This window comes from Rhizobium sp. SL86, assembly GCF_026672545.1.
In the GTDB taxonomy this organism is placed as follows: domain Bacteria; phylum Pseudomonadota; class Alphaproteobacteria; order Rhizobiales; family Rhizobiaceae; genus Neorhizobium.
In genome coordinates this window covers 55,727-112,560 of sequence record NZ_JAPPRJ010000001.1, presented here as the reverse complement: position 1 = coordinate 112,560, position 56,834 = coordinate 55,727, and the positions used below count along the sequence as shown (strand labels likewise).

52 protein-coding genes, 1 tRNA gene, 2 pseudogenes and 1 other annotated feature (2 of these 56 running past the window's edge) are annotated in these 56,834 nt (G+C 62.2%); of the genes and pseudogenes, 29 read left to right on the top strand and 26 right to left on the bottom strand.

All coding sequences use genetic code 11. The annotated features are described in order from the left end of the window. The 4 genes from OU993_RS00570 to ppx all read left to right on the top strand — a co-directional run. Positions 1 to 589, top strand: partial view of an AI-2E family transporter gene (locus OU993_RS00570; RefSeq protein ID WP_268153977.1) — the 3' portion only. 563 nt of this gene lie to the left of the window's left edge; only the last 589 of its 1,152 coding nucleotides appear in the window; its start codon lies beyond the left edge, outside the window; it ends in the stop codon at positions 587 to 589. Further along, entirely contained in the window at positions 589 to 1,299 is a 711-nt protein-coding gene (gene hdaA / locus OU993_RS00565; RefSeq protein WP_268157428.1) for a DnaA regulatory inactivator HdaA, read from the top strand. The genes OU993_RS00570 and hdaA overlap by 1 nt, the downstream gene beginning before the upstream one ends. Before the next feature lie 88 nt (positions 1,300 to 1,387). Further along, on the top strand, positions 1,388 to 3,586 hold the full coding sequence (locus OU993_RS00560; protein ID WP_326493814.1) for an RNA degradosome polyphosphate kinase: 2,199 nt from the start codon (positions 1,388 to 1,390) through the stop codon (positions 3,584 to 3,586). Between the two features lie 6 nt (positions 3,587 to 3,592). Beyond that, the gene (gene ppx, locus OU993_RS00555) at positions 3,593 to 5,113 is read left to right on the top strand and encodes an exopolyphosphatase (protein WP_268153973.1); all 1,521 of its coding nucleotides are present in this window, start codon (positions 3,593 to 3,595) and stop codon (positions 5,111 to 5,113) included. A gap of 16 nt (positions 5,114 to 5,129) precedes the next feature. Here the strand turns inward: ppx and OU993_RS00550 are convergent, their stop codons facing one another. From OU993_RS00550 to OU993_RS00515, 8 genes are all read right to left on the bottom strand, one after another. Beyond that, on the bottom strand, positions 5,130 to 6,209 hold the full coding sequence (locus OU993_RS00550) for an adenylate/guanylate cyclase domain-containing protein (RefSeq protein WP_268153971.1): 1,080 nt from the start codon (positions 6,207 to 6,209) through the stop codon (positions 5,130 to 5,132). Positions 6,210 to 6,310: 101 nt separating this feature from the next. Beyond that, the gene (locus tag OU993_RS00545; RefSeq protein WP_268153969.1) at positions 6,311 to 7,312 is read right to left on the bottom strand and encodes a DUF2891 domain-containing protein; all 1,002 of its coding nucleotides are present in this window, start codon (positions 7,310 to 7,312) and stop codon (positions 6,311 to 6,313) included. Further along, a complete protein-coding gene (rnd, locus tag OU993_RS00540) occupies positions 7,309 to 8,454 on the bottom strand; it encodes a ribonuclease D (protein ID WP_268157425.1) in 1,146 nt (381 codons plus the stop codon). The genes OU993_RS00545 and rnd overlap by 4 nt, the downstream gene beginning before the upstream one ends. A gap of 82 nt (positions 8,455 to 8,536) precedes the next feature. Then, positions 8,537 to 9,460, bottom strand: coding sequence for an MBL fold metallo-hydrolase (locus OU993_RS00535; RefSeq protein WP_268157424.1), 924 nt, complete (start codon positions 9,458 to 9,460; stop codon positions 8,537 to 8,539). A gap of 40 nt (positions 9,461 to 9,500) precedes the next feature. After that, positions 9,501 to 10,904: a multicopper oxidase family protein gene (locus OU993_RS00530; protein ID WP_268153967.1), complete on the bottom strand. Its 1,404-nt coding sequence runs from the start codon at positions 10,902 to 10,904 to the stop codon at positions 9,501 to 9,503. A gap of 90 nt (positions 10,905 to 10,994) precedes the next feature. Beyond that, positions 10,995 to 12,269: an MFS transporter gene (locus OU993_RS00525; RefSeq protein ID WP_268153965.1), complete on the bottom strand. Its 1,275-nt coding sequence runs from the start codon at positions 12,267 to 12,269 to the stop codon at positions 10,995 to 10,997. Between the two features lie 141 nt (positions 12,270 to 12,410). Beyond that, positions 12,411 to 13,262, bottom strand: coding sequence for a hypothetical protein (locus OU993_RS00520; protein WP_268153963.1), 852 nt, complete (start codon positions 13,260 to 13,262; stop codon positions 12,411 to 12,413). Positions 13,263 to 13,266: 4 nt separating this feature from the next. Next, entirely contained in the window at positions 13,267 to 13,698 is a 432-nt protein-coding gene (locus tag OU993_RS00515) for an ABA4-like family protein (protein WP_268153961.1), read from the bottom strand. 101 nt (positions 13,699 to 13,799) lie between these two features. On the opposite strand from OU993_RS00515, the gene OU993_RS00510 reads away from it, so the two are divergent. The 4 genes from OU993_RS00510 (at position 13,800) to OU993_RS00495 (ending at position 19,582) form a co-directional block, all read left to right on the top strand. After that, on the top strand, positions 13,800 to 14,411 hold the full coding sequence (locus OU993_RS00510; protein WP_268153959.1) for a TetR/AcrR family transcriptional regulator: 612 nt from the start codon (positions 13,800 to 13,802) through the stop codon (positions 14,409 to 14,411). A 435-nt stretch (positions 14,412 to 14,846) separates the two neighbouring features. Then, positions 14,847 to 15,371 (top strand): isoprenylcysteine carboxyl methyltransferase family protein, encoded by a 525-nt coding sequence (locus OU993_RS00505; protein ID WP_268153957.1) that lies wholly within the window; start codon positions 14,847 to 14,849, stop codon positions 15,369 to 15,371. A 153-nt stretch (positions 15,372 to 15,524) separates the two neighbouring features. Beyond that, entirely contained in the window at positions 15,525 to 17,315 is a 1,791-nt protein-coding gene (aspS, locus tag OU993_RS00500; protein WP_268153955.1) for an aspartate--tRNA ligase, read from the top strand. 200 nt (positions 17,316 to 17,515) lie between these two features. Continuing rightward, a complete protein-coding gene (locus OU993_RS00495) occupies positions 17,516 to 19,582 on the top strand; it encodes a methyl-accepting chemotaxis protein (RefSeq protein ID WP_268153952.1) in 2,067 nt (688 codons plus the stop codon). A 91-nt stretch (positions 19,583 to 19,673) separates the two neighbouring features. Here the strand turns inward: OU993_RS00495 and OU993_RS00490 are convergent, their stop codons facing one another. Both OU993_RS00490 and OU993_RS00485 read right to left on the bottom strand, forming a co-directional pair. Continuing rightward, complete coding sequence (locus tag OU993_RS00490) at positions 19,674 to 20,669, bottom strand: lysophospholipid acyltransferase family protein (RefSeq protein ID WP_268153950.1); 996 nt, start codon at positions 20,667 to 20,669, stop codon at positions 19,674 to 19,676. Between the two features lie 4 nt (positions 20,670 to 20,673). Further along, the gene (locus tag OU993_RS00485) at positions 20,674 to 22,104 is read right to left on the bottom strand and encodes a cytochrome P450 (RefSeq protein WP_268153948.1); all 1,431 of its coding nucleotides are present in this window, start codon (positions 22,102 to 22,104) and stop codon (positions 20,674 to 20,676) included. 160 nt (positions 22,105 to 22,264) lie between these two features. Next, positions 22,265 to 22,322: a sequence feature (sul1 is cis-regulatory element that is thought to sense ions involved in sulfur or methionine metabolism; They are found in Alphaproteobacteria), on the top strand. 71 nt (positions 22,323 to 22,393) lie between these two features. Between OU993_RS00485 and OU993_RS00480 the strand changes: the two genes are divergently transcribed. Continuing rightward, complete coding sequence (locus OU993_RS00480) at positions 22,394 to 23,872, top strand: SulP family inorganic anion transporter (RefSeq protein WP_268153946.1); 1,479 nt, start codon at positions 22,394 to 22,396, stop codon at positions 23,870 to 23,872. 84 nt (positions 23,873 to 23,956) lie between these two features. Here the strand turns inward: OU993_RS00480 and OU993_RS00475 are convergent, their stop codons facing one another. Beyond that, positions 23,957 to 25,147, bottom strand: a complete 1,191-nt coding sequence (locus tag OU993_RS00475) for a hypothetical protein (RefSeq protein ID WP_268153944.1) — start codon at positions 25,145 to 25,147, stop codon at positions 23,957 to 23,959. 187 nt (positions 25,148 to 25,334) lie between these two features. Between OU993_RS00475 and parC the strand changes: the two genes are divergently transcribed. Beyond that, positions 25,335 to 27,593, top strand: coding sequence for a DNA topoisomerase IV subunit A (gene parC / locus OU993_RS00470; RefSeq protein ID WP_268153942.1), 2,259 nt, complete (start codon positions 25,335 to 25,337; stop codon positions 27,591 to 27,593). 22 nt (positions 27,594 to 27,615) lie between these two features. Here the strand turns inward: parC and OU993_RS00465 are convergent, their stop codons facing one another. The 5 genes from OU993_RS00465 to hemB all read right to left on the bottom strand — a co-directional run bounded on the left by OU993_RS00465 (position 27,616) and on the right by hemB (position 31,306). Then, complete coding sequence (locus tag OU993_RS00465; protein WP_268153940.1) at positions 27,616 to 28,014, bottom strand: type II toxin-antitoxin system death-on-curing family toxin; 399 nt, start codon at positions 28,012 to 28,014, stop codon at positions 27,616 to 27,618. Further along, entirely contained in the window at positions 28,011 to 28,232 is a 222-nt protein-coding gene (locus tag OU993_RS00460; protein WP_268153937.1) for an AbrB/MazE/SpoVT family DNA-binding domain-containing protein, read from the bottom strand. The genes OU993_RS00465 and OU993_RS00460 overlap by 4 nt, the downstream gene beginning before the upstream one ends. Before the next feature lie 58 nt (positions 28,233 to 28,290). Next, the gene (locus OU993_RS00455) at positions 28,291 to 29,055 is read right to left on the bottom strand and encodes an arginyltransferase (protein ID WP_268153935.1); all 765 of its coding nucleotides are present in this window, start codon (positions 29,053 to 29,055) and stop codon (positions 28,291 to 28,293) included. 127 nt (positions 29,056 to 29,182) lie between these two features. After that, positions 29,183 to 29,641, bottom strand: coding sequence for an RDD family protein (locus OU993_RS00450; protein ID WP_268153933.1), 459 nt, complete (start codon positions 29,639 to 29,641; stop codon positions 29,183 to 29,185). A 651-nt stretch (positions 29,642 to 30,292) separates the two neighbouring features. Beyond that, positions 30,293 to 31,306: a porphobilinogen synthase gene (gene hemB / locus OU993_RS00445; protein ID WP_268153931.1), complete on the bottom strand. Its 1,014-nt coding sequence runs from the start codon at positions 31,304 to 31,306 to the stop codon at positions 30,293 to 30,295. Between the two features lie 114 nt (positions 31,307 to 31,420). Here hemB and OU993_RS00440 point away from each other — a divergent pair, with 114 nt between their 5' ends. The 9 genes from OU993_RS00440 to OU993_RS00400 all read left to right on the top strand — a co-directional run bounded on the left by OU993_RS00440 (position 31,421) and on the right by OU993_RS00400 (position 41,422). After that, positions 31,421 to 31,861 (top strand): DUF6163 family protein, encoded by a 441-nt coding sequence (locus tag OU993_RS00440; protein ID WP_268153929.1) that lies wholly within the window; start codon positions 31,421 to 31,423, stop codon positions 31,859 to 31,861. A gap of 232 nt (positions 31,862 to 32,093) precedes the next feature. After that, positions 32,094 to 32,603, top strand: a complete 510-nt coding sequence (gene ldtR, locus OU993_RS00435; RefSeq protein WP_268157422.1) for a transcriptional regulator LdtR — start codon at positions 32,094 to 32,096, stop codon at positions 32,601 to 32,603. A gap of 368 nt (positions 32,604 to 32,971) precedes the next feature. Further along, entirely contained in the window at positions 32,972 to 34,306 is a 1,335-nt protein-coding gene (locus tag OU993_RS00430; protein ID WP_268153927.1) for a L,D-transpeptidase family protein, read from the top strand. Between the two features lie 117 nt (positions 34,307 to 34,423). Further along, on the top strand, positions 34,424 to 34,987 hold the full coding sequence (locus tag OU993_RS00425) for an NUDIX hydrolase (protein ID WP_268153925.1): 564 nt from the start codon (positions 34,424 to 34,426) through the stop codon (positions 34,985 to 34,987). 228 nt (positions 34,988 to 35,215) lie between these two features. Then, positions 35,216 to 37,615, top strand: coding sequence for a DUF3772 domain-containing protein (locus OU993_RS00420; RefSeq protein ID WP_268153923.1), 2,400 nt, complete (start codon positions 35,216 to 35,218; stop codon positions 37,613 to 37,615). Between the two features lie 117 nt (positions 37,616 to 37,732). Further along, on the top strand, positions 37,733 to 39,022 hold the full coding sequence (gene glyA, locus OU993_RS00415) for a serine hydroxymethyltransferase (protein ID WP_268153921.1): 1,290 nt from the start codon (positions 37,733 to 37,735) through the stop codon (positions 39,020 to 39,022). A gap of 15 nt (positions 39,023 to 39,037) precedes the next feature. Next, positions 39,038 to 39,517 carry a transcriptional regulator NrdR gene (nrdR, locus tag OU993_RS00410; RefSeq protein WP_165220525.1) on the top strand — a complete coding sequence of 160 codons (480 nt, stop codon included), beginning with the start codon at positions 39,038 to 39,040 and terminating at the stop codon, positions 39,515 to 39,517. 4 nt (positions 39,518 to 39,521) lie between these two features. Continuing rightward, the gene (gene ribD / locus OU993_RS00405; protein WP_268153918.1) at positions 39,522 to 40,826 is read left to right on the top strand and encodes a bifunctional diaminohydroxyphosphoribosylaminopyrimidine deaminase/5-amino-6-(5-phosphoribosylamino)uracil reductase RibD; all 1,305 of its coding nucleotides are present in this window, start codon (positions 39,522 to 39,524) and stop codon (positions 40,824 to 40,826) included. Next, positions 40,808 to 41,422 carry a riboflavin synthase gene (locus OU993_RS00400; protein ID WP_268153916.1) on the top strand — a complete coding sequence of 205 codons (615 nt, stop codon included), beginning with the start codon at positions 40,808 to 40,810 and terminating at the stop codon, positions 41,420 to 41,422. The genes ribD and OU993_RS00400 overlap by 19 nt, the downstream gene beginning before the upstream one ends. Positions 41,423 to 41,450: 28 nt before the next feature. On the opposite strand, the pseudogene OU993_RS00395 reads toward OU993_RS00400, so the two are convergent. Beyond that, positions 41,451 to 41,963: pseudogene (locus OU993_RS00395) on the bottom strand (GNAT family N-acetyltransferase); the annotation flags it as partial. A 162-nt stretch (positions 41,964 to 42,125) separates the two neighbouring features. Here OU993_RS00395 and ribH point away from each other — a divergent pair. From ribH to OU993_RS00375, 4 genes and pseudogenes are all read left to right on the top strand, one after another. Further along, the gene (gene ribH / locus OU993_RS00390; protein ID WP_268153914.1) at positions 42,126 to 42,581 is read left to right on the top strand and encodes a 6,7-dimethyl-8-ribityllumazine synthase; all 456 of its coding nucleotides are present in this window, start codon (positions 42,126 to 42,128) and stop codon (positions 42,579 to 42,581) included. 3 nt (positions 42,582 to 42,584) lie between these two features. After that, a complete protein-coding gene (gene nusB, locus OU993_RS00385) occupies positions 42,585 to 43,064 on the top strand; it encodes a transcription antitermination factor NusB (protein WP_268153912.1) in 480 nt (159 codons plus the stop codon). 11 nt (positions 43,065 to 43,075) lie between these two features. Continuing rightward, a pseudogene (locus tag OU993_RS00380) lies at positions 43,076 to 44,303 on the top strand (MFS transporter). 193 nt (positions 44,304 to 44,496) lie between these two features. After that, positions 44,497 to 46,635 carry a sodium-translocating pyrophosphatase gene (locus OU993_RS00375; protein WP_268153910.1) on the top strand — a complete coding sequence of 713 codons (2,139 nt, stop codon included), beginning with the start codon at positions 44,497 to 44,499 and terminating at the stop codon, positions 46,633 to 46,635. A 75-nt stretch (positions 46,636 to 46,710) separates the two neighbouring features. On the opposite strand, the gene OU993_RS00370 is transcribed toward OU993_RS00375, so the two are convergent. Further along, positions 46,711 to 47,202: an outer membrane protein assembly factor BamE gene (locus tag OU993_RS00370; protein WP_268157420.1), complete on the bottom strand. Its 492-nt coding sequence runs from the start codon at positions 47,200 to 47,202 to the stop codon at positions 46,711 to 46,713. 266 nt (positions 47,203 to 47,468) lie between these two features. Between OU993_RS00370 and OU993_RS00365 the strand changes: the two genes are divergently transcribed. The 6 genes from OU993_RS00365 to OU993_RS00340 all read left to right on the top strand — a co-directional run bounded on the left by OU993_RS00365 (position 47,469) and on the right by OU993_RS00340 (position 51,819). Continuing rightward, positions 47,469 to 48,005, top strand: coding sequence for a ubiquinol-cytochrome C chaperone family protein (locus OU993_RS00365; protein WP_268153908.1), 537 nt, complete (start codon positions 47,469 to 47,471; stop codon positions 48,003 to 48,005). A 4-nt stretch (positions 48,006 to 48,009) separates the two neighbouring features. Beyond that, positions 48,010 to 48,585 carry a YceD family protein gene (locus tag OU993_RS00360; protein ID WP_268153906.1) on the top strand — a complete coding sequence of 192 codons (576 nt, stop codon included), beginning with the start codon at positions 48,010 to 48,012 and terminating at the stop codon, positions 48,583 to 48,585. A gap of 94 nt (positions 48,586 to 48,679) precedes the next feature. Then, positions 48,680 to 49,729, top strand: coding sequence for a phosphate acyltransferase PlsX (plsX, locus tag OU993_RS00355; RefSeq protein ID WP_268153901.1), 1,050 nt, complete (start codon positions 48,680 to 48,682; stop codon positions 49,727 to 49,729). Between the two features lie 19 nt (positions 49,730 to 49,748). Continuing rightward, positions 49,749 to 50,720: a beta-ketoacyl-ACP synthase III gene (locus OU993_RS00350; protein WP_268153899.1), complete on the top strand. Its 972-nt coding sequence runs from the start codon at positions 49,749 to 49,751 to the stop codon at positions 50,718 to 50,720. Positions 50,721 to 50,809: 89 nt separating this feature from the next. Beyond that, positions 50,810 to 51,148: an integration host factor subunit alpha gene (locus OU993_RS00345; protein WP_165220489.1), complete on the top strand. Its 339-nt coding sequence runs from the start codon at positions 50,810 to 50,812 to the stop codon at positions 51,146 to 51,148. Positions 51,149 to 51,276: 128 nt separating this feature from the next. After that, positions 51,277 to 51,819 carry a MerR family transcriptional regulator gene (locus OU993_RS00340; protein WP_268153895.1) on the top strand — a complete coding sequence of 181 codons (543 nt, stop codon included), beginning with the start codon at positions 51,277 to 51,279 and terminating at the stop codon, positions 51,817 to 51,819. Positions 51,820 to 51,844: 25 nt separating this feature from the next. Here the strand turns inward: OU993_RS00340 and OU993_RS00335 are convergent, their stop codons facing one another. The 8 genes from OU993_RS00335 to OU993_RS00300 all read right to left on the bottom strand — a co-directional run. After that, the gene (locus tag OU993_RS00335; protein ID WP_268153893.1) at positions 51,845 to 52,027 is read right to left on the bottom strand and encodes a hypothetical protein; all 183 of its coding nucleotides are present in this window, start codon (positions 52,025 to 52,027) and stop codon (positions 51,845 to 51,847) included. Between the two features lie 140 nt (positions 52,028 to 52,167). Further along, positions 52,168 to 52,244, bottom strand: a tRNA-Pro gene (locus tag OU993_RS00330). An 82-nt stretch (positions 52,245 to 52,326) separates the two neighbouring features. Further along, a complete protein-coding gene (locus tag OU993_RS00325; protein WP_268153891.1) occupies positions 52,327 to 52,515 on the bottom strand; it encodes a hypothetical protein in 189 nt (62 codons plus the stop codon). Positions 52,516 to 52,623: 108 nt separating this feature from the next. Beyond that, positions 52,624 to 52,788, bottom strand: a complete 165-nt coding sequence (locus OU993_RS00320) for a hypothetical protein (RefSeq protein ID WP_268157708.1) — start codon at positions 52,786 to 52,788, stop codon at positions 52,624 to 52,626. Positions 52,789 to 52,849: 61 nt separating this feature from the next. Further along, the gene (locus tag OU993_RS00315; RefSeq protein ID WP_268153889.1) at positions 52,850 to 53,146 is read right to left on the bottom strand and encodes a helix-turn-helix domain-containing protein; all 297 of its coding nucleotides are present in this window, start codon (positions 53,144 to 53,146) and stop codon (positions 52,850 to 52,852) included. A 74-nt stretch (positions 53,147 to 53,220) separates the two neighbouring features. After that, complete coding sequence (locus OU993_RS00310; protein ID WP_268153887.1) at positions 53,221 to 54,480, bottom strand: O-antigen ligase family protein; 1,260 nt, start codon at positions 54,478 to 54,480, stop codon at positions 53,221 to 53,223. Next, positions 54,477 to 56,027: an undecaprenyl-phosphate glucose phosphotransferase gene (locus tag OU993_RS00305; protein ID WP_268153885.1), complete on the bottom strand. Its 1,551-nt coding sequence runs from the start codon at positions 56,025 to 56,027 to the stop codon at positions 54,477 to 54,479. Before OU993_RS00305 ends, OU993_RS00310 begins: the two co-directional genes overlap by 4 nt. 78 nt (positions 56,028 to 56,105) lie before the next feature. Next, on the bottom strand, positions 56,106 to 56,834 hold the 3' portion of the coding sequence (locus OU993_RS00300) for a glycosyltransferase family 4 protein (protein WP_268153883.1). 432 nt of this gene lie beyond the right edge of the window; only the last 729 of its 1,161 coding nucleotides appear in the window; its start codon lies beyond the right edge, outside the window — the gene reads right to left on this strand; the stop codon is at positions 56,106 to 56,108.

The window sequence follows — 56,834 nt, the reverse complement described above, 5'->3', positions numbered from 1 at the left end:
CTGGATCCCGCGCGATCAGGTGACGACGATCCGCCAGCTCGCCCGCGAAATGGACGATGCCGTCTCCGGTTTCATTCGCGGCCAGGGTTCGCTCTGCCTGATCCTCGGCATTTTTTATGCGGTCGGCCTCTCTGTCGTCGGCCTCAATTTCGGCCTGCTGATCGGTTTCGTCGCCGGCATGATCAGCTTTATTCCCTATATCGGTTCGCTGGTCGGCCTCGTGCTGTCTGTCGGCGTGGCGCTGATGCAGTTCTGGCCGGACTATCCGTGGATCATCGCGGTGATGTGTGTGTTTTTCGCCGGGCAGTTCATCGAAGGAAATATCCTGCAGCCGAAGCTTGTCGGTTCCAGCGTCGGTCTGCATCCGGTCTGGCTGATGTTTGCGTTGCTTGCCTTCGGCGCGATGTTCGGTTTTGTCGGTCTGCTGATTGCCGTGCCGGCCGCCGCCGTCGTCGGCGTGCTTGTCCGTTTCGCCATCTCGCGGTATCTTCAAAGCGACATTTATTACGGCCATTCTGCCGAGCTGCCCTGGGATGACGAGGCGGATGTCGAGGCGAAGGCCCTTAATCAACCTCCGACGCATGAATGATGACTGAGACGCTAGACAGACAGAAGCGTCAGCGCGCCGAGCAATTGCCGCTGGCGCTGACCCATGATGCCGCAACCGGCCGCGACGACCTGCTCGTTGCGCCGCAGGTGAGCGCGGCCGTTGCCATGATCGATGCCTGGCCGGCCTGGCGCGCGCCCGTCGTGATCCTTACGGGGCCGGCGGGCTCAGGCAAATCCCATCTCGCTCATATCTGGCGGGAAAAGGCGCAGGCCGCCGTCATCCATCCGATGGCGGGCGAGGGGGCCGCGACCATGGCCGCGGCCGGTCCGGTTCTTTTCGAGGATGCCGACCGCGCCGGTTTTGACGAAAACGAACTCTTCCACGTCATCAACAGCGTGCGTGAAAACGGCCATACCTGTCTCATGACCGCACGGCTCTGGCCGATGTCCTGGCCGGTCACGCTTCCCGACCTGCGCTCGCGCCTGAAAGCCGCAACCGTCGTCGAGATCGGTGAACCGGACGAGGATCTGCTCGGGCAGGTGATCATCAAGCTGTTCGCCGATCGCCAGCTTCACATCGATGACCGTATTGTCGCCTATATTGTCACCCGTATGGAGCGATCGATGCAAGCGGCGCAGGGCGTTGTCGAGCAGCTCGATCGGCTGGCGCTCGCGCGTGGCACGCGCATCACCCGGGCGCTGGCAGCCGAGGTTCTGCAAAGCTTCCAGGGCGAAGGTCACGGCGATTGACTGTCACAGCTGCGTCGTTGAAAAGGTATACGGGCCAAAAGGATGGCCGGCATCTATTCCGTTGCCGGTTTCGGTCGAATAATGGGGGATGACGATGGATCAGATGTCTGAAGCGCAGGACGTGCCGGTGGAGGTGACCGCCCAGGACGCCATCGATCTCCTGGAGAGCCCGGATCGGTTCATCAATCGTGAGTTTTCCTGGCTGCAGTTCAACCGGCGTGTGCTGGAAGAAACACTGAACACCGCCCATCCGCTGCTGGAGCGCGTGCGTTTCCTCTCGATCTCGGCCGCCAATCTCGATGAATTTTTCATGGTGCGCGTGGCTGGCCTGGAAGGCCAGGTTCGCCAGGGCATCGTTGTGCGCAGCCCGGACGGCAAGACGCCGGCCGAGCAGCTGGAGGAAATCCTCAAGGAGATCGACAACCTGCAGATGGAACAGCAGGCCTCGCTTGCCGTGCTGCAGCAGTATATGGCGCGCGAGGATATCCTGATCGTGCGTCCCTCGGCGCTATCGGACGAGGACCGCAACTGGCTGGCAAGCGATTTCGAGGACAATCTGTTCCCGATCCTGACGCCGCTCTCGATCGATCCCGCCCATCCGTTCCCGTTCATCCCGAACCTCGGCTTCTCGATGGGTCTGCAGCTCGACAGCAAGAGCGGTCGCGAGCCGATGACCGGGCTTCTGCGCCTGCCGCCGACGCTCGACCGTTTCATCCGCCTGCCGGACGAGGGCCAGATCATCCGCTACATCACGCTGGAAGACGTGGTGTCGATGTTCATCGACCGCCTGTTCCCCGGTTATGAGGTGAAGGGTGCCGGCACGTTCCGCATCATCCGCGACAGCGATATCGAAGTCGAGGAAGAGGCCGAGGATCTGGTGCGCTTCTTCGAAACGGCGCTGAAGCGCCGCCGCCGCGGCAAGGTCATCCGGATCGAGACCGATTCCGAAATGCCGGCCTCGCTGCGCCAGTTCGTCGTGCAGGAACTCGGCGTACCGGACAATCGTGTCGCGGTTCTGCCGGGTCTGCTGGCGCTCAACACGCTCTCGGAGATTGCCAAGGCTCCGCGCGACGACCTGCGTTTCGAACCCTACAATGCCCGATTTCCCGAGCGCGTCCGCGAACACGCCGGCGACTGCCTTGCCGCGATCCGCGAAAAGGACATGGTGGTTCACCACCCCTATGAGAGCTTTGATGTGGTGGTGCAGTTCCTGCTCCAGGCGGCGCGCGATCCGGATGTTCTGGCGATCAAGCAGACGCTCTACCGCACGTCGAACGACAGCCCGATCGTCCGGGCGCTGATCGATGCGGCCGAAATGGGCAAGTCCGTCACGGCGCTCGTTGAACTCAAGGCCCGTTTTGACGAGGAGGCCAATATCCGCTGGGCGCGCGACCTCGAGCGTGCCGGCGTGCAGGTCGTCTTCGGGTTTATCGAACTCAAGACGCACGCCAAGATGTCGATGGTCGTGCGCCGCGAGGACGGCAAGCTGCGCACCTATTGCCACCTCGGCACCGGCAACTATCACCCGGTGACGGCGAAGATCTATACGGACCTGTCCTTCTTCACCTGCAATCCGAAGATCGCCCACGACATGGCGAACGTTTTCAACTTCATCACCGGTTATGGCGAGCCGGAAGCCAGCATGAAGCTTGCCGTCTCGCCCTACACGCTGCGCTCGCGTATTCTTCGCCACATCGAGGAAGAGATCGAACATGCCAAGGCCGGACGTCTGGCGGCGATCTGGATGAAGATGAACTCGCTCGTCGATCCGGACATCATCGATGCGCTGTACCGCGCCAGCCGGGCAGGGGTCGAGATCGATCTCGTCGTGCGCGGCATCTGCTGCCTTAGGCCGCAGGTTCCGGGCCTTTCCGACAATATCCGCGTCAAATCCATCGTCGGCCGTTTCCTCGAACACAGCCGCATCTTCTGTTTCGGCAACGGCCAGGGCCTGCCGTCGGAAAAGGCGCTGGTCTATATCGGCTCCGCCGACATGATGCCGCGCAACCTTGACCGTCGCGTCGAAACGCTGGTCCCGCTATTGAACCCGACTGTGCATGAGCAGGTGCTGTCACAGATCATGCTGGGCAACCTGATTGACAACCAGCAGAGCTACGAGATATTGCCCGATGGAACGTCGCGCCGCTTGGAAGTTCGCCCTGGCGAGGAACCTTTCAATGCGCAGCAGTATTTCATGACGAACCCCAGCCTGTCCGGTCGCGGGGAAGCGTTGAAGTCGAGTGCGCCGAAACTGATCGCGGGTCTGATCTCCGCACGCAAGAAATAGTGATGCATGGTACGATCTGAAGCTCAGGGGCGTCTCCCCGGAAGCGCTCCTGTTTCCGTAGTGGACATCGGTTCGAACTCCGTTCGCGTGGTGATCTACGAGGATCTGTCCCGCTCGCCGACAATCCTGTTCAACGAAAAGGTCCTGTGTGGCCTGGGCAAGGGCCTGGGCTCAAGCGGACGTATGGACGAGGAGGCGGTCAATCGTGCCTTGAGCGCGCTGCGTCGCTTCCGGGCACTGTCCGACCAGGCCCGCGCGACACGCATCTTCGTTCTCGCAACCGCAGCCGCCCGCGAGGCCTCCAACGGTCCCGCTTTCATCGAGGCGGCGGAGGAAATCCTCGGCCAGCCGGTGCAGGTTCTCTCCGGCGAACAGGAAGCCTATTATTCGGCGCTCGGTGTCATCAGCGGTTTTGCCGAAGTGGATGGCATTGCCGGTGATCTCGGCGGCGGGTCCCTCGAACTCATCGACATCAAGGGGCACGATTTCGGCAAGGGCATCACGTTGCCGCTCGGTGGCCTGCGCCTGTCGGAAATCTCGGGCAATTCGCTGCAGAAGGCCCGCGCCTTTGCACGCACGCAGGTGAAGAACGTCAGCTTCCTCGAAAAGGGGGCAGGGCGCACCTTCTATGCCGTCGGCGGCACCTGGCGCAACATCGCCAAGCTGCACATGGAGATTACCCAGTATCCGCTGCACATGATGCAGGGTTACGAACTCCAGCTGAACGAGATGCTGAACTTCCTCGATCAGGTGGTTCTCTCAAAGGACTCCAAGGACCCGGCCTGGCAGTCGGTCTCCAAAAACCGCCGGGCGCTGCTGCCGTTTGGCGCGGTCGCCATGCAGGAAGTGCTTTCCGTCATGAAGCCGGCGCGCGTGGTGTTTTCCGCCCAGGGCGTGCGCGAAGGTTATCTGCATTCCCAGCTTTCGCCGGAGGAGCAGCAGAAGGACCCGCTGCTTCTGGCGGCAGACCAGCTGGCGATCCTGCGGGCGCGTTCGCCGGAACATGCACGCGAACTCGCGGAATGGACCGGCCGCATGGTGCCGATGTTCGGCATCGACGAAACCGAGGAAGAAAACCGCTATCGTCGCGCGGCCTGTCTGCTGGCCGATATCAGCTGGCGTGCCCATCCCGATTACCGCGGCCTGCAGGCATTGAACCTGATCGCGCATTCATCGCTGGTCGGCATCACCCATCCGGGTCGCGCCTATCTGGCGCTCGCCAATTATTACCGCTTCGAGGGTCTGCATGACGATGGCGCGACCGGCCCGTTGTCGCAGATCGCCACGCCGCGGTTGTTGTCGCTCGCCAAGCTGCTCGGCGGATTGCTGCGGGTCGTCTACCTGTTCTCCGCCTCCATGCCGGGCGTGGTGAACCACCTCTATTTCCGTCCGTCGAACAATCCGGATCTCGATCTGGATCTCGTCGTGCCGCACGACTATGCGGATTTCTCCGGTGAGCGGCTCGATGGGCGTCTGCAGCAGCTGTCGAAACTGACTGGCAGGCGGCTGGCCTTCGTTTTCGAATAAGAGAAGCGCCGCGCCGTCAGGAGGCGCGGGGCATGACGGGCGCCGCCGCACGGGTCCGCCGCAGCGCAAGCACGCTCAGCGGCTCGTCGCGGCCCTTGACCGCATGCGCTCCCTGCGGTTCGGCGTGAATATCCTTCGGCAAGGTCAGGCGGGAAAACAGATCCTGCGAGATCAGATGCGGCTGTTTCAGGCTCTTGCACAGCGCCTCGATGCGGGCGGTGGTGTTCACCACATCACCGAAATAGGTGATCTTGTGGTGGAAGACGCCGATCTCGGCGGTCACGATCGGTCCGCCGTGCAGGGCTGCCGAAAGCTGCGGCACGATGCCGAAATGTTTGTTCCACCAGTCGCGGTCCCGTTCGATATCGTCCAGGATATCGTAGAGGCAACGGATGCAGCGCGCCTTCTCGATTCCATCCTTCATCTGCCAGGTGACGATGACGCAGTCCCCGACATAATCATCGATCTCGCCGTTATGACGCCTGACGTGTGGCGCGAGGCTGGCAAAGACCTCGCCGAGGAATTCCTGGGCACGCAGGTCGCCGTGCTGGCGCGCATAGGCTGTTGAGCCGACCACATCCATGAACAGGAAAACCCGCTCCTCCTCGATCGGATTGCGATAGCGCCCGGTGAGCAGACTGAGGAAGGCGCGCCGCCCCAGCAGTTGCCGGATGCGAATGACGGTGATGCCAACGAGGAAAAAGGCGAGCGTATAAAGGAAGGCCGGCAGGCGAAGGAGGAGCAGTTCCTTCCATCCGGCATCGGCGAGCCCGCCGAGCTTGATGAAGACCCCCGCCGCGGCAAAACCGAGACCGGAGAGCACGAAGTAGATGACGAGGCTCGTCAGAAAATAGGCAGGCGTCGAGAACCGCCGGACCCGCTCCAGAAGGGTCGGCATCAGCTTGCCGCTCTCGAACAGGATCAGCGGCAGGCTGCAGGCAAGTGCATAGATGGAGCCGATGTAGAAGGCGCCATGCACCTCGAAGACGATCATATAAAGAACGCCGGTGAAGGCGATGAAGCAGGTCAGCAGCGTCCAGCGTAGGCCGGAATAGACGGGCCGGCTCCGGAGAGCAATCCTCGGTGTCAGGGCCATGATCTTCCGCTTAGGGCTCCCCGCACTGCGAATGAAGAGCATTCGCAACGTCACGCAAACATACGATCTCTTTGCCGCAGTGCAAGAGGATCCGGATCGGTTCAGGCGCCATCGAGCGCAAGGGCCGCGAAGCTCGCCAGCCAGTGTTCGCCCATGTAATCGCCCGCCACATGCGGCAGGGCGACCGTCAGATGCGCGTCGGCTGCGGCGTCAAGTCGCGCTCTACGCGGATCGTCGGCGGCAAGCGATTGGGCCAGCGCGGCAAAACACCAGGCGCGGCTGAGGTTCAGGCCGTCCAGATGGGCGATCTTGCCGTCGGAGCGGTCGGAGACGGTGGCGGGCACAAAGAGCGTCGCCGGCTGCCCATCCGCAAGGTGCGGCAGGAAACGACGAAACCACGCGTCGAAATCTTCGGCCGTCAGCAGGCGGTGCAGGCACTCCGCCTCGATCAGCGCCGGAGACAGGAATTCGTCGCCGGACGGTTCGCCCCATGCGGGGCAATCGCGGTCCTCGCCGTACCAGCGAAGTGCGGTGTCGCGCAAAAGCGCCATCAGGGCCGAATCACCAACGGTCTCGGCATAATCGGCGGCAAGCCGCAGCGCGAAGGCCGTGTTGAAATGTGTGCCGACCCGGACCGGATAGGTGGCGATCGGCAGGAACTGGCGGAAGCGCTTGGCAATCACCTCGGTCAGCGGCTGCAGCATCTTTGCAAAACGGCCGTCCTCCAGGCCGTGCAGTTCGGCGGCAAGCTTCAGCAGCCAGGCCCAGCCATAAGGGCGCTCGTAACCGCGCGCGAGCGGCCTTGCAAAATAGGCGCATTCGCCGGCAACGGTTTCGGCGGTCAGTTGAGCGTCAAAGAGGGCGCGGATCGCCGCGGCGTGCTGTCCTTGCGGATAGCGTCTCAGGATGCGGGCGAGAAGCCAGTAACCGTGCACGCAGGAATGCCAGTCGAAGCTTCCGTAGAAGATCGGATGCAGCTGTCGCGGCGTACCGAGATCGTCCGGGCCGGCAAATCCATGCGCGAGATGGTTCGGATATTCGCGGGTGACATGGCCAAGCGCGATGCTCGCGAACTGGTCGGCAAGGGCGGGGCTGAAGCTCACAGCTCCACCGTCTCCACTTTCTTGTCGATGAACCGCAGCGCTACGGCACCCGAGATCAGCTTCAGGGCCGGTTCGCCGAACAGATCGCGCCGCCAGCCGGACAGCGCCGGCACCTCGGCTGCTTCGCCCTCGACGGCGATCTTGTCGAGATCGTCGCTGTTGGCGATCACCTTGGCGGCAACACCGTGCTTTTCCGAGATCAGCCGCAGCAGCACCTTCAGGAGCTCGACGGCGGATTGTGCGCCTTCCGGCGTGTGCACATGTTTTGGCGCATGCGGCATCTCGGTCTTCGGCAGGGCCAGCGCGGCATTGACCGTTTCGAGGATCGCCGAGGCAGACGAGGAACGCTCCCAGCCCTTCGGAATGGTGCGCAGACGCCCGAGCGCTTCGGAATCCTTCGGCTGCTGCTGGGCGATCTCGAAGATCGCGTCGTCCTTCAGCACGCGCGAGCGCGGCACATTGCGGCTGCGCGCTTCCCGTTCGCGCCAGGCGGCAACGAATTTCAGCACCGCCAGTTCCTGCGGCTTGCGCAGGCGCGATTTCAACCTGAGCCAGGCATCGTCCGGATGCATGTCATAGGTTTCCGGGCTTTCCAGGATCGCCATTTCCTCGGCAACCCAGGTGGTGCGGCCCTCGCTTTCCAGCTTGTCCTTGAGGCTGAGATACACGTCGCGCAGATGCGTGACGTCGGCCATGGCATAATCCAGCTGCTTTTCCGACAGCGGCCGGCGGCTCCAGTCGGTGAAGCGCGAGGACTTGTCGATCTGCACGTTCTTCGTGCGCTGTACCAGCTGGTCGTAAGAGATCGAATCACCGAAACCGCAGACCATGGCGGCCACCTGCGTGTCGAAGATCGGGTGCGGGATCAGCTTGCCGAGATGGTAGATGATTTCGAGATCCTGGCGGGCCGCATGGAACACCTTCAGCACGGACGTGTCCGCCATCAGCGCGAAGAAGGGTTGCAGATCCAGCCCCTTGGCCATGGGGTCGACAATCACCTCCAGATCCGGGCTCGCCATCTGGATGAGGCAGAGTTCCGGCCAGAAGGTCGTCTCCCGAAGGAATTCGGTATCGACGGTCACGAAGTCGGATTGGGCGAGCTTGGCACAGGCATCCGCGAGAGCGGCAGTGGTTTCAATGATCAACATCGGTCGTTCGGCTAAAAAGGTCGTTCAACCTTCCTTTCCCTTTCAACTTCGGATGTCAACACAAACGCTGCGCCGATCAGCCGTTCGGACGGTTATTCTCCGATTTATTGCCGCCGGCGCCGTGTCGTGCTTTCTGCGCACGGATGGCTGCGATGTTGTCCTGGTGGACGCGCTCATAAGGTTCGAAATAGGAGATCCAGCCCTCCGCGAGTTCCTCCCACAGGAAGGTCTCCAGGGATACGTCCGTCAGATCCGGATCATCGATGCGTCTGCCGAGCCGGTGGAGATACCGGCGGTTGGCCTCGATCAGGCCGACATCATATCCTCCGCCGGAAATCCGGCCTTCATCGCCATGGTTGGGCAGGATGCGCCGGATCGGCAGTTCGGAGAGCCGGCCGAGTTCGCGGATGTGCTGGGCGATGTTGTCCGGCTCGGAGACATAGGTGACGGTATCTTCCAGCGTATCGCCCGCCAGCAGCAGACCCTCGCCGGGCAGCCAGACGACCGTTCCGTCGGCGCTGTGGATGTTGAACTGCAAAAGCTCGATGCGCCGCGTGCCATAGGCAATCGAGAGTCGCCCGTCGAACAGCCGATTCGGCAGAACGACCGGTCGGATCGGCGGGGTCTTCTCGCCCAGAAGCCGGTCATTTTCCACCAGGGCAAGCGCCGTCTGCGGGTTGGCGATGATCATGCAATCGGAAAAGACGGCATTGCCGGCGATATGATCGGTATGCCAGTGGCTGAGCACCACCTCGATGTCGCGCACCCCGAGCGAGGCGAGATGCTCCCGGATGAACCGGGCGTGGTCGAGGCTGATATGCGTGTCATAGACCAGCGCCTGGCGCCCGGAGACGATGGCATAGCTCGCAATGCCGAGCGAATAGGCGCCGTCGTCCAGCCAGTTGCGCTCGGGCGCGTGCAGGCGTTTCCCGGCAATACGTCCGTCGTAATAGGCAAAGATGCCGGGCGCCGGCTCCAGGATGCGCAAGGTGGCGGTCATCGTCGTCACAATGGCCGCCGCTCCGGCTGGCGGCAGGGTGTCAAGTGACCCGGATATAGGAGGTCATACCCGTCTTCTGGTGTTCGATGATGTGGCAATGCAGCACCCAGTCCCCCGGATTGTCGGCAACCAGTGCAAGCTGAACCTTTTCGTCCGGAAGGACAAGATAGGTGTCGGATATCAGCGGCGCCACCGTTCTGGCATTCGAGGCGATCACCTGGAAATTCATACCGTGCAGGTGGATCGGATGCAGATGCGGCGTCGGGTTTTCCAGGTTGAGGATGTAGCTTCGCCCGCGCTTCAGTTCGGCGAGCGGCGCCATCGGATCGGACGTGTCGCCCGGCCATGGCACCTTGTTGATCGCCCAGAAGGAATAACCGAGCGAGCCGCAGAAACTTTCCTTTGCCGCGTTTTCCGCCGTCGCGCTGAGGATGAGCGGGATCGTCTCGGCGCTTTTCAAGTCCGGCGGCGTCCAGGGATTGGCAGGCAGCGGCCTGACCTCGCGCAGGTCCCGCTTCAGCGAGGCACCGGTCGCCCGGAACGTCGCGACCACCTTGGCCGTGGACGGCCGGATATCGGTGAGGGACACCGTCTGGGTCTCGCTGTCCGGCATGCGGAGGATAAGATCGAGCCGCTGGCCGGGACCGATCGTCACCTGGTCGAGGGGAAGCGGGAGGCCAAGCGGCTGGCCGTCGAGCGCAACGATCTTCGCCTCGGCTCCGTCGAGCTTCAGGATGTAGATGCGCGTCACGTCGGTCGCGGCAAGCCGCACGCGCACCAGCCCGCCGGCCGGTGCATCGAAGGCCGGCTGCACCTGCCAATTGGCGCCCCGCACGGTGCCGAAGGTGCCGTTTTTTGCCGCATCGCGCGGTTTGAACTGCTCGATGAACTGTCCGTCGCTGCCGAGCCGCCAGTCGCGCAGGTTGATGTCGATCTCCGCGTCGAAGACCGGGTCGTCCGGGTTCTCGACGATGAAAAGCCCGGTCATGCCGCGGCCCATCTGGGTCAGCGTGTTGCAGTGCGGATGATACCAGAAGGTGCCGGCATCCGGCGGCGTGAAGGCATAATCGAAGCTGTCGCCGGTATAGACGTAAGGCTGGGTGAGGAAGGGCACACCGTCCATGCGGTTGTCGATACGCAGCCCGTGCCAGTGGATCGTCGTCGGTTCGTCCAGCCGGTTGACGAGCTTTGCGGCAAAGGGTTCGCCCCGCTTCACCCTGAGCGTCGGCGGCATGGGATCGCCGGATGCGCCTTCGAGCCCGTAGGTCATCACGCCCTTGGTCAGGTGCTGGCCATCGAGAAGGGCATTGGCCGTTTTTGCCTCCAGCGTGATCGGCGTCGCAGCCGACGCCGTGGAATAGAGGCTCGCGGCGCCAAGGCCAAGCCCATAGGCGCCGAGCGCGGCACTGCCGGTCAGAAAGGTACGGCGGGACAGGACGGGCATGGCGAAACGCTCCAGCAATAGACCACGACTGATTAAACCTGAGGGTCGCCATCAGCAATATGGTGCAGGCTGCGATGATGCCGCAGGCTGCTACCGGCGCGGGCCGTTTGTCGGATCGTCTTGGCGCTGGTCGCGCCTGTCATCGCTCGGCGCACCGGCGAGCCTGTTGAAATAGGCGGAGGTGCGCAGCAGAGCCCGGAACCGGCCCGGCCGTTCTGCGGGCGGGATGGCGGGGCGGGTGCGCATCCGCACCAGCGTGTAGAACAGGAAACCCGCGAAGATGAACGAGGTGTAGACGAAGAAGACCTGCGGCCCGATGAACTGCAGAAGCAGCGAGGCGAGCAGCGGGCCGATCGTGGCGCCGATCGACCAGAAGAACAGGAGCCCCGCCGAGACGAGCGCATGTTCGCCGGGCTTGGCATAATCGTTGCCGTGGGCCGAACACAGCGAATAGAGCGGCATGGCAAAGGCGCCGTAGATGAAGATGCCGATGATGTTGGCCGTCTCGTCGGTGCCGGCGAAGAAGGACAGGTAACCGCCGGTCAGGATCGTGCCGATCGTCGCCCAGATGATCACTTGGCGCCGGTCCAGCCGGTCGGAAAAGATGCCGAGCGGATATTGCAGCACCACGCCGCCGATGATGCCGGCGCTCATGAAGGTGGCGATCTCGGTGACATCCATGCCGATGTCCTGCGCATAGATCGGCCCGATATTGCGGAAGGCCGCCATGCTGAGGCCGACCGCGATGACACCGACCACCGACAGCGGCGAGATGCGCCACACGGCGCGGATGTCGTAATTGATCGCCTCGGGCGGTGTCGGGCTGGAACGGTCGGCGACCGAGATCGGCACCAGCGACAGCGCCATGGTAATCGCGATCAGAGAAAAGACGATCGGTCCCTCGACGCCGAAGGTCGGGATCAGATACTGCGCCACCGTGACGGAGGAAAGGTCGACGAGACGATAGACCGAGAGCGTGCGCGCACGGTTGGCATTCGTCACCTTGGCATTGATCCAGCTTTCCACGACGGCAAACAGGCTGGCGACACAGATGCCGATCACGAACCGCATCAGTGTCCAGAAGGCCGGTGCGATGATCAGCGGCATCAGGATGCAGCAGCAGGCGGCAATCGCGGCCATCGCCGCGAAGGTGCGGATATGGCCGATCGAGCGCAGGATGCGCGTGACGTAAAGACAGCCGACGGCAAAACCAATGCTGTAGCCGGCGCCGATCAGGCCGATGGTTGAGGGCGAGAACCCTTCTGCCGAGCCGCGAAGGGCAATATAGGTGCCCTGAAGCCCGTTGCCGCCGATGAGAATGCCCGCCGTAACGAGAAGGGGAACAAGCGGTCGTATGGTGGACATTGCAATCGATTTTCCTGCAAGGACGGCACGACCGGATTGTTCCCCGCACCACTCATGCCTTCTTAGCGGTGCAAGATCGTTAAAAACAGCGCAGAGCGTAAATTCATTTATCAGCAAAATCGATCGGTCCGGTGGAGCCTTTCAGAAGAACGCCCGTCCGGCAACGGCCTGCGCAAAGGTGGCGGCGACGATGGCGATCGAGACCAGCGCGCTCACGACAAGGCCAGGCATGGTCCAGCGGGGTGCAAAACGGTCGAGCATCAGGCCGGCCAGCGGCAGTGCCTGCATGATATGGGTGGCGAAGAAATGCGGCACGCGAAGATCGCCGCCAGTCCGCGACCAGCCAAACAGAGGCAGGCCTCCGACATCCGTTCGCACGCCGCCGACCCAATGACCGGGACCATCGATCTGGCCGCTGCCCAGCGCAAAGGCGGTCACGAGTGTCAGCAGGCTTCCGAGGATGAGACCCCAGGCGCCGCCGAGTTGCAGCCCGCGTGGCGAAGAGGTGGCGGGGCGAAAGAGGAGGTAGAGGCCGAAGACGAGACTCGACAGCACCAGAAACGCAGCGCCTGCACCCATGATGCTGTAGGCCATTGCCTCGATGGGCGTTTCGGAGTTGAAATGCGAGGCGCGGCCGCGGGCCGCCTGAAGCGTGATGTAGAGAATTTCTCCCGTCGCGGTCACGGCGGCCGTCAGGCTCGCCAGCCACACCCCCCAACCCGTCTTGCTGCGGCTTTCGATCAGCGGCAAAAGCAGGAGCAGTGTGCCCAGCATCATCACCAGCGAAGCCTGGAATTTCAGCGGTTTTGACCAGACGCTGATGCCGTTCAACAGGCGCTCATCCAGCAGCAGGGCTGCAAGGCTCGGCACGGCGAGCGCGGCCGACAATCCGATGGCGACGATCAGAACGCGGCTTGCGGCATGCACCTCAATGCCGGGCAGGGCGGGCCGGCTGCGGGTCAGTGTCGGCATATCCTGGAAAATCAGCGTCATCGCGTCAGGCCTTCTTTGGGAGGAGGGCGGCTTGTGTTGCCGATGTCAGGTAAAACAGGAGCAGGCCGAGTGGCCCGAACATGAATGTCGCGGCGAGAATCGGCGCCTGCAGCACCCGGTTGAACCCGCGCCTGTCCGCCTCGACGGCAATCCATGTGCCGATGAAGAGGTCGAAGGCCAGATAGTGGATCCAGCCGGCCACCAGCACCGGATCGCTCGCAAACAGCAGCCGTACCTGCGTGATGGAGCCAAAGCCGCCGCCCTCGACACGAAAGAAATAGACGAAGATCAGCGTGGCATAGGTGAGCGACAGCACGCCGATCAGCGCGTAGCGCAGGCCTGCGATCAGCATCGGCCAGCGAGGCAGGAGGATGAGGGCAAGCCAACCGGCCATGGCCGCCGTGCTGGCTGCGGAAAAGAGCGTCTCGAACGGCATGGAACCCTCATCTTGGCGGTGACAAGATGGAGCATGGCGCAAATCCAGGCAATGTCAAGATTGCTTTTGACAGAGCGTGATCGACGCCGTTATGAAGAGACATGGCACGACGCACGGCATATCATCACGGCGACCTGCGCAAGGCGCTGGTGGATACGGGGCTCTCCATGCTGGAGGAACTCGGGCTGGAGGATCTTTCCCTGCGCAAGATTGCAGCGCGGGTCGGCGTATCGCATGCGGCGCCGGAACATCATTTCCCGAGCCTTCGGCATCTGTTGAATGCGCTGGCAGTGGAAGGGTTTGGCAGCTTTCGCCAGTCCATGCAGTCACAGATGCAGGCCGCGCCGGCGCGCCCCGCCGACCAGTTGCGCGCCGCTTTGCGCGGTTATCTGGCCTTTGCAACGGCACATCCGCATCTCTTCCGGTTGATGTTCAACCGCAACCGGCTGGACTGGGAGGATCCGGTGCTGGGTAAAGCCGGTGAGGCGGCGCGTCAGGTTTTGAAGGATATCTGCCGTCCGGTCGCCGACCGTCTGGCCATTGATACACCGGAAGGCCGTGTGTCGATCGAGCACCTCGTCTGGTCGCAGGTGCATGGTTACGCACATCTGATGATTGACGGGAAAATCGAGGTCGATAGTGCGTGCGAGGCGACAAACAGCGTGCCTGTGCCGGATCTGGTGGATTTTCTGCTGCCGGACGAGGCGGGGTAAACGTTGCGCTTTGTGCCAAGAGTCGGCACCGATTGGACTGTCGCTGCCGGTCAATATGATTCGGCTGCATCGCCTCTGACCCTGATCGGGCTATTGCCGCGGTTTGGCCGTTACGGTCTCCTTCGTGTCATCATATTATGCTCCTGCGGTGCGCTGTTGATCCTGTTCTTGCTCAGCCGACACCGACCAGCGGTCGCCGCAGGCGTGCCGCAAAACTCGGAAATTCGGGCCGCATAGGGACCTCGACACCTAAGATCGGTGCGTGTTGCGCAAATTGGACGCAAACGTCGAGATTGCGCGGCTGCGGCTTGCATCTTCGCCGCCGGAATTCTACCACATCCGGCCATTGGCGCTTACAGACGTGGCCGTGATGACGGCGGCTCGATCGGCGCCAGCAAAACCAAGAATATGCCGCGGGGGGGCGGTGAAGGTGCTATGGAATTCGTGCTGCTGCTGTTTTTCGTCATCGGGGTTGCCATTCGTGTCTCGAGCGTTCTCGTGTCCCGCCGCCACGAGGCTGTGCTGCGTCGCGGCGGCGCGGTGGAACACGGGGTGCTGAACACCAGGCTTCTGGCTCTGGCCCATGGCCTGTTCTACCTCGCCTGCCTGGGTGAGGGGCTCGCGCGGCATGCCCAGTTCGACAAGGTGTCGCTGGTCGGCTTGGTCATCTATGCCGCCGCCATCGGCATGCTGGTCTGGATCGTACAGCTGCTCGGGCCGCTCTGGACGGTCAAGATCATGATTGCCCGCAAGCATGCCCTCAACCGGCACTGGCTGTTCCGCACCGTCAGGCATCCGAACTACTTTCTGAACATCCTGCCGGAACTCCTTGGTTTCGCCCTGATGTTCCACGCCTATCTCACGCTCGCCGTCGGCCTGCCGGTCTATCTGGTCTTCCTGGTGATCCGCATCCGCCAGGAAGAGGCGGCTATGCGGCACCTGTTTTCCGCCGGTGCCTGACCCCTCACAACCGCAGTGAGGCAAACGCCGATCGGCCCTATGGCCGGTTCTGCCTTGACAAAGCGGGCGTCCCATGCGCTTTTCCGCCCGATTTTCCCCTGCCGGCCCGGCCTCGTTGCAGTGCGCCGGCACAAGTGATTCCAGGATCTCGCAATGCATCGTTACCGCAGCCACACCTGTGCAGCCCTCAGAAAGTCCGACGTCGGCGAAACCGTTCGCCTGTCCGGCTGGGTTCACCGCGTCCGCGACCATGGCGGCGTTCTCTTCATCGACCTTCGTGATCATTACGGCATCACCCAGGTCGTGGCCGATCCGGACAGCCCGGCCTTCAAGCTGGCCGAGACGGTGCGCGGCGAATGGGTGATCCGCATCGATGGCTTGGTGAAGGCCCGCTCCGAGGACACCATCAACAAGCAGATGGCGACCGGCGAGATCGAACTCTACGCCAAGGAGATCGAGATTCTCTCGGCTGCCAAGGAACTGCCGCTGCCGGTGTTTGGCGAACCGGACTATCCGGAAGACGTCCGCCTGAAGTACCGCTTCCTCGACCTGCGCCGCGAGACGCTGCACAAGAACATCGTCAAGCGGACCCAGATCATCGCCTCGATGCGCACCGGTATGACCGGTGCCGGTTTCGCCGAATATTCGACGCCGATCCTGACGGCCTCCTCGCCGGAGGGCGCGCGCGACTTCCTCGTGCCGAGCCGCATCCATCCCGGCCAGTTTTTTGCCCTGCCGCAGGCGCCGCAGCAGTACAAGCAGCTGCTGATGGTCGCCGGTTTCGACCGTTATTTCCAGATCGCGCCGTGCTTCCGCGACGAAGACCCGCGCGCCGACCGTCTGCCGGGTGAGTTCTACCAGCTCGACGTCGAGATGAGCTTCGTCACCCAGGAAGATGTCTGGGGCACGATGGAGCCGATGATGACGAAGGTCTTCGAGCAGTTTGCCGAAGGCAAGCCGGTGACCAAGCAGTGGCCGCGCATCCCCTACGATGAGGCGATCCGCAAGTATGGCTCCGACAAGCCGGACCTGCGCAACCCGATCGAGATGCAGAACGTCACCGAGCATTTCGACGGTTCCGGCTTCAAGGTCTTCGCCAACATGATCGCCTCGAACCCAAAGGTTCAGGTCTGGGCGATCCCGGCCAAGACCGGCGGCTCCCGCGCCTTCTGCGACCGCATGAATGCCTGGGCTCAGGCTCAGGGCCAGCCCGGCCTCGGCTACATCTTCTGGAAGGAAGAGGACGGCAAGATCGGCGGCTCCGGCCCGCTCGCCAAGAACATCGGCGAGGAACGCACCGAGGCTGTCCGCACGCAGCTCGGCCTCGACGCGGGCGACGCCTGCTTCTTCGTCGCGGGCGAGCCTTCAAAGTTCTACAAGTTCGCCGGTGAAGCGCGCACCCGCGTTGGTGAGGACCTGAACCTCGTTGACCGCGACCGCTTCGAATTCTGCTGGATCGTCGATTTCCCCTTCTTCGAATGGAACGAGGAAGACAAGAAGGTCGATTTCGCCCACAACCCCTTCTCGATGCCGCAGGGTGGTCTGGAAGCCTTGGAGAGCCAGGACCCGCTCACCATCAAGGCCTACCAGTATGACGCCGTCTGCAACGGCTTCGAGATCGCCTCCGGTTCGATCCGTAACCAGTCGCCCGAACTGATGGTAAAAGCCTTCGAACTCGTCGGCCTCTCCAAGGCGGATGTCGAAGAGCGCTTCGGCGGCATGTACCGCGCCTTCCAGTATGGCGCCCCTCCGCATGGCGGCTGCGCCTTCGGCATCGACCGTATCGTGATGCTGCTCGTCGGCGCCAAGAACCTGCGCGAAATCACGCTGTTCCCGATGAACCAGCAGGCGCAGGATCTGTTGATGAACGCCCCGGCGCCTGCCATGCCGAAGCAGCTGATGGAGCTTTCGCTGCGCGTGATCCCGCCGCAGAAGAAGGACTGATGAGAATCGCCTTCGCCTTTTGATTGAAAATGGGCCGCCGAAAACAGCTTTTCGGCGGCCTTTGCCTGTGTGAAAGCTGAGGTTTCATCAGATTGTCACGCCCGGTTTATCATGTGTTAAGCTGCAATCCCCATTTCTGGCCCCATTGTAAATCGGGCCTAGAACGGATGTTTATTGCACGACTTGGCATTGTTCATCGGGTGACTATTCTCGCGGCCATCGCCGTTGCAGGGCTTTTGGCCGTCGCGGTGATCGCGGTGGGCCAGCGCCGGATTGAGGCGCAATATCTGGAGGCTGCCGAGCAACTGCGGCAGCGCGAAACGGAGGTCGAGCGGCTGACGGCGGCCTTGCGCATCAGCCTGCTTGCCGAACGCAATTTCCTGCTGCAACGCGATATGGCTGAGGTTGCCGCTTTCGGTCAGGCGACCGCCCAGGCCACCGACATCCTGTCGCGCCTGCGCACCGACGCGCCGGCTGTTGCCGCGCCGATGCTCGATGAGCTGCAGCGGGTGATCCTGGCCTATACCGATCGTTTTCCGGCCCTGGTCAAGGCGAAGCAGGATCTCGGCCTGACCCAGGATGACGGGCTGGAAGGGGCGATGCGTGCTGCGGTGCATTCGACCGAGACGGCCCTGGCCGATGTTCTGGACCCCACGCTACAGGCCAGCATGTTGATGCTTCGCCGTCACGAAAAGGATTTCCTGCTGCGTGGCGATCCCGACTACCTCGATAAACATGCGACTGAGGCCCTGCGTTTTAAGGAACTCGTCAAGGCAGCGATCCGGCCCGGCGCCCAGCGCATGCGGGTGGTGGACAAGTTCTCGGTCTACCTGAACGCCTTCCGCCTTTACGCCGAAGGTGCCCTGAAGGCTGATGCCGCAGCCCAGTCGGTCACGGACGCCTATGCGGCGATCATGCCGGCCGTTGACGCCCTGCGGACGACGCTGTCGGCGGAGCGGGAAACGAAACAGCGCGAAAATGCCGCGATCGAGCAGCGCAACACTCTTCTGGCGGCCGGCCTGCTCGGCGCGACGATCCTGCTCCTGCTCACGGCCGTCTGGCTGGTCGGACGCTCGATCACCCGTCCGATCGCCGCGGTGACCAATGCCATGCGCCAGCTCGCCGGCGGCGATACCGATATAACGGTGCCGGGCATCGGTCAGCGCAATGAATTCGGCGCCATGGCAGCCGCACTCGAGGTGTTTCGTGTGGCAAGCATCACCAACCGTCGTCTGGAGGAAGAGGCGGAAGCCGCCCGCCGTCTCGCCGAGACGGAGCGCGTGCGCCTGCAGCAGGAAGCCGAGCAGGACGCCAATGCGCGGCTGGCTGCCGCGACGGCGGGTCTGGCAATGGGGCTCGAACGTCTTGCGGAGGGCGATCTTTCCTTCCGCCTCGACGAGGCGTTTTCGCCGGAATTCGAGGGCTTGCGTCACAATCTGAATGAAACCCTGCAGCGTCTGGCGCAGGTGATGCACCAGATCGTCGAGGTCAGCCATGCGCTGGACGGCGGAAGCAAGGAGATCAGTGTCAGTGCCGACGATCTGTCGCGCCGCACGGAACGCCAGGCCGCTGCCCTGGAGGAGACGGCGGCCGCCCTGTCGCAGGTGACCGGTAATGTCAGCCTCTCCGTGCGCCGTATCGACGAGGCGCGGCATGTGGCACAGGAAACCAACGAACAGACGGTGCGCACCGGCGTTCTGGTGGAGGATGCGGTCAGCGCGATGCAGCGGATCGAGCAGTCATCGAAGAAGATCGCCAGCATCATCGGCGTGATCGATGAAATCGCCTTCCAGACCAATCTTCTGGCGCTCAACGCCGGCGTCGAGGCGGCGCGGGCCGGCGAGGCCGGCAAGGGATTTGCCGTGGTCGCCCAGGAAGTGCGCGAACTCGCCCAGCGCGCCGGCAGTGCCTCGAAGGAAATTCGCGAGCTGATCCAGACCTCCGGCGCGGAAGTCGTCAACGGCTCCCGTTTCGTGCGGGAGGTCGGCGCGGCGCTGGCCGATATCTGCACCCGCGTCGGTTCGGTCGACGAGCATATGCAGGCCATCGCCCAGGCCTCTTCGGAACAGTCGCAAGGGTTGAAGGAAGTCAACGTGGCGATCGGCCAGATGGACCAGGCCACCCAGCAGAACGCCGCCATGGTCGAGGAAAATACCGCCGCAGCCATCGTTCTGGCCGGCGAGGCCCAGCGCCTGCGCGACCTCATGGCCCTCTTCCGGTTGGAGGGGGGCCTCGCGAACACCGCGCAGCGGAGCCGTGCGGCCTAGGCGGGTCAGCGCAGTCGGGTATGGCAGCTGGGTGTAGGGCTGGTGGCAAGGCATGGGCGTGTTCGCCGGCATGCGCCCGCCGTCCGGCCGCTCATTGCAGCATGCTGTCGACGAAAAACCACTGCACGGCGTTTTCCGCGATCACCGGTTCGAGAACCTGGCTCAACCTCTCGACATCCCCCATCAGCTCCTCCGGCCCGGCCGGTTGCTGCGGCAGGCGGATCGGCTCGAGGAACTGCAGCGTAAAGCGAAAATCCTCTCCACGTTTTGTGTACCACGGGCACAGTGTTGCGCCGGTCATCCGTGCCAGCCGGATGGCAAGCCCGAGATTGCCTTCCAGATGCGGCGGACGCCCGAAGAACGGTCCGCGGATACGTCCGCCGAAGGCTTCGTCGCAGAAGATGGATATCACGCCGCCACTCTTCAGGATGCCGAGTGCCGGACGCACCCCTTGCATGCCGGGCGGAATGAAGCGCAGGCCGGCTCTTTCGCGCACACGGGCCGCAAGCCATGCCTTGGCGCGTCCGGCGGGTGGCACATACATCGCATAGGGCTGCAGCCCGATCCGGCGCATCACGATCGGGCCGATCTCCCAATTGCCGAGATGCATGCCGACCATGATCAGCGGACCGCGCTTGGCGGCATCGACGACCACATCGACATTGTTGACGATCAGCCGCTCCGGATGTCGCGCGATACGGTTGACCACCGCAAATTCCGTCATCAACCGCCCTTGGGCGGCGCAATAGGCATCGAAGCGGCGCGCCTGCTCTGCGGCATCCCGGGCAGGACGGAGCGCTTCCATCGTCGCGCGCGCACGACCGGCGGCAACTTTGTGAAACCGCGGAATGGCGAAACGCCCGAGTGCTGCCCCGGCGCGCGACACCCTATCCATCGGCATCAGCCGCAGGGCGTAGAAAGTCGCGAGATGCAGGCCGTTCCAGATGTTGTCGGTGATCCAGTAGCGCACAAAGGCTCGGCGTTGATGTGTATCGCCGAAGAGTGCTGAGAGGCGAGGGGCGGACGGCGAGACGAACCGCCACGCCTTTCGTTTCGAGAGCGCTGGTGGCTTGTCTGCCTCCGTCATAGGCTCAGGCTCCGGCCGTTCGGCGATGGAGGATGACGGGCAGTCCGCCGCGCGGCCGCAGTGTCAGGCGGCATTGCGGCTCGACGGCATGGCCAGGTTTGACCCGCACGCGAAAATGCTGCGCCAGCGTCGCAAGGCACAGGATCGCCTCCGACAGGCCGAATTGCAGCCCGGGGCAGACACGCGGGCCGGCGGCGAAGGGAATGTAGCTGTAGGGCGTTGGCCGTTCGCTGCCGAGAAAGCGTTCCGGCTTGAAGAGATGCGGGTCCGCAAACAGGCTTTCCGTCCGGTGCAGCAGCCACGGCACGATCATGATCAGCGCTGCCGGCTCCACCGCGACATGCGCCACCTGGTCGGCGGCCGTTGCCTGTCGCGCCAGGATCGGCACCGGCGGATAGAGCCGCAGCGTTTCCTCGATGACGGCCCGGCACCAGTTGAGGTTCGGCACGTCCTCCACCGTCGGTGCGCGCGCGCCGCAGACGCTCTCGATTTCCTGATGAACCGCCTCTTCCACCCAGTGCGCCGACGACAACAGATACCAGGCCCAGGTCAGCGTCGCCGCCGTGGTTTCGTGGCCTGCCATGAAGATGGTCGCGGCCTCGTTGCGCAAGGCCACGACATCCAGGCCGAGTTCCGGGCTCCTCTTCTGCCGGCGGATCAGGAGATCCACCATCGAATTGTTGTCGCCGTGTCCGGCCAGGTGATCCTCGATCACCTTGTCGATGATCCGGTGGATTTTCTTCACCGACCGGCGCAGCGAGGGAGTACGCAGCACCGGAAGCCCATCGTCGGCGCCGAGGAAGTAACCGATGTTCACGGAATCGATCAGCGATTGATAGCTGCTGAACCCGTCCGTGACCGCCTGCGCGCTTTCATGGCCGAGATCGTTGCCGAACACGCTGCGTGAAATGATCTCGGCGGTCAGTCCGGCCATTTCGAAGAGCACGTTGACCTCGGCGCCATCGCCAAGGTTCGTCCAACGCTGCACGAGTTCGCCGGTCGTGCCCGTCATGATCGGCCCGAAGGCGGGCACCCGGTTCTTGTGCACGATGTCGGACACCAGCGGGCGGCGCTGCTTCCAGGTTTCCTTGTCGGAGATGAACAGGCCGTCGCCCAGCAGATATTCCAGCGCACGGCGCATTTGCGGGGACTTGCGCTCGTAATTGTCGTGCCGTTTCGCCACGACATACCGAATCCATTCCGGCGAGTTGACGACGATAACCTGCCGCCCGAGGATTTTCACCGTGCTGATATGTTCGGAAAAATCGCCTCGGCGCCAGATCGACAGGAAATCCGAACGTGCCTGCAGCAACTGCCGAAACGGCTTGCCGGGTGGGCCCGCGTAGAAATCCGCATGGGCCGGTTCGAAATGATGATCCGCGAGATGCTCCGTATAGGAAACGGGCCTGGAAAGCCATTGGAGCATCGCGTCCATCGTCCTCTGCGTGTTGCGCCTGCGATGAGGCGAGGTTTAGCTTATGCGGTCCGGCGGTCAATAGGCTGCGGCGTGAATTGCGCGGCCGGCACGCCCGCTCGGTTCGGCAACCGTGTCAGCATTGCGCCGCAGCAATTTTTTGTCTATGAGCAAGTCATCACCTGGACCCGGGTGCGATCCCCGGGTGGCTCTTCCGGCCGCCGATCCGCCGGACAACGCAAAGCATCTGCCCCGTCTGACCTGGATTTGTCCTCCCGGCCGATGCATTTCTTTTGCGAATTGAACTCCCATGATGTCTTTTTCCACCTATCGCCGCGAATGGTTTTCCAACATTCGGGGCGACATTCTCTCCGGTATCGTCGTCGCCCTCGCGCTCATTCCGGAGGCCATCGGTTTTTCCGTGATTGCCGGCGTCGATCCGAAGGTCGGTCTGTTCGCCTCCTTTGCGATTGCCTGCGTCTCCGCCTTCACCGGCGGGCGTCCCGGCATGATCTCGGCGGCAACCGCTGCCACCGCCGTTCTGATGGTCACCCTCGTCAAGGAACATGGCCTGCAATATCTGTTTGCCGCCACGCTGCTGATGGGGCTTTTGCAGATCCTCGCCGGTCTCGCCAAGCTCGGCCGTGTCATGCGCTTCGTGTCGAAATCGGTGATGACGGGTTTCGTCAATGCACTGGCGATCCTGATCTTCATGGCGCAGCTGCCGGAACTGATCGGTGTGCCGGTCGCCACCTATGTGATGATCGCCGCCGGCCTCGCGATCATCTACCTGTTCCCTTATGTCACGAAGGTCATCCCGTCGCCGCTCGTCGCCATTGTCGTGCTGACGCTCGTCTCGCTGTATGGCGGGCTCGATCTGCGCACCGTCGGCGATCTCGGCGAGCTGCCGTCCAGCCTGCCGATCTTTGCCCTGCCGCAGGTTCCGCTGACCTGGGAGACGCTGCAGATCATCTTTCCTTATTCCGCCGCACTCGCCGCCGTCGGCCTGCTGGAATCGCTTCTCACTGCCCGCATCGTCGATGACATGACGGACACGACGAGTTCCAAGAGCCAGGAATGTATCGGCCAGGGCGCCAGCAACATCGCCTCCGGCCTGATCGGCGGCATGGGCGGCTGTGCGATGATCGGCCAGTCGGTCATCAACGTCTCGTCCGGCGGCCGCGGCCGGCTTTCCACTTTCGTGGCGGGCGCCTTCCTGCTCTTCCTGATCCTGGTACTGGACGACGTCGTAAAAATCATCCCGATGGCGGCCCTTGTCGCGATCATGATCATGGTGTCGATCGGCACCTTTTCCTGGCGTTCGATCCCGGAGCTGAAGAGCAACCCGCTCTCCTCCTCGATCGTCATGCTGGCAACCGTCGTCACGGTGGTTGCGACCCACGATCTCTCGCTCGGTGTTCTGGCCGGCGTGCTGCTCTCCGGCATCTTTTTTGCCGGCAAGGTGGCGAACCTCTTCCACGTCCGTTCGACGCTTGATGGCGGCCACCGGACCTATCGCGTGGATGGCGAGATCTTTTTTGCCTCGACGGAAGGCTTCATTGCCGCTTTCGATTTCGCCGAAACCCTTCAAACGGTCACCATCGACGTTTCCGAGGCACATCTCTGGGACATTTCAGCCGTCGGCGCGCTCGACCAGGTGGTCTTGAAATTCCGCCGCCATGGTGTGGACGTCCATGTGAAGGGGCTGAACGAGGCGAGCAGCCGGATGATCGACCGTTATGCCCTGCACGACAAGGAGCATGCCTCCCTGTCGGCGGCGGCCCATTGAGGCGTTGGGTTGCCAAGGGTTGAAACAAAAAAGGCCGGAGCATTCGTGATGCTCCGGCCTTTTTTGTTCGAAGGGGTGTTCGGATTACTGGTTGGCGGAAACCGTCACGCCCAGCATCTCCGGCAGCGTGTTCGGTGCGGCCTGGGCCGTGCCGATGATCATCGGCAGAGGGATCGGGTTTGCCGGGTCGGCGGAGATGGTAAAGTTCTTCGGATTGTCGATGAAGGTGTTGATCGCCGCCGACAGGCTGTTCTGCAGGGTCGGCATGTTGAGCTGCGCCAGCATCAGCGGCGCCATGCCCTTCACCATCATCGCCATCTGGTCGCCGGAGACCCCTTGTGTCTTGCCGGCAAAGGCGAGGCCACGATTGGTGATGCCGGCATCGTCGAAGCTGATTTCGGCGCTGTTGAAGGTCAGCTGCTGCAGAAGGCCAAGCATGGCAAGGCCGGCGGCCTGCTGGGCGGCTTCCTTGTTCGGATTGGCATCCGCCGCCTTGGCGGTTTCCTGCAGCGACTTGATGAAGGACATCGTGTAGCCGGACAGGCTGAACGCCATATTCAACCGGCCGACTTTGTCGAAATCGAAGGCATATTCGTCGACATTGATCGTGCCGGGCTCGAGCTCCCAACTGCCCTGCATGGTCATCTTGCCGTTCAGCGTTGTCAGGCCCAGGCTTTCGATCGCCTCGCGGGATTTCGGATCGTCGATCGAGGTGAGGTCGGCGGAGATGCCTTCCACAACGCCATCGAAGCCGATGCCGGAATCATCATCCGCCCGCTCCATGGTGAACGAGGTGCGGGAGAGGCCGGCCACCTGCTTGCCGGCAACGGTGATCGACACCGGACCGGTGCTCGCCTCGTCATAGAGCAGCAGCGAATCGAGCGTGCCCTTGGTGGCATCGCCCGGCACGAGGACATTCGTGAGCTTCATGTCGCTCGCCGTGATCGTCGTTTCCTTTTCGCTGAAATTGACGTTCGGGAAGGTGACGCGGGTGATCGAATAGCCGCCATCGTTTTCCTCCTGCACGTCTTCCAGCAGGATGTCGCCGACCGTGACGCGCTCGCCGCCCTTGGCATCGCCGAGCGACACGCCCTTCAGGGTGACGTTGGAGCCGGTCACATCGACGCCCGTCACCTCGAGGTTGCCGGGCTCCAGGTTGGAGGCCGCGGTGATCTTGCGCAGGAGATCCTGCCCGTCGAGCGCGAAGGCCGGAGAAGATAAAAGGGCAAACGTGACACCGGCCCACAAAAGCCGGCTGGATCGGGTACGGATCATCGGGGTCCTCCTGCAGCCGCCTTGGCCGCCGTTAACAATCGGATGCATGTTATATGCGTGGATCTTGAAACGTCTATGGTGCTTCAATCGAAGAAATGTGGGCGAAGCATGGTTTGCAGGCCGCTCATCCACAGGCGGTTTCGCAGGATTTGTTGCCGGGAATCAGGCTTTCCGGTAGTCAAGCCCCATGGGACAGACTGTGACACCTCCGCCCGGTGACGGCGACGACAATATCCTGCCGGTCGATCTGAAGGCGGCGCTGGAAGAGCGCTACCTCGCTTATGCGCTGTCGACCATCATGCACCGGGCGTTGCCCGACGTGCGCGACGGCTTGAAGCCGGTGCATCGCCGCATCATCCACGCCATGAGCGAGATGGGCATTCGCCCCAACTCGGCCTTCAAGAAGTGCGCCCGTATCGTCGGTGACGTGATCGGTAAGTTCCACCCGCATGGCGACCAGTCGGTCTATGATGCGCTGGTGCGTCTCGCGCAGGATTTCTCGCAGCGGTACCCGGTCGTCGACGGGCAGGGGAATTTCGGCAATATCGACGGCGATAGTGCTGCCGCCTACCGATACACCGAAGCACGCATGACCGATGTCGCGGCGCTGCTTCTCGAAGGTGTCGACCAGGATGCCGTCGATTTCCGCCCGACCTATAACGAGGAAGACGAAGAGCCGACGGTTCTGCCGGGCGCCTTCCCGAACCTGCTTGCCAATGGCGCTTCGGGCATTGCGGTCGGCATGGCCACCTCCATTCCGCCGCACAATGCGCATGAACTTTGCGATGCGGCGCTGCATCTCATCAAACATCCGGATGCGCCCGTCGAAAAGCTGGTGGAATTTGTTCCCGGACCGGACATGCCGACCGGCGGCATCATCATCGACAGCCGCGAACAGATCATCGAGGCCTACAAGACCGGTCGCGGCGGTTTTCGCGTGCGCGCCAAATGGGAGACGGAGGATCTCGGCCGCGGCGGTTACCAGATCGTCATCACGGAAATTCCCTACCAGGTGCAGAAGTCGCGGCTGATCGAAAAGATCGCCGAGCTTCTGGTGGCCCGCAAGCTGCCGCTGCTCGAAGACATCCGCGACGAATCGGCCGAAGATATCCGTGTCGTGCTGGTGCCGAAGAGCCGCACCGTTGATGCGACGCTCCTGATGGAATCGCTGTTCCGCCTGACGGAACTCGAAAGCCGCTTCCCGCTGAACATGAACGTGCTTTCCATGGGCCGCGTGCCCAAGGTGATGGCGCTCAACGAGGTTCTGCTGGAATGGCTGCAGCACCGCAAGGACGTGCTGATCCGCCGCTCGCGCTTCCGGCTTGCCGCGATCGACCGGCGCCTGGAAATCCTCGGCGGCCTGCTGATCGCCTATCTCAACCTCGACGAGGTGATCCGCATCATCCGCGAGGAGGACGAACCGAAGCCGGTGATGGTTGCCAAATGGGATCTCACCGACATCCAGGTCGAAGCCATCCTCAACATGCGGCTGCGCAATCTGCGCAAGCTGGAGGAGTTCGAGATCCGCAAGGAATTCGATGAACTCAGCCAGGAAAAGGCCGATATCGAGGCGCTGCTGGCCTCCGACGACAAGCAGTGGAAGGTCATCGAACACGAGATCCAGGATGTTCGGAAAAACTTTGCCAAGGGCCGCGGCAAGCCGTTTGCCCGCCTGACGCAGTTTGCCGAAGCCCCTGATGCCGATGTCGAGGCCATCCAGCAGGCGATGATCGAAAAGGAACCGATCACCGTCGTGATTTCCCAGAAGGGCTGGATCCGTGCGCTGAAGGGCCATATTGCCGATACCGCAAGCCTGACCTTTAAGGAAGGCGATGCGCTGAGGCTCGCTTTCCCGGCACAGACCACCGACAAGCTTCTGCTGCTGACGACGGGCGGCAAGGCCTATACGCTCGGCGCCGACAAGCTGCCCGGCGGGCGTGGTCATGGCGAGCCGATCCGCATCATGGTCGACATGGAAAACGACCAGGACGTGCTGACCGCCTTCGTCCACGATCCGTCGCGCAAGCTGCTCCTCTCCTCCACCGCAGGCAACGGCTTCATCGTGCCGGAGACGGAACTCGTCGCCAATACCCGCAAGGGCAAGCAGGTGATGAATGTGGCGATGCCGGACGAGGCGAAGCTCGTCGTGGCGGTCTCGGGCGATCATCTGGCTGTCGTTGGCGAAAACCGCAAGCTGGTGGTCTTCCCGCTGTCGCAGGTGCCGGAAATGAGCCGCGGCAAGGGTGTTCGCCTGCAGCGCTACAAGGATGGCGGCATTTCCGACGCGAAATGTTTTGCGCTGGCCGACGGCCTGACCTGGGAAGATTCGGCCGGCCGGGTCTTCAGCAAGAACAAGGACGAACTTCTGGAGTGGATGGGCGACCGCGCCACCGCCGGCCGCGCCGTCCCGAAGGGTTTTCCGCGAAGCGGCAAGTTCAGCGGGTGAGGGGAGGAAGACTGGTTTGCGCTTAATCCTGTGAGGGATAGGGCACTGTGTGGTCACGCAGGAAGCGCGCCGCACCCTCTTCGTCAATTTCTCCTGCCGCGACGGACATGACGAAGGAGAACAGGGCCCCATCACTGGTTTCGATCAGCAGACCATTTTCCATCAGGAAGACACCGGCAGCGACAATGGCGATACGTTTGTTGCCATCGACGAAGGCGTGGTTTTTGGCCAGCCCGAAGAAATAGGCGGCTGCCAACTCGATGAGATCTTCGCAGCCATATGCGTGACGATTGACGGGTCGCGCCAAGTCCGATTCCAGGGCCCCGACATCACGTAAACCGTCTGCGCCGCCAAAGCGAAGAATTTGCCGCTTCTGGAGTTCGATGACCAGGGGAGCAGAAAGAAAACGGATCGCGCTCATTCGGCGAGCTTTTTCAGAGCAACTTTGTATTTTTCCATCAGGAATTCTGCTGCAGCCAGTTGACGCTGAAAATCACCGTCACTCGGCCGCATGGTCACCACACCCGACTCTTCCTTCAGTTCGAGCGTGTCGCCAGCGCGGACGCCCAGGCGATCAAGAACTTCCTTCGGAATGATGATGCCTTCGGAATTGCCGATCTTGCGTACGGTCACGTTCATCAGAGCGCTCCATATTGTAACCGTGTTATAATATGGAGCTTTGCGCGCAGCAATCCGCTCACCCTTCGCTGCCATCCTCGGCATACCGTTCCCAGCCGCGTGGGGTCAGGTGTTCCTGCGGCTGGTAGCGGGTTTTGTAGTGCATCTTCTGCGACCCCTTGACCCAATAGCCGAGATAGACATGCGGCAGGCCCAGCTGGCGGGTGCGCAGGATGTGGTCGAGGATCATGTACGTTCCGAGCGAGCGGCGCTCCATCTTCGGGTTGAAGAAGGAATAGACCATCGACACGCCGTCGCTCATCAGGTCGGTCAGTGCAACGGCAATGAGTTCGCCCTTCGGCTGGTCGCCGATACCGGCCCCGGGCACCCGCTTGCGGTATTCGATCAGCCGCGTGTTCACATGCGTATCTTCCACCATGATCGCATAATCGAGGGCCGACATGTCCGACATGCCGCCGCGCTGGTGGCGGTCGTCGAGATATTTGCGGAAGAGGACGAACTGTTCGGTGGTCGGCTGGGCCGGGCTCATCGTGCCGACGAGATCGTCGTTTTCCGCAAGCACCCGGCGCATGTTGCGGCTCAGCGAAAATTCGCCGGCAAGGATGCGCACGGAGACGCAGGCGCGACAGCCCTCGCAGGCAGGACGATAGGCGATGTTCTGCGAGCGTCGAAAGCCGCCCTGGGTCAGCAGATCGTTCATCTCGGCCGCCCGTGGACCGACAAGATGGGTAAACACCTTCCGCTCCATCTCGCCGGAAAGGTAGGGGCACGCTGCCGGAGCCGTCAGATAGAACTGCGGTGAGGGCGTCGCCTGTGTATTCATCCGAGCAAATCGACCCTTGCTGCTGACCGAGATGGCGACTGTTCGCCACCGTCAATCAGGATAGCATGGCGCAAGTTTGTGAAAGGTCAACCGCCGGTTTGGCGCAGCCGGCGGGAACTTTGGTCGATCAGTTGGTCCGCACCATCACGGTACCGAGCAGCAGGTCGTGCACCAGCCGCGAACGCTCGATGAACAGGCCGGCGAGCAGGATCAGCGGCGTCAGCACCGAATTGAGAATCCAGAACAGCACCATGTGCACGACGGCGGTGAGAAAATCGATTCGCCGCCCATCGAGGCGCATCATGGCGATGCCGGCCGCCCGCATGCCCGGGCTTGCCTGCGTGCGACCGCCGACCGTCATGCCGAAATAAAGCAACGCGACGATGACAAACAGCGCAGGATAAAGGAACCAGCCGAGACCGAGCGTGACGACGCCAAGGAAGAAGACCACCACGGCCGCCGGAATGCAAAGCAGCAGCACCAGCAGGTAATCGATGATGAAGGCGAAGATGCGCCGCGAGAGCACGCCGCTGTAGGCGCGCCAATCCTCCGGTGCGGCAACGACGGGCTGGTTCTCGAACGACATCTGTCAGGTCTCCTTGTGGACTGCCGAAGGATATGGGAACTCCGCATGCCTTTCACAATAGAGTTCGCGTGTTTGCCACGGGGTCGATCTCCGCTAAACGGGCAGCTTTACCCCGCCGTCCGCAGACTGATCGAGAGCCATCAAAAAGTTATTCAAGCTGTCAAAGACGTATTTTGCATCAAGTCTAAAGCAAATAGGTAAGCTGCGCCCTTGGGCGAATTCAATGAAAAAATGATTAGGGTTATTGAATAGATATAGATTTAAGTATGTTGTATGGTCGTTAATTATTACAAATTTATGGATTGCATCTCTAGTGCGTGGGCTGAATGAAGGTAAATTCCCGTGGAAATTTAAATTTTCAGGTTTGCATTCTAAGTATTCTACAAATTCTCGTATGTTTTTCTTAAGTACGTAAACATCTATGGGTCGAAAATAAAGGCAAAAATAACTCCAGCCATATTTTGAATACAGGAAAACAGTGTCCCGCCTGCCGGGGCATTTAAAATATTGTAGCTCTGAGAAAAAATCGTGTGATCCATCAAATAATACAAAGCTGTTCGTTAGGGTATAACCCCTAATATTTAGGAGGAGATTTCGCAAAAAGAGCACTTAACAACTCCCATCGACTATGTGTCGCTCAGCCCCGGCCTCCTATTGCCCTTGCAGCTTGCGTGCCACATCCATGGCGAAATAGGTGAGGATGCCGTCGCAGCCGGCGCGTTTGAAGCAGAGCAGCGTCTCCATCATGATCCGCTCGCCGTCGATCCAGCCGTTCATCGCGGCCGCCTTGATCTGCGTATATTCGCCGGAGACCTGATAGGCGAAGGTCGGCAGGCCGAACGCCTCCTTCATCCGCCAGCAGATGTCGAGATAGGCGATGCCGGGTTTCACCATCAGCATGTCGGCGCCTTCCTCGACGTCCATAGCCGCATCGCGGATGGCTTCCGTGCCGTTGGCCGGGCTGATGTAATAGCTGTTCTTGTCGCCCTTTAAGAGGCCGCCGGTGTTGATCGCCTCGCGATAGGGCCCGTAGAAGCCGGAGGAGAATTTCGTCGCATAGGACATGATGCCGACGTCCTGGTGACCGCTCGCATCGAGCGCCCGGCGAATGGCGCCGATGCGCCCGTCCATCATCTCCGAGGGGGCAATGATGTCCGCACCGGCATCCGCCTGCATCACGGCGGCACGCGCCACCTGGTCCACCGTCTCGTCGTTGACGATCACCCCGTCGCGCAAAATGCCGTCATGGCCATGGCTGGTGAACGGGTCGAGCGCCACGTCGGTGATGAGGCCGATGTTCGGTACCGCCTTTTTCACCGCGCGGGTGAACTGGTTGATCAGGTTGTCGCGCGCGAGAATTTCGGACCCGGTCGGATCGCGTTTTTCCATCTCCACGTCGGGGAAGGGGGCAATCGCCGGAATGCCGAGATCGGCGGCTTCCCGGATCGCTTCCACCGCCTTGTCGATGCTCATGCGGTTGACGCCCGGCATGGCCCGGATCGGATCGATGATGTTGTCGCCCGGAACGATGAAGATCGGCCAGATCAGGTCATCCACCGTCAGGCGGTTTTCCTGCACGAGACGGCGCGTCCAGTCGGCCTTGCGGTTGCGCCGCATGCGGCGGTGACCGGTGATCTCGTCTACAAGATGTGTCTTGTCGTTCATGGCAGCCTCTTTCTTCAGCATGTGCGACGGGTTTACCATGCCTTTTCAACAAATGCGAAGCGCCGCTCTGCCGCACGCTGGCAGGACGGGCCAAAGGCCGCTATCTTGAAAGTCATGGACGCTGATTCACCCGCAACGCCGAAACGCAGCCTGACCGAGATCCTTTTCGTGATCTTCCTCCGGCTGATCGCGATCGTGTGCTTCTGGTTCGGCCTGCAATATTGGGCCATGCTCGTCGGCTACACCTACGATGGCCGCGCCCGATTTGATCTCTTGAGCCTTCCCTGGCGTGCCGCGGCCTCCGCGCTCGCGGTGGCCTATCCGGTTGTGTCGCTCGGTCTGTGGATGTCGGCCTCCTGGGGCGCGGTGCTCTGGGTCATTGCCGCGGGCACGCAGGTGCTGATGTTCCAGGTGTGGCCGGAAATCTTCGGCCACAATTTCGTCCTGCCGCTGCTCCACGGGCTGGTGGCGGCGCTTTATATCGTCTTCCGGCTGGCGCTTTTCCTCGAAGAACGCCGCAAGATGGAAGAACGGGTAAGGGTTGATTTACCCTGATTCTCAAGCTTTGAAGGCTTGTTTTTATCCACAGTTTCGGACGTAAGTCGTTGACGAACAACGGTTAATTATTTTCGCCTCCGATCCGTTGGAAAGAGCCGCATCCGGTCCGATCCGCCGTTAAGAGGCTGTTAGCCGTGTGTTTTAAGTCGAATTTTATGCGCTTTCGATAGTGTCACTCACAAGGCGGGAAGAAACAAACACCGCCAAACAAAACAGTGAGGCAGACATGTTGAACACCAAGATCAAGCCGCAGGCAACTGCAGCCGACGCCCATGAAGAAGCCCTTCATAATCTCTACCTGGAGTCGCTCCACCTGGTCGAACGTCTCCATCGCCGCCTGCTCGACGTCATCAAGGACGAATTCGACCGCCAGGGCCGCGACGACGTCAACGCCGTCCAGGCATTGCTTCTCTTCAACATCGGCAATTCCGAGCTGACCGCCGGTGAACTGCGCTCTCGCGGTTATTACCTCGGCTCCAACGTTTCCTACAACGTCAAGAAGCTGGTCGACCTCGGTCTCATCAACCACCAGCGGTCGCGCATCGACCGCCGTTCGGTCCGCATCAGCCTCACCAAGACCGGTCAGGAAATCGCCGAAGTGGTCGCCAAGCTTTATGAACGCCACATCGGTTCGATCGAAAAGGTCGGCGGCATCGGCGAAAGCGAGTTCAACCAGATGAACAAGCTTCTGCAGCGCCTCGACCGCTTCTGGAACGACCAGATCATGTACCGTCTCTGAGCCAAGGCTCAGGAGGCGTGGGATCTGATCCACCAGTCCCCCATCGCCGCTGACAAGACAAACCTCCAGTCGCGATCAAAACCGGATGCGTCCCCTGCGCATCCGGTTTTTGCGTTTTGGCCGCGGACTGTGGCGGGCGGGTCACGGTTCAACACAGGGATGTGAGAAGGTTACAACTGACAACAATTGGCCATATTGCTATGGGAGCGCAGAGGCCAACCGAACAAGAGCGTTGAAGCGGGCGTATGGGCCGCGTGCATGGCGCAAGACGCCGTCTGCCACCGGCCCAAACGGGCAAACGACCCTTTGTTAACCATATCGCTGTAGGCACTTGAAGTTGAGTGTTTGCGGACAAACTGGATCGAATGATGTCGAAAAAAAGCGAAGCCGAAATGATCTCCCGCCGCACCCTGCTGCGGTCCGCTGTTTCCCTCGGGGCTGCATCCATCGCCGCGCCCGTGCTGGCCCAGGACACGTTGCAGGATATCATCTCGGCGCCGCGCCGCGGTACCTGGGATGACCAGTTCGACGCGACCGCGGCATCGCGCACCGCCGCCACCGTGACCTCCAACAATCCGGTGCTCGGCCCCATGGGACCGGCCAACATCCAGCAGGCGATTCTCCAGTACCAGCAGATCGTGGCCGCCGGCGGCTGGCCGCAGGTGACACCCGTGCAGCAGGGCTTGCGTCTCGGTGCCGCCGAACCCTCCGTCCAGCAGCTGCGTCAGCGCCTGATGATTTCCGGCGACATGCCGCAGTCGGTTGGCATGTCGAATTCCTTCGATTCCTACGTTGACGGTGCCGTCAAGCGCTTCCAGGCCCGTCACGGCCTGCCGGCGGATGGCGTGCTGGGCGAGTTCACGCTGAAGGCGATGAACATTCCGGCCGATGTGCGCCTCAACCAGCTGAACACCAACCTCGTGCGGCTGCAGTCCATGGCGGGCGATCTCGGTCCGCGCTACATGATGGTCAACATCCCGGCCGCCTATGTCGAAGCCGTCGAAAACGAGCGTGTGGCCCTGCGCAACACCGCCGTCGTCGGCCGCATCGACCGCCCGACGCACACCATCAATTCCAAGGTCTACGAGGTCATCCTCAACCCGTACTGGACGGCGCCGCGCTCGATCGTCGAAAAAGACATCGTGCCCCTGATGCGCAAGGACCCGACCTACCTCACGCGCAACAACATCCGCCTCATTGATGGCAAGGGCAACGAGGTTGCGCCGGAAACGGTCGACTGGTTCGCGCCGAAGGCCCCCAACCTGATGTTCCGTCAGGACCCGGGCAAGATCAACGCTATGGCGTCCACCAAGATCAACTTCCACAATCCGAACAACGAATACATGCACGACACGCCCCAGCAGGGCCTGTTCAACAAGCTGATGCGCTTCGAATCGTCCGGCTGCATGCGTGTCCAGAACGTCCGCGATCTGGTGACCTGGTTGCTGCGCGACACCCCCGGCTGGTCGCGCCAGGAAATCGAGCGCGTCATCAACGCCCGCGTCAACACGCCGATCAAGCTGGCCCAGGAAGTGCCGGTCTACATCGTCTACATCACCGCCTGGTCCGCAAAGGATGGCGTCGTGCAGTTCCGCGACGACATCTACCAGCGTGACGGCGCAACCGAACTGGCGCTGCAGACCAAATATGGCGTCGAGCAGAGCGCCGGCTCCATCGACGACGACATGCTGCCCGCGCAGTAACGTCCGCAGACCTTTTGTGTCTTCCATGGCTGCCTTGCAAGAGGCGGCCATTTTCATATCGGCGGCTGGCGCATAGAACGCGGGCGACGACGCACAGCAAGGCAGGGAACGGGCGCAATGACGGAAAAGACGTGGACGGTGGTGGCTTCGGACCAGCTCCTGAAGGATCGCTGGATCGATCTCAGAGCCGATGTCTGCCGGACGCCGTCGGGCGCCGAAATCGCACCCTACTACGTCCTGTCCTATTCCGACTGGGTGCACATCGTGGCAATCACCACCGATGACGAGGTTGTGCTGGTGCGCCAGTATCGCCACGGCGTCGGCAAATGGGTGACCGAACTTCCGGGCGGCATGGCCGATCCGGAGGATATATCGCTTGCGGAGGCCGCCGCCCGCGAGCTTCTCGAAGAAACCGGCTACCGCGCGACGGAAACGCCGCAATTGATCGCCTCGCTCGACGCCAATCCCGCCACCCATACCAATCGCGTCCATACGTTTCTCGCACGCAATGTCGTTTTCGATCGCCCACCGGCACTGGAAGCGGGCGAGGAGGGCATGCGCGTCCTGCTGATGCCGATGGCTGGAGTGGTCGGGGCGCTGCGCAGCGGAGAGATCAGCCAGGCGATGCATGTTGCCGGGCTCTCGCTGGCGCTCTTGCAGGCAGGTTACCTGCGCGCCTGAGGCGTCCGCACAGGTGATGTTTCGCGCCCATGTGCCACTGGCACGTCACTTCTTCTTATGATGCCCGGCATGGGCACCGGAAGTTGTTGCTAAGGACGGCGGATTTCCTCATTCCCGTTGCGGTTTGACGCGGCTTTTGCTTGAGTGCCGCGGCAACCTTCTGCCAGGCGCTCGGTGCATTCTTCCTCTTCGCCCGGTCGAAGGCATTTTCACTTTGGCCGATTGACGATGACCATTTTCGTTCCCTTCCTGCCTGTTCCGCGGCTGTTTCGATGGATCGCGCTCCTGCCGCTGCTCCTGTGTGTCCTGGTTATACCGACGGGTCTTCTGGCGCAGAAGGCGGACAGGCTGGATGCGGCGTCGGCCTGGAGCGAGACGGCGCGGCGTGCGGAGGAGGCCCTGCAGGCCGGTCGCGCTTCATCGGAGGCCTTTGAAGTCCTGCGGGGCGAGCTTGCCCAGCAGCGGACAGAGGCCGATGCGGCGGCCGAGGCCGGCGGGCTGGCGATCCGGCTCCTGAAGGCGCAGATCGAGACGCTCGGCCCCGCGCCCGGCAAGGATCAGTCCGAGCCGGAAAAGGCGGCGCAGAGACGGAAATCGCTCGCCGATGCGCTCGATGCGGCAGAGGCTCCTGTGGCCGCCGCACGCCTGGCATCGGCCAGGGCCAACATTCTGATCGAGGAAATCGACCGGCTGATCCGCGCCCGGTCTGCCGAAGATCTTCTGGCCCGCAAGCCGTCGCCGATCCTGCCCTCCAGTTGGGCAACGACCGCAGCCGAAATCGGCAAGTTTGCCGGACGGCTGTCGGAAGAGGCCACACGTTATGCGGCTCTCAATCCCGACGAGGCCGAGCTTTACGACAATCGCCTGCTGATCGCCTTCGGCATCCTCTTGGCGACGCTGCTGCTGCCGGTCTGCGTCGGCCATTATACGCTGATCCAGATGGAGCGGCGGGTGAAGGCGGCCCCCAATACCATCCGTTTTATCCTGCAGGCGGGTGGGGTGCACATCCTGCGGCTGCTGATTTCGCTTGTGGCCGTCGCGCTGGTGATTGCCGCGGTGCTGCTTGCCGAGTGGGGGATCACCTCAACGGCAAATCTGTCCGGCGCGATCCTCGGTGTTGCGGTCATCTTCGTCGTCGCCAGCTGGATCGGAAATGTTCTTTTCACGCCGAACCAGCCGTCCCTGCGTCTGGTCGGCCTCAGCGACGGGCTTGCGCGCACCTGCTACTGGCTGTCGATTGCGTTTGCCGCCTCGCTCGGCATGGATGCGCTGGTGGATGGCGCAGCGGAAGACTACCCCTTTTCGGCGCCGGCAACCTCGGTCTTGCAGGGCATCAGCATTCTGATCGGCTGCATCGTTCTGTCCGGTCTCGCGCGTGTCCTGTTTGCGGTGGCCCGGGAAGCAAAGGTCGACAAGGACGCGCTGGAGGACACCCCCTTCGGTCCGGGCTTCTTCATGGTTTCCGGCCATGTGATGCAGACGCTGGCGGCGCTGTCGATCATCGCAGCCATCCTCGGTTACGTGCCGCTGGCACGGGCGGGGCTGGCGCCCATCATGCTCAGCCTCACGATTTTCGGCCTTGCCTTCATCCTTCATCATGCGCTGATGATGCCGATCCGTGCCGCCATGGCGGATCGGCAGTCGTCGGTCGAACTGGCCTCGATGCTGATCGGCATCCTGATTCTGGTCGTCAGCCTGCCGCTGCTCGCCATGGCCTGGGGCGCGCGCGAGGCCGAGCTTGGCGAAATCTGGCGGCTGATCCAGAACGGTATCGATTTCGGCGGTGTGCGCCTGTCGCCGCGGGTGCTGATCGTGCTCGGCGGCACGCTGGCGATCGGCGTGTTCCTGACGCGCTGGGTGCAGCGGGTGACCGACCGCGTCATCCTGCCGAAGACGCAAATCGACAGCGGCGCCCGTAATGCGATCAAGACCGGTCTCGGTTATGTCGGTTTCATCCTATCGGTCGTGCTCGCCATCTCGGCGGCGGGTCTCGATCTGTCGAACCTTGCCATCATTGCCGGTGCGCTGTCTGTCGGCGTCGGTTTCGGCATGCAGACCATCGTCTCGAACTTCGTCTCGGGCATCATCCTGCTGATCGAGCGGCCGATCAAGGAAGGCGACTGGATCGAAGTTTCCGGCTTTTCCGGCACCGTGCGCAAGATCGCCGTGCGCTCCACCCGCATCGAGACCTTCGACAAACACGATGTGATCATTCCCAATGCCGATCTGATCGCCGGCACGGTGAAAAACATGACGCTGAGTTCGCAGACGGGCCGCATGATTCTGCCGATCGGGATAGCCTATGGTTCGGACGTCGACCGGGCGCGGGAGATCATGCTCGATGTCGCCAACGAGCATTCCGGCGTCCTGGCCTACCCGGAGCCGCAGGTGTTCTTCCGCAATTTCGGCAATAGCGCGCTGGACTTCGAGCTGCGCTGCTTCCTGCGGGATGTGGGCATGGAAATCAGCGTGCGCTCCGACCTTCTCTTTGCGCTGAATGTCGCCTTTACCGAGGCCGGCATCGAGATTCCCTTTGCCCAGAGCGATGTCACCATCCGCAATCTGGACCAGATCCTGGCGCAGCTGCCGGGGGCGTCCACCGGCAACGCGCCGCAGCCTGCGACATAATCGAGCGGATTGCAGTGCGACACCGTTGTTTGATCCGCAAATGTCGCTCTGCGTATTGCCCTTGGCGGGACCTCCCGCTAAGACGCCATCGCATCAGTTTCCTTTAGGAGCCCCGACATGTCGCATAGAGATGCATTCTTCTCCCGTCCGCTGGCCGAAACCGATCCGGAAATCTTCGGCGCGATCGAGAAGGAACTGGGTCGTCAACGTCACGAGATCGAGCTGATCGCGTCGGAGAACATCGTCTCCCGCGCCGTGCTGGAAGCACAGGGCTCGATCATGACCAACAAATATGCGGAAGGGTATCCGGGTAAGCGCTACTACGGTGGCTGCCAGTTCGTTGATATCGCCGAGGAACTGGCGATCGAACGCGCCAAGAAGCTGTTCGGCGTCGAGTTCGCCAACGTGCAGCCGAATTCGGGTTCGCAGATGAACCAGGCGGTGTTCCTGGCGCTCCTGCAGCCGGGTGATACCTTCATGGGTCTCGACCTCAATTCCGGCGGCCACCTGACGCACGGTTCCCCGGTCAACATGTCCGGCAAGTGGTTCAACGTCGTGTCCTACGGCGTGCGCGAAGACGACCACCAGCTCGACATGGACGAAGTGGCCCGCAAGGCCGAAGAGCACAAGCCGAAGCTGATCATTGCCGGTGGCACCGCCTATTCCCGTATCTGGGACTGGAAGCGCTTCCGCGAGATCGCCGATTCGGTCGGCGCCTATCTGATGGTCGACATGGCCCACATCGCCGGTCTGGTGGCCGGTGGCGTGCACCCGTCGCCGTTCCCGCACTGCCATGTCGCGACCACCACGACCCACAAGTCGCTGCGCGGCCCGCGCGGCGGCATGATCCTGACGAACCACGAGGATCTGGCGAAGAAGTTCAACTCCGCCGTTTTCCCGGGCCTCCAGGGTGGTCCGCTGATGCATGTGATCGCCGCCAAGGCCGTGGCCTTCGGTGAGGCGCTGCAGCCGGAGTTCAAGGAGTATGCCGCTCAGGTCGTCAAGAACGCCAAGACGCTGGCCGACACGCTGATCAAGCACAATCTCGACATCGTGTCCGGCGGCACGGACAACCACCTGATGCTGGTCGATCTGCGCAAGAAGAACGCCACCGGCAAGCGGGCGGAAGCAGCGCTCGGCCGCGCCTTCATCACCTGCAACAAGAACGGCATCCCGTTCGATCCGGAAAAGCCCTTCGTCACCTCGGGTGTCCGTCTCGGCACGCCGGCTGGCACGACGCGCGGATTCAAGGAAGCCGAATTCGCCGAAATCGGCAACCTGATCGCCGAAGTGCTCGACGGTCTGAAGGTCGCCAATTCCGATGAGGGCAATGCCGCGGTGGAAGCCGCCGTGCGGGACAAGGTCGTGTCTCTGACCGATCGTTTCCCCATGTACCCCTACATGTAAGAGGCATTTCAGGCGATGCGCTGCCCCTATTGCGGTTCCGAAGACACACAGGTCAAGGACTCGCGTCCGGCGGAGGATTTCACCTCCATCCGCCGGCGGCGCATCTGTCCGGATTGCGGCGGGCGCTTCACCACCTTCGAGCGCGTGCAGTTGCGCGAGCTGATGGTGATCAAGAAGACCGGCCGCAAAGTGCCGTTCGACCGCAACAAGCTGGTGCGGTCGTTCCAGATTGCGCTGCGCAAGCGGCCCGTGGATCCCGACCGGATCGAACGGGCCGTCTCCGGCATCGTCCGCCGGCTGGAAAGCTCGGGCGAGAGCGAGATTTCCTCCGAGCAGATCGGCCTGCAGGTGCTCGAAGCCCTGAAGAGCCTCGATGACGTGGCCTTCGTGCGTTATGCCTCGGTTTACCGCGATTTCTCCCATGCGGAGGACTTCGAGAAGGTGATTTCCGAGATCAACGCCAAGATCGGCCGCGACTCGACGGTGGAGCCGTAAGGCCGTGACCGTCACGCCCGAGGACCGGCGCTACATGGCAGCTGCCATCCGGCTCTCGCGCCAGCATACCGGATTGACCTCCACCAATCCTTCCGTCGGCTGCATCCTCGTCAAGGACGGCGTCGTGCTGGGTTCCGCCGTGACCGCGCGGGGAGGGCGCCCGCATGCCGAAACCCAGGCGCTGGCGATTGCCGGCGATAGCGCCCGCGGTGCCACCGCCTATGTGACGCTCGAACCCTGCTCGCATTGGGGAAAGACGCCGCCTTGTGCCAATGCGCTGGTGGCAGCCGGTGTCGCACGCGTCGTCGTCTGCCTGACGGATCCCGATCCGCGCGTCTCCGGCCGCGGCCTGACGATCCTGCGCGACGCCGGCATCGAGGTGGTGAGCGGCGTTTTGCAGGAAGACGGCCGCCAGGCGCTCGAAGCCTATCTCATGCGCCAGATGAAGGGCCGCCCGCATGTGACTCTGAAGCTTGCCGTTTCTGCCGATGGCATGATCGGCCGTGAAGGCGCAGGGCAGGTGGCGATCACCGGTCCGGCGTCGCGCGCCCAGGTGCATGCGCTGCGCGCCGAAATGGACGCCATCCTTGTCGGGATCGGCACGGCGATCGCCGACGATCCGGAACTGACGGTCAGGCTGCCGGGTCTCGAAGACCGCTCGCCCATCCGCATCGTCCTCGACCGCCATCTGCGGCTTCCTCTGACCTCGAAACTGGTACGGACGGCGAGGGATGTGCCGGTCCTCGTGGCTGTGCTCCCGGAACCCCCCTCTGCCCTGCCGGGCATCTCCCCCACAAGGGGGGAGACTGGCCCGCGGTTGGCTCCGCATTCCCTTCTTGGCACAGACATCGCTTCCTCAACCGCGTCACTGTCTGCCGGGCAGGACGGCGCATCCTTTGTCTCCCCCCTTGTGGGGGAGATGCCCGGCAGGGCAGAGGGGGATCTGGTCTCGCCATCCTCGGAGATAGCCGAAGATCTCGCCACCCGCCGCAATGCCCTCATCGAAGCCGGCGTCGAGATCCTCGACGCGGCCGACCTGCCGGATCTCCTGGCACAACTGGCCACCCGCGGTCTCTCCTCGCTTTTGGTCGAAGGCGGAGCCTCCGTCGCCCGTGCCTTCCTGGAGGCGGGATTGGTCGATCGCATCCTGCTTTTTGAGGGGGAAACGGTGATCGGCGAGGGCGGCATTGAATCGCCGCTGACGGCACACGATATCCCGAAGGATTACAAACCCGTCCGGCGCATGCGTTTCGGGGCGGACAGCTGCTGCGATTACGAAAGGGAATTCGAATGTTTACGGGTATCGTGACGGATGTCGGCAGCGTGTCGGAGCTTCAGCCGCTCGACGAGGGTATCCGTCTGAGGATCGCCACCAGCTACGACCCCGCGACGATCGACATCGGCGCCTCCATTTCCCATGCCGGCGTGTGTCTCACGGTCACCAACCTCTCCGGCAGCGAAAGCAACACCCGCTGGTACGAGGTGGAAGCCTGGGAAGAGGCGCTGCGCCTGACGACGATCTCCTCCTGGACCGTCGGCACCCGCGTCAATCTCGAACGGGCGCTGAAGATCGGCGACGAACTCGGTGGCCATATCGTCTCCGGCCATGTGGATGGCAAGGCGGAAATCCTGTCCGTCACCTCGGAAGGCGAGGCGGTGCGCATCCGGCTGCGCGCTCCGGCGGAATTTGCCCGCTTCGTGGCGCCGAAGGGGTCGGTGGCGCTCGATGGCACGTCACTGACGGTCAATGCGGTGGACGGCACGGATTTCGACATCCTGCTGATCCGGCACACGCTGGAGGTCACGACCTGGGGCGAGCGCAAACCCGGCGATTTCGTCAATTTCGAAGTCGATACGATGGCCCGTTATGCGGCGCGGCTGGCGGAGTTTCCGCAGGCGCGCTGAGCGTGCCCGCATCTGCCTGGCGGTGGGGTCGTCGCAGCACCACCACCTCGCCGTGATAATCCGTGCGGGCCTCCTCCTGAAAGCCGAGACGTTCTGCGAGCTTGAGGGAGGCGGCGTTCTCCGGCGAAATGATGGCCGTCATGTCGAGGGTGGGATGATGGATCTGTGCCCAGGCAAGCATGGCTGACACCGCCTCGCGGGCATAGCCCTTGCCGTGGAACTCCGGCAGCAGAACCCAGCCGGTCTCCAGTGTGCCGATCAGCGACGGCGTCATGTCGCGGCGCACCTCGTGAAAACCCGCTTCGCCGATGAAGCGCCCTGACTCCCGTTCCTCGATGGCGAGGAAACCGAAGCCCATGTAATGCCACATGCCGGCCCGGTGCATCAGCCGCTGCCAGGTCGCTTCGGCACTGGACGGCGTGCCGCCGATGTAACGGATCACATCGGGATCGGCCCAGAGTGTGCAGAAGGCGTCATAATCGGCGACCTGGTGGCCTCTCAGAACCAGCCGCGGTGTGGTGATTGTCGGTATCGGGGGCATTGGCAATGTCTCGTCTGGTGCAGGAACTGACCTTTTAGCCATGATCCGCAGGGCCTGCACAGCGGTCCGGATGCGAAAATCGCTTGCCAATCCGCGCGCGGCGTGATTTGACCGCGCCAATTCCCAACATCTCAAATCGCAGAATTGCGACCAGGACGACCCATGACCGATTCTTTGAAGCCTCATCTCCTCATCGTCGAAGCCCGCTTTTACGACGATATGGCCGACGCGCTGCTGAATGGCGCGACCTCGGCTCTGGACGAGGCCGGCGCCACCTATGACGTGATCACCGTTCCGGGTGCGCTCGAAATCCCGCCGGCGATCGCCATGGCGCTCGATGCGGCCGAACAGGGTGGTGTCAACTACGATGGTTTCGTGGCGCTTGGCATGGTCATCCGTGGCGAGACCTATCACTTCGATATCGTGGCAAACGAATCCTCGCGTGCGCTGATGGATCTCGCCGTGTCGGAATCGCTCGCCATCGGCAACGGCATCATGACCGTTGAAAACGACGAGCAGGCCTGGGCCCGAGCCAAGAAGAGCGACAAGGATAAGGGCGGTTTTGCCGCACGTGCGGCACTCTCGATGATCGCCCTGCGTGAAAAGCTGGGTGCCTGAGCCATGTCGAAGGATCTGCAGCAGCCGGTGAAGCCGGCGAACCAGCGTGGTGCCGCCCGTCTCGCCGCCGTGCAGGCGCTTTATCAGATGGATATCGGCGGCACCGGCGTGCTCGAGGTCGTGGCCGAATACGAAGAACACCGTCTCGGCCAGGAGCTGGACGGCGACACCTATCTGAAGGCCGACCCGTCCTGGTTCCGTTCGATTGTCGCCGGCGTCGTGCGCGACCAGACGAAGATCGATCCGCTGGTGCGGGCGACACTTCTCGAAAGTTGGCCGCTGTCGCGCCTCGATTCGACACTGCGCGCCATCCTGCGCGCCGGCACCTTCGAAATCCTCGAACGCAAGGATGTTCCCGTGCCGGTCATCGTGACCGAATATGTGGAAATCGCCCAAGCCTTTTTCGAAGGCGAGGAGCCCAAGATCGTCAATGCGGTTCTCGATCGCATTGCCAAACAGGTTCGCGGCGAAACGAAGAAATAGGCGTAAACGACATGGACAGTGTGGGCGGCGATGGACTGGAACGGCAGCTGAAGGCCGCCAAACGCAACGTCGCCTTCCTGGCCGCGGCGCAGGCGATCCTCGGCTCCGCGGCACCGCTGTCCATTTCGGTCGGCTCGCTCGCCGGTTACCAGCTGCTGGCGGCAGACAAGTCGCTCGCCACCGCCCCCGTCACCGGCTTTAACGTCGGAACCGCCATCGGCGCGATGGCAATCGCGTTTGTCTCGCGCTTCATGGGCCGTCAGGCCGCCTTCATGACCGGTGCCATCATCGGAGCCGCCGGCGGCGCGCTTGCCACGATTGCGCTTTTCCGTGCCGATTTCTGGCTCTTTGCCATCGCCCTGATGATGATCGGCATCAGCGGCGGCTTCACCCAGAAGATCCGTTTTGCCGCGGCCGATGCCTCGCCCTCGCACTACAAGCCCAAGGCGATTTCCTGGATCCTCGGCGCCGGCATCGTCTCGGCTGTGATCGGGCCCGCAGCTCGCCATCTGGGCGAAGGATCTGTTCGAGCCGGTGACCTTTGCCGGAACCTTCCTGGCACTCGTGCCGCTGTGCCTCGCCGCAATCGGTATCCTGCTGTTCCTCAAGCTGCCGGAGCCGGCCAAGTCAACGACGGCGAGCCTGCCGGCCCGTCCGCTGCGCGAGATCATCACCACGCAGCGTTTCGCCACCGGCATGATCTGCGGCATCGGCACCTATGCACTGATGTCCTTCGTGATGACCGGCGCGCCGCTTGCCATGGTCATCGGCTGCGGTTTTCCGACGGAACTTGCCACGCTCGGCATCCAGTGGCACGTTCTCGCCATGTTCGGCCCGAGCTTCTTCACCGGCATGATCATCGCCCGCTTCGGCGCCGAAAAAGTCGTCGCCATGGGGCTGGTGACCCTGATGGCCTGTGCCGTTGTCGCCCATATGGGCATCGAGCTGTGGAACTTCTGGGCGGCGCTGGTGCTGCTCGGCATCGGCTGGAATTTCGGCTTCATCGGTGCCACAGCGATCGTTGCCTCCACCTATCGCCCGCACGAGGCCGACAAGGTGCAGGGATTCCACGACATCATCCTGTTCGGCACGGTGGCACTCTCGTCCTTTTCGTCCGGCAAGGTGTTCACCGCCTATGGCTGGAGCTTCATGAACCTCTTCATCTGGCCGGTCGCGATCCTCTGCCTCGTTCTCATCGGCCTGCTGATTTTGCGGAGCCGCGCCAGCGCTGCTGCTTGATCTTTCACAGAGACATCTCTCCACATCTGAAATAGCTTCGCGGACATACCCTTGCCCGGGAAACCCTTGACGCCATTTCCGCAGAGCCGCAATCTCGCATCCGGGCGTCAACACGGGCTTCTTGGGAGGGGAGCGTTGCCGTTCCGTGCCGGTGCAATGATTGCGGCCGGATTTTTGGGAGAGGAACAATCGTATGACAGTAATACTGGGTGTGATCGTCTGCGGCCTCCTGTCGGTGGTTTATGCCGTCTGGGCCACACGGTCGGTCCTTGCGGCTGACCAGGGCAATCAGCGCATGCGGGAAATTGCGGGTTATATCCGGGAAGGCGCACAGGCCTACCTGACCCGCCAGTACATGACCATTGCCATCGTCGGTGTCGTGGTGGCCATCGCCACATGGCTGCTGCTCTCGGGCCTTGCCGCGATCGGTTTTATCATCGGCGCGGTGCTTTCGGGTGCTGCCGGCTTCATCGGCATGCATGTCTCCGTTCGCGCCAATCTCCGCACGGCGCAGGCGGCTTCGCACAGCCTGTCTGCCGGCCTCGAGATCGCCTTCAAGTCGGGTGCCATCACCGGCATGCTGGTGGCCGGTCTCGCCCTGCTCGGCGTTGCGGTCTATTACGCGATCCTCGTTTACGGCTTCGGCAATGCCCCCGGCAGCCGCCATGTGATTGACGCGCTGGTGGCGCTCGGTTTCGGCGCTTCGCTCATTTCTATCTTTGCCCGTCTCGGCGGCGGCATCTTCACCAAGGGCGCCGATGTCGGCGGTGATCTCGTCGGCAAGGTGGAAGCCGGCATTCCCGAAGACGACCCGCGCAACCCGGCAACGATTGCCGATAACGTGGGCGACAATGTCGGCGATTGCGCCGGCATGGCGGCCGACCTCTTCGAAACCTATGCGGTCTCTGTCGTCGCGACCATGGTTCTGGCGGCGATCTTTTTTGCCGGCGCGCCGGCGCTCGGCGACATCATGCTCTATCCGCTGGCGATCTGCGGCGCCTGCATCATCACCTCGATCATCGGCACCTTCTTCGTCAAGCTCGGGTCCAACGGCTCGATCATGGGGGCGCTCTACAAGGGCCTGATCGCAACCGGCGCGCTGTCGATCGTCGGTCTCGGTGCCGCCACCTCGTTTACCATCGGTTGGGGTTCGGTCGGCACCGTTGCCGGCATGGAGATCACCGGGACGAATCTCTTCCTCTGCGGCATTCTCGGCCTCGTGGTGACGGCCCTCATCGTCGTGATCACCGAATATTACACCGGCACCAACAAACGGCCGGTCAATTCGATTGCCCAGGCCTCCGTCAGCGGCCACGGCACCAACGTCATCCAGGGCCTGGCGGTCTCGCTGGAATCGACCGCGCTTCCGGCGATCGTCATCGTCGGCGGCATCATCGCCACCTACCAACTGGGCGGGTTGTTCGGCACCGGCATCGCCGTCACCGCCATGCTCGGCCTTGCCGGCATGATCGTGGCGCTCGATGCCTTCGGTCCCGTCACCGACAATGCCGGCGGCATCGCCGAAATGGCCGGTCTGCCGCCGGAGGTGCGCAAGTCCACCGACGCGCTCGATGCGGTCGGCAACACCACCAAGGCCGTCACCAAAGGTTATGCGATCGGGTCGGCCGGTCTCGGCGCGCTGGTGCTGTTTGCCGCCTATGCCAACGATCTCAGCTATTTTGCCGCCAATGGCGCGCAATATCCCTATTTCGCCGATGTCGGCGAGATCTCCTTCAGCCTCGCCAATCCGTATGTCGTGGCCGGCCTCATCTTCGGTGGCCTGATTCCCTATCTCTTCGGCGGCATGGCGATGACCGCCGTCGGGCGGGCCGCAAGTTCGATCGTTGAAGAGGTGCGCAAGCAGTTCCGTGAGCATCCCGGCATCATGGCCGGCACCGAGAAGCCGGATTACGGCCGCGCGGTGGATATCCTCACCAAGGCTGCCATTCGCGAGATGATCGTTCCATCGCTTTTGCCGGTGCTGGCGCCGATCGTCGTCTATTTCGGGGTTCTGCTGATCTCCGGGTCGAAGGCCTCGGCCTTCGCGGCACTCGGTGCCTCCCTGCTCGGCGTCATCATCAACGGCCTCTTCGTGGCGATCTCCATGACGTCCGGCGGTGGCGCCTGGGACAATGCCAAGAAGAGTTTCGAGGACGGCTTTGTCGACAAGGACGGCACCCGTCACATGAAGGGGTCGGATGCGCACAAGGCCTCCGTCACCGGTGATACGGTCGGTGACCCCTACAAGGATACCGCCGGTCCCGCCGTCAACCCGGCCATCAAGATCACCAATATCGTGGCCTTGCTGCTGCTTGCGATCCTTGCCGCCTGACGGTGCAGGAAAACGCCTGAAACGAAAGAACCCGCGGATCGCTCCGCGGGTTCTTTTTTGGGAAGAGAGAAAGGCTTATTGGCCGCCGAGCAGGTTGCGCACCGCCGAACCTGCGGCGCCACCGGCACCGCCGCCACCGGTCAGCAGCTGCTGCAGGAAGGTCAGGTCCTTGCCGCCGGTCGGTGTCGTGCGGCTGATCGTGTCGAACACCTTGCCGTCCTGCAGCGTATAGATCGCGCGGCGGGCAACGGTGCCTTCCTTGTTGAAATAGATCGCCACCACCGTCTGCTCGACAAGCTTCGGCTTCATGAAGGCGACGGGGCGCTGGCGCTTCTGCGAGATGTAATAGAAGACTTCGCCGTCGAAGGTCGCCGTCGTCGAGGGCGTACCCATCGACAGGAGAACCTGTTCGCGGCTCGAACCTTCCGGAATGAGATCGAGCGAATCCTTGTCCAGCACGTAACCGTTATAGATGGTTTCGCCCATGCCCATGTTGGAAGTCGTGCAGCCCGAAAGTCCAAGCGAAACACCAAAAGCCAGCATGGCGGCCTTGCCCATCATTCCCATGTCAGACTGAAACACGCGCTTCTTCAACACCTTGACCTCATGTGCTCGCCGGCAACGACCTCCGGCCTCTGCTGGAACAGCATTGTGGCTATTCCGCGAACTTTGCCGCACGAATTGTCGAACACAAGGCTCCATTTCGTCTTCTCCTCTGGCGAAACGGCTCCGGCATTGCAATTCGTGCCTGCTTCGGTAAACCAGCTTTGGTTTCCATGCAACAAGGCTGGCGGTGCCAGCGGTCGCTTTGGCGACGAAGAGAGCAGGCTTTTATGATCTTCGGGCTGTTCGGCAAGAAAAATAACAATCGCATCATTGTCGATCGGCAGTATGCCGCCTTGACTTCGGCGGCGCGCGTTCCTTTCTACTACACCGATATGGACGTGCCGGACACGGTGATGGGCCGTTTCGAGATGCTGTCCGTGGTGATGATTCTGTTCTTCCGCCGGACGGCAAAATCGGAAACGAGCGGCCAGGAACTTGCCCAGGAAATCATCGACGCCTTTTTCACGGATATCGACCACTCGATCCGCGAACTGGGGATCGGGGACCAGGGCGTGCCGAAGCGGATGAAGAAGCTGGCGGGCATGTTTTATGGCCGCCTGGAGGCTTATGCCGCCGCGCTTGATGCGTCCGACGTGGCGCTGCTTGCGACGGCGCTGAGGCGCAACATCCATCCGGATGCCGCCGATGCGCCGACGATGGAGCCGCTTGCCCGGTGGATGCTGCAGGCGGAACTGGAATTGAAGACGGTGCCGGAGGAGACGATCGCACGAGGTCAACTCGTGATCCTGTCGCCCGGCCATTGAGGACATGATGAACGACAAGACTGAACGTCACGCAAGGCCGCCATTTTCCTATGGCGTGAAGGTGGGACATATCTCTGCGAACCCCGTGACCGTTCACCTGAAGGCGGACGAACGGGAACGGGCGGCGCTGGCCGAACTCTGGAAGGTGGTGTCCGTCGAGGAACTGTCGGCCGAGATGCAGGTTGCGCGCTGGAAAAAGGATGGCGTACGCCTGAAGGGTAATGTGAAGGCGCGGCTCACCCAGGCCTGCGTGGTGACGCTCGAGCCGGTGGAAAGCGTGATCGAAGAGATGTTCGAACAGATCTTCGTGCCGGAAGGCTCCAAGCTTGCCCGGATGATGGGCGCCGGCGACAGCAGCGAGATGGTGCTTGACCCGGATGGCCCGGATCTGCCGGAAATGTTTGCCGGCGACACGATCGATGCGGGCGAGACGGTGGCGGAATTCGTGGCGCTCGCCATCGATCCCTATCCCCGAAAGCCGGGAGTTGAGTTTTCCGATCATATTGAAGCCGATGATAGCAAACCCGAAGCCAAACCCAATCCTTTCGCGGTGCTGAAGGATTGGAAAAGCAAGGAATAGATTTGCATTCATCCGCTAATGAGTTGTATGGGCGGCTGAACCGACGGGATCGGCTGCGATTTCGCCAGAAGTGGGACGGAAGGACCAGGAACGCGTGATCAGAATTTCTCTCGATGCCATGGGTGGTGATTTTGGTCCCGCCGTGGTCATACCAGGTGCCGCCAAGGCCCTTGAGCGCCATCCGGACGCCACCTTCCTGATTTTCGGTCGTAAGGACGAGTGTGAACCGATCCTCGACCGTTTTCCGAAGCTGAAGGAAAAGTCGACCTTCCACGACTGCGAGGTCGCCGTCGCCATGGACGAGAAGCCGAGCGCTGCCCTGCGCCGTGGCCGCTACGTCTCCAGCATGTGGCGTTCGATCGAGGCGGTGAAGACCGGCGAGGCGGATGTGGTGGTCTCGGCCGGCAATACCGGTGCGCTGATGGCGATGGCAAAGTTCTGCCTGCGCACCATGGCGACGATCGAACGTCCGGCGATTGCCGGTATCTGGCCGACCCTGCGTGGTGAAAGCATCGTGCTCGACGTCGGCGCCACGATCGGCGCCGATGCCCAGCAGCTCCTCGATTTCGCCCTGATGGGCGGTGCCATGGCGCGCGCGCTCTTCGAGATCGACCGCCCGACGGTCGGTCTGCTGAATGTCGGCGTCGAAGAGGTCAAGGGTCAGGAAGAGGTGCGTGAAGCGGGCCGGATGATCCGCGAGGCAAACCTCTCCACCATCTCCTATCACGGCTTCGTCGAAGGTGACGATATCGGCCGTGGGGTGGTGGATGTCGTGGTCACCGAAGGTTTTACCGGCAACATTGCCTTGAAAACGGCCGAAGGCACTGCCAAGCAGATGGCGGAACTGTTGCGGTCGGCCATGTCGCGCACCATCTGGGCCAAGATCGGATACCTCTTCGCCAAGGGCGCCTTTGACCGCCTGCGCGAGAAGATGGACCCGCGCAAGGTCAATGGCGGCGTCTTCCTCGGCCTGAACGGCATCGTCATCAAGAGCCATGGCGGCACCGATGCGGAAGGGTATGCGTCGGCCATCGACGTCGGTTACGACATGGTGCGCAATGCGTTGAACGACAAGATCGCGCAGGATTTGAAAACATATCACGCCCGCCGCCTGCCGCCCGCAGGACCGGAAGAAGCCGCGTGAAGACAGGAAACATTCAAGCATGATCCGTTCAGTTGTTCGAGGCTTTGGATCGGCGCTGCCGAAACGCGTGGTTCCCAACAAGGAACTGGAAGAGAAGGTGGAAACCTCCGACGAATGGATCGTGCAGCGCACGGGCATCCGTCAGCGTTACATCGCAGGCGAGGGCGAAACCACGGCCTCGCTCGGTGAGCAGGCGGCGCGTGCCGCCCTCGCCAATGCCGGACTGACGCCGGCTGACATCGATGTGGTGATCGTCGCGACCTCGACGCCGGACAACACCTTCCCGGCCACCGCCGTCAACATCCAGAACCGCCTCGGCATGACGCATGGTTATGCCTTTGACGTGCAGGCCGTCTGCACCGGTTTCGTTTATGCCATGGCGACCGCGGATGCGCATCTGCGCGCCGGCCTTGCCAAGCGCGCGCTGGTGATCGGCGCGGAAACCTTTTCCCGCATTCTCGACTGGAGCGACCGCACCACCTGCGTGCTGTTCGGTGATGGCGCGGGCGCGCTCGTTCTGGAAGCACAGGAAGGCGAGGGCACCGTTGCCGATCGCGGCGTGCTGACCGCACATCTGCGCTCCGACGGTTCGCACAAGGACAAACTCTATGTCGATGGCGGCCCGTCCACCACCGGCACCGTTGGGCATCTGCGCATGGAAGGCCGCGAGGTCTTCAAACATGCGGTCGGCATGATTACGGACGTGATCGTCGCAGCTTTTGATGCAACCGGAACGACGGCAGACGACCTCGACTGGCTGGTGCCCCACCAGGCAAACCGGCGCATCATCGATGGATCGGCGAAGAAACTCGGCATTCCGCTCGAAAAGGTCGTCGTGACGGTGGATCTGCACGGCAACACCTCTGCGGCCTCTATTCCGCTGGCGCTTTCGGTTGCGGCGGGCGACGGACGCATCAAGAAGGGCGATCTGGTGATGCTGGAGGCGATGGGTGGCGGCTTTACCTGGGGCGCACTCCTCATTCGCTGGTAATGTCGTCTTTACAAGCGCTTGACCCCGGGCGACAACGAACATAGTGTTTGTTCGCGTTGATAAATCAAGAAATTTCACGGGCGGGGGTCATGGCCGGCAAAACAGTGACACGGGCGGATTTGGCAGAGTCGGTGTTTCGCAAGGTTGGGTTGTCCCGTACCGAATCGGCGGAACTCGTTGAGACCGTGATTGACGAAATCTGCAACGCCATCGTGCGGGGCGAAACCGTCAAGCTTTCCTCTTTCGCGACATTCCAGGTTCGCGCAAAGAACGAACGTATCGGCCGCAACCCGAAGACGGGTGAGGAAGTGCCGATTTCGCCGCGCAAGGTGATGACGTTCAAGGCCTCGAACGTGCTGAAGCAACGCATCCTGAAGGCGCACCTGTTGCGCAAGGCCAAACAGAAGCCCGCCAATCCGGCCGCTTGAGCGCGTCCGGTCGCCTTCTGTTCACAATCTCTGAAAGAACTTGAATTCCGCGGCGCAAACCGTTGAAATGCTGCTCGTCGTACCGTGGTCCGGTGCATCTGAGTCGCAGAATTCTGGAGTGACGCCGCGTGGAAAAAAGTCCGGATGCTTTCCGCACCATCAGCGAGGTGGCCGACGACCTCGACCTGCCGCAGCACGTGCTCCGGTTCTGGGAGACGCGTTTTCCGCAGATCAAGCCGATGAAGCGTGGCGGCGGCCGCCGGTATTACCGCCCGGAGGATGTCGATCTGCTGAAGGGCATTCGGCATCTGCTGTATGATCACGGTTACACGATCAAGGGCGTCCAGAAGCTTCTGAAGACGAATGGCAACAAATTCGTGTCGGCGATTGCCTCCGGTGATGTCGCGACGATGGAAGCCATCATGGCGGCCAATAGCGACCGCGGTGCCGGTGAGCCCAAGATCGGCGGCAGCGACGAGGACGACCAGATCGTCGGCCGTGCCAAGACCAAGCCGAGCGGTCGTTTCTTCGGTTTCGGCGGTTCCGGCGACGACAGCGCCCTCGACATTGCCGCCGGCAAGAGCGCGATCGGCAAGGAAGACCGCGCCCTGCTGCAGGAGGCGCTTTTCGATCTCCTGGAATGCAAGCGCCTTCTCGATCAGGTCCGCTGAGCGTCCCGCCTCAAGCCCTTTTCCCTCATCCTGCCCCGCCGACCGGGGTCAAGACGACGCCGGAGCCGCCGCAATCGGGGCAGTCATGCCCATCGATCTCGCCGGTACCGGCGCAGCGCCTGCAGGTGTTTTCCGCAGCATCCGGGGTTCCGGGCGGAACGGCATCGGGATTGGCGGGTGTGGAAGGGTTGCGTGTCTCGTTGGCCATCGCGCGTGCATCTCCATCGTGTCCTGGAGACGAACGGCAGCGGGCGCCCATGGTTCCGCCACGGGCGCGGCATTCTCTGGCCAATACTTTGTGGGAGAAGAGAACCGGGCATCTGGGGGATGCTGCGGCGGATTTTGAAATGGTCGGGGCGGCGGGATTTGAACCCACGACCCCTTGACCCCCAGTCAAGTGCGCTACCGGGCTGCGCTACGCCCCGACCCGCTTCGTTGCCGAAGCACGACCTCCATAATGACTTGCCGGCTGTGGTGCAAGACCTAAAGTGGTCGTCTCACCAGCAATCAGCGGAAGTTCGGCGTGCGGGTGGCGTTCATCAGCAGTTCGTGTTCGGAGGCAAAGGGGCCGAGCAGCTTCAGCAGGCGGTTTTCCTCCCGCTGATCGAGCCGGTAACGTTTGGCGAATTCGGCGACGTTCCAGACCTTTTTCAGGCCTTCGTGCACAACGGTCTGCTGGTCGAGATGCTGTGTCATGTCTTCCCCTTTATCGTTGTCAACTCGGTCGCGTCGCAACCTACGCTACCATACGGAGAATCGCGCCGACATAGTTGCAAAATAGTGAATATACGTCTTTGACGCGCGTCAATTCTCTTCAACGCGCACGCCATCGCTGGAAATGCTCATTTCCACGCCCTTCGGCTTGGTTTCCTCACGCACGACATAGGTGCCGAGGCCGACGACCACGACGACGAGGGCACCGATCACGAGGTAGAGGCTGTTGCTGCGGCTCAAGGGAAACTCCTTCATCTTCATCATCCTGGCGCGTAAACGCGGCAGGCGGAGAAGGGTTCCCGCAACGGGTGCCGGACTATCCGTCGTTGAAGGAATTCAGGTTTTCCGGCCGAAGGCCTTCATCCGCCGTCGCGGCACGGCGCAGGCGCAGGCCGGGTCCGACACCTGGATCGTCCTCACCGCTCGCCAGAAAGACGATGCCGAGCCGCTCGAAGGCGACGCGCAGGGATTCCAGCGTGCGGCTGTCACCCGCCCGCTGCCCGCTTTCGAGTGCGGCAAGCTCGGCCTCGGCAAGCCCGCATTCGGCAGCGAGTGTTTTGAGGGACAGGTTCAACATGGCGCGCGCAGCGCGGATCTGGTCGTGCGTGATCATGAAAAGGATGTGGATCTGAACGGCGGCAGGTCAAGGGCCGACATCGGATCCCGGGTGATACGGCGGCTGTCCGGTCAGACGATCGGCCGCGCCTGTGGTGCCGCCAGGCGGTTGCGGCGTTTGTGCGCCTGTTCCAGCGCAAAGCAGCCCCAGACGATGCCAAACAGCATATAGGCATGCCGCCAGTGGTCGATGTCAATGACATTGCCGATCAGCGCATGGCCGAGCAGGCAGATCCAGGCGACCATCAGATAGGGCTGCCAGGGGCGTTCGCGCAAGAGCGACCGGAAACCGATGATCAGTGTCGCCCACATCAGCGTCACGTAGCTGACGAAACCGAGCCAGCCATAGGTGGTGAGCGATTTCAGCCAGATATTGTGCTCGTCCTCGCCGAACATTTTTCCAAGCACCATCGGCCCGAGGCCAAGCGGGCGCTCCATCGACATCAGGAACCCCAGCTTGTGGCGTTCGAAGCGACCAAGCCGAGCGCCGTCATATTCCTGCACCAGTTTCGCACGGTTGAGGAAAAGTTCGGAGACCTTCTTCGACTGCATGGCGCCGGCAATCGCCACCATCAGCACGAGGACGGCGGCAATCGACAGGCTGAAGATCTTCAGCCGGAAGGCGGCGGTCCGTTCCTTCAGCAGCATCACCACGACGAGCGCGACGGCGGCAAACAGGAACAGGCCCCAGGCGGCACGCGAGAAGGAGAGGAAGATGCCGAGCACCAGGATCAGCAGGCCGGTCACGTAGATCGGCGCACGCGCCAGCGATCCGCTGAGGATTCGATACATCAGATAAAGGGCAGGGGCGACGAGATAGGGGCCAAAGACGTTCGGGTCCTGGAAGGCGCCTTTGGCACGGTCGTAGAGCGTGAAGACCTCGGCACCGGGAAAGGCGTGGAAATAACCGAGAATGCCCAGCATCGAGGTGATGGTCGCCCCCGCCACCCAGGCCTGGAAGATCAGCGTCAGCCGCCGGTGGTCATCCTCGATGATCGCCGCGTAGAAGACCGAAGAGAGGGCAAGAAACAGCGAGACGGCGATATACATCGGGCCGCCGCTGATGTCGTTCATCACGGTCAGCGAAAACATGCCGCCGATGTTGAAGAGCAAAAAGAGGATCAAAAGCGGTGCCACCGCCCGCGAGATCTTGAGACCGAGCAGAAACCACAACGCGATCTGCACGGCCATCAGCAGTTCGTAAGGCGCCGGCTCGGAAATGACGAAACCGGACAGGAAGACACCGAGCGCCACCAGCGCCGAGCCGAACAGGCGCACGCCCGCCAGCTGCGGTTTGAAGGGTTTCGGAGCGGTGTCGATGATCACGGTCAATAGGCGTTCTCCGTATTGAGAAGCCGGATCGGCGTGAGGAACAGGATCTTCAGATCGAGCCAGAGCGACCAGTTTTCGATGTAATGCAGGTCGTAGGCGGTGCGGGCGCGGATCTTTTCGTCGCTGTCGAGTTCACCGCGCAAGCCATTGATCTGAGCCCAGCCGGTAACGCCGGGCTTGACGCGATGGCGGGCGAAATAACTCTCCACCACGTCCACATATTTGCGCTCGCCCGTCTGGGCATGCACCGCATGCGGCCGCGGACCGACGAGTGACAATTCGCCGCGCAGCACGTTGAAGAGCTGCGGCAGTTCGTCCAGCGAGGATTTGCGCAGGAAACGGCCAACCGGCGTCACGCGCGGATCGTTTTTCGTCACCGCTTTCTTGGCGGTGGGATCGCTGAGCTCGGTATACATCGAGCGGAATTTCAGGACGTCGATGACCTCGTTGTTGAAGCCATGGCGCTTCTGCACGAAAAAGACAGGCCCTTTCGAGGTCGCCTTTACCGCGATGGCGCAGGCGATCATCACCGGCCAGGCAAGCGCCAGGGCCAGAATGGAGAAGGTGAGGTCGAACACGCGTTTCGCCACCGAATCCCAGTCGCGCAGCGGCTTGTCGAAGATGTCGAGCATCGGCACGCTGCCGACATGGCTGTAGGCGCGGGGGCGAAAGCGCAGGCGCTGCGCGTGCGCCGCCAGTCGGATGTCGACGGGCAGCACCCAGAGCTTCTTCACCAGCTGCAGGATCCGCTGCTCGGCCGACGCCGGCAGCGCGATGATCAGCATGTCGATACGGGCAAGCCTGGCGAACTCCACCAGTTCGCCGAAGGTGCCGAGCTTCGGATAACCGGCCACCACGTCCGGCGAACGGGCACTGCCGCGGTCATCGAAAATGCCGCAGATGCGGATGTCGTTGTCGGCCTGTTGTTCCAGCGCACGCACCAGATCCTTGGCCGGCTGGCCGCCGCCGACGATCACCGCGCGGCGCTCCATGATGCCGTTGCGCGACCAGTTGCGGATGCCGAAGGCCATCAGATGCCGGGTGCCGACAAGGACGAGGCCGCCGACGAAAAGTGAGGCAAGCGCGGTGCCGAGCGGCAGAGGGCTGTCGAGCAGAAAGGCCAGAGCGGTCTGGAGCAGGAAGGCGGCGAGCCAGGCACCGAGCAGCCGCAGGGGCGCCTGACGTGGTGCCCTGAGGATCGGGATCTGATAGGCGTCGGCGATCTGCAGGAACAGCACGGCAAATGCGGCGCCGCAACCGATCGTCAGCAGGTGCCAGAGGAAACCGGCGTGGTCGCCGAAGCCGGCGATGAGGCCGACGCCAAGGCCGCTGAGAAAAAGGAGCGCGCATTCGAACAGGCGGATCTGGCCGATCAGCATGGCGGGGCTGGTCGTCTGGTCGCGGAATTGTTCGGCAATCTGCCGGGCGAACGCGTTAAGCTCCGGCGTGGCATCCGGCTGCCCGGTCGCGCTGCGGTCGTAGAAGTCCGATACCTTGCGGCGCAGGGCTTCGACGTCGAACTCGTCCTGTTTTGCCGGCTCAGTCATGGCCAGGGTCCCATTCGTCGCTCACGCGCAGAGACGGTGTTTCATTCTCTCGCAAGCTCGAGCCTTATCAGCAAGATGCTAAGAAAGTTTTGAGTTTTGCTGTTTGAGCAACTGCCGATAGAGCTGCATCATGTCGCCTGCCATGTGCGAGGCGGAAAAGATCGACCGGAAGGTCTCCGGACGCGGCATGACCCTGTCCTTCCAGCCGGGCGCCGTTAGTGCCTCCTGCATCAACCGCGCAAGGTCTGTCGCATCGCCCGGTATGGCGAGTGCAGCACTCTCCGTCCCCATCACCTCGGGAATGCCGCCGACGCGCGTGGCGATCAGCGGTTTTTCGGCGGCAAGCGCTTCAAGGACGATATAGGGCATGGATTCGGCGCGGGACGGAACGACCACGATCTCGGCCATCGCAAAAGCCTGCCGCGCTGGCATCGCATCAAAAAGCGAAATCCGCTCGGAAAGGCCGCGCTGATGAATCATCTGCCGGTAACGCTCCTTGTCAGGGCCGTCACCGACCATTACCGCCGAAAGCCGGCGGTCCAGCCTGCGCTCGGTCTCGATGAAGGCATCGATGAAGACGTCCGGCCCCTTCAGGTCGCGCATCATGCCGATATAGAGAAAATCCGCGCCATTGGATGCCGCGGGGATGGGCGCAAATTCATCGTCGGTGATGCCGTTGTAGATGACGCGGGCGGGGATCGTCGGGTTGCCGACCTTGGCTTCATAGGTGCGCCGCTCGAAGTCGCAGACGAAAACGAGCTGGTCGGTGAACCGCTCGAGAAAACGTTCCAGCCGGAACACCAGCTG

Coding starts and splice junctions, on each gene's coding strand:
- hdaA (WP_268157428.1), top strand. CDS start 589: ATGACTGAGACGCTAGACAGACAGAAGCGTCAGCGCGCCGAGCAATTG.
- OU993_RS00560 (WP_326493814.1), top strand. CDS start 1,388: ATGACGATGGATCAGATGTCTGAAGCGCAGGACGTGCCGGTGGAGGTG.
- ppx (WP_268153973.1), top strand. CDS start 3,593: ATGGTACGATCTGAAGCTCAGGGGCGTCTCCCCGGAAGCGCTCCTGTT.
- OU993_RS00550 (WP_268153971.1), bottom strand. CDS start 6,209: ATGGCCCTGACACCGAGGATTGCTCTCCGGAGCCGGCCCGTCTATTCC.
- OU993_RS00535 (WP_268157424.1), bottom strand. CDS start 9,460: ATGACCGCCACCTTGCGCATCCTGGAGCCGGCGCCCGGCATCTTTGCC.
- OU993_RS00530 (WP_268153967.1), bottom strand. CDS start 10,904: ATGCCCGTCCTGTCCCGCCGTACCTTTCTGACCGGCAGTGCCGCGCTC.
- OU993_RS00525 (WP_268153965.1), bottom strand. CDS start 12,269: ATGTCCACCATACGACCGCTTGTTCCCCTTCTCGTTACGGCGGGCATT.
- OU993_RS00520 (WP_268153963.1), bottom strand. CDS start 13,262: ATGACGCTGATTTTCCAGGATATGCCGACACTGACCCGCAGCCGGCCC.
- OU993_RS00515 (WP_268153961.1), bottom strand. CDS start 13,698: ATGCCGTTCGAGACGCTCTTTTCCGCAGCCAGCACGGCGGCCATGGCC.
- OU993_RS00510 (WP_268153959.1), top strand. CDS start 13,800: ATGGCACGACGCACGGCATATCATCACGGCGACCTGCGCAAGGCGCTG.
- OU993_RS00505 (WP_268153957.1), top strand. CDS start 14,847: ATGGAATTCGTGCTGCTGCTGTTTTTCGTCATCGGGGTTGCCATTCGT.
- aspS (WP_268153955.1), top strand. CDS start 15,525: ATGCATCGTTACCGCAGCCACACCTGTGCAGCCCTCAGAAAGTCCGAC.
- OU993_RS00490 (WP_268153950.1), bottom strand. CDS start 20,669: ATGACGGAGGCAGACAAGCCACCAGCGCTCTCGAAACGAAAGGCGTGG.
- OU993_RS00485 (WP_268153948.1), bottom strand. CDS start 22,104: ATGGACGCGATGCTCCAATGGCTTTCCAGGCCCGTTTCCTATACGGAG.
- OU993_RS00480 (WP_268153946.1), top strand. CDS start 22,394: ATGATGTCTTTTTCCACCTATCGCCGCGAATGGTTTTCCAACATTCGG.
- OU993_RS00475 (WP_268153944.1), bottom strand. CDS start 25,147: ATGATCCGTACCCGATCCAGCCGGCTTTTGTGGGCCGGTGTCACGTTT.
- parC (WP_268153942.1), top strand. CDS start 25,335: ATGGGACAGACTGTGACACCTCCGCCCGGTGACGGCGACGACAATATC.
- OU993_RS00465 (WP_268153940.1), bottom strand. CDS start 28,014: ATGAGCGCGATCCGTTTTCTTTCTGCTCCCCTGGTCATCGAACTCCAG.
- OU993_RS00460 (WP_268153937.1), bottom strand. CDS start 28,232: ATGAACGTGACCGTACGCAAGATCGGCAATTCCGAAGGCATCATCATT.
- OU993_RS00455 (WP_268153935.1), bottom strand. CDS start 29,055: ATGAATACACAGGCGACGCCCTCACCGCAGTTCTATCTGACGGCTCCG.
- OU993_RS00450 (WP_268153933.1), bottom strand. CDS start 29,641: ATGTCGTTCGAGAACCAGCCCGTCGTTGCCGCACCGGAGGATTGGCGC.
- hemB (WP_268153931.1), bottom strand. CDS start 31,306: ATGAACGACAAGACACATCTTGTAGACGAGATCACCGGTCACCGCCGC.
- OU993_RS00440 (WP_268153929.1), top strand. CDS start 31,421: ATGGACGCTGATTCACCCGCAACGCCGAAACGCAGCCTGACCGAGATC.
- OU993_RS00430 (WP_268153927.1), top strand. CDS start 32,972: ATGTCGAAAAAAAGCGAAGCCGAAATGATCTCCCGCCGCACCCTGCTG.
- OU993_RS00425 (WP_268153925.1), top strand. CDS start 34,424: ATGACGGAAAAGACGTGGACGGTGGTGGCTTCGGACCAGCTCCTGAAG.
- OU993_RS00420 (WP_268153923.1), top strand. CDS start 35,216: ATGACCATTTTCGTTCCCTTCCTGCCTGTTCCGCGGCTGTTTCGATGG.
- glyA (WP_268153921.1), top strand. CDS start 37,733: ATGTCGCATAGAGATGCATTCTTCTCCCGTCCGCTGGCCGAAACCGAT.
- nrdR (WP_165220525.1), top strand. CDS start 39,038: ATGCGCTGCCCCTATTGCGGTTCCGAAGACACACAGGTCAAGGACTCG.
- OU993_RS00400 (WP_268153916.1), top strand. CDS start 40,808: ATGTTTACGGGTATCGTGACGGATGTCGGCAGCGTGTCGGAGCTTCAG.
- ribH (WP_268153914.1), top strand. CDS start 42,126: ATGACCGATTCTTTGAAGCCTCATCTCCTCATCGTCGAAGCCCGCTTT.
- nusB (WP_268153912.1), top strand. CDS start 42,585: ATGTCGAAGGATCTGCAGCAGCCGGTGAAGCCGGCGAACCAGCGTGGT.
- OU993_RS00375 (WP_268153910.1), top strand. CDS start 44,497: ATGACAGTAATACTGGGTGTGATCGTCTGCGGCCTCCTGTCGGTGGTT.
- OU993_RS00370 (WP_268157420.1), bottom strand. CDS start 47,202: ATGGGAATGATGGGCAAGGCCGCCATGCTGGCTTTTGGTGTTTCGCTT.
- OU993_RS00365 (WP_268153908.1), top strand. CDS start 47,469: ATGATCTTCGGGCTGTTCGGCAAGAAAAATAACAATCGCATCATTGTC.
- OU993_RS00360 (WP_268153906.1), top strand. CDS start 48,010: ATGATGAACGACAAGACTGAACGTCACGCAAGGCCGCCATTTTCCTAT.
- OU993_RS00350 (WP_268153899.1), top strand. CDS start 49,749: ATGATCCGTTCAGTTGTTCGAGGCTTTGGATCGGCGCTGCCGAAACGC.
- OU993_RS00345 (WP_165220489.1), top strand. CDS start 50,810: ATGGCCGGCAAAACAGTGACACGGGCGGATTTGGCAGAGTCGGTGTTT.
- OU993_RS00335 (WP_268153893.1), bottom strand. CDS start 52,027: ATGGCCAACGAGACACGCAACCCTTCCACACCCGCCAATCCCGATGCC.
- OU993_RS00325 (WP_268153891.1), bottom strand. CDS start 52,515: ATGACACAGCATCTCGACCAGCAGACCGTTGTGCACGAAGGCCTGAAA.
- OU993_RS00320 (WP_268157708.1), bottom strand. CDS start 52,788: ATGAAGGAGTTTCCCTTGAGCCGCAGCAACAGCCTCTACCTCGTGATC.
- OU993_RS00315 (WP_268153889.1), bottom strand. CDS start 53,146: ATGATCACGCACGACCAGATCCGCGCTGCGCGCGCCATGTTGAACCTG.
- OU993_RS00305 (WP_268153885.1), bottom strand. CDS start 56,027: ATGACTGAGCCGGCAAAACAGGACGAGTTCGACGTCGAAGCCCTGCGC.